The organism is Bradyrhizobium sp. ERR14 (assembly GCF_014198235.1).
GTDB lineage: Bacteria > Pseudomonadota > Alphaproteobacteria > Rhizobiales > Xanthobacteraceae > Bradyrhizobium.
In genome coordinates, this window is the sequence record NZ_JACIHD010000020.1 from 1 (window position 1) to 55,017 (window position 55,017).

56 protein-coding genes and 2 pseudogenes (1 of these 58 only partly in view) are annotated in these 55,017 nt (G+C 65.1%); 30 read left to right on the forward strand and 28 right to left on the reverse strand.

Annotated elements, in window-relative coordinates; all coding sequences use genetic code 11:
* Nucleotides 1–222 (forward strand): hypothetical protein (locus GGD62_RS40645; RefSeq protein WP_210318009.1); only part of this gene is annotated, 222 nt, incomplete at its 5' end.
* A 95-nt stretch (nt 223–317) separates the two neighbouring features.
* Here GGD62_RS40645 and GGD62_RS33065 read toward each other — a convergent pair.
* The 9 genes from GGD62_RS33065 to GGD62_RS33115 all read right to left on the reverse strand — a co-directional run bounded on the left by GGD62_RS33065 (nt 318) and on the right by GGD62_RS33115 (nt 8,457).
* Entirely contained in the window at nt 318–527 is a 210-nt protein-coding gene (locus GGD62_RS33065) for a hypothetical protein (protein WP_018321085.1), read from the reverse strand.
* 95 nt (nt 528–622) lie between these two features.
* Nucleotides 623–889 (reverse strand): hypothetical protein, encoded by a 267-nt coding sequence (locus GGD62_RS33070; protein WP_183712364.1) that lies wholly within the window; start codon nt 887–889, stop codon nt 623–625.
* A 1,573-nt stretch (nt 890–2,462) separates the two neighbouring features.
* Nucleotides 2,463–3,941, reverse strand: a complete 1,479-nt coding sequence (gene gatB / locus GGD62_RS33085) for an Asp-tRNA(Asn)/Glu-tRNA(Gln) amidotransferase subunit GatB (protein WP_183234488.1) — start codon at nt 3,939–3,941, stop codon at nt 2,463–2,465.
* Entirely contained in the window at nt 3,938–4,240 is a 303-nt protein-coding gene (locus tag GGD62_RS33090; protein WP_092257583.1) for a hypothetical protein, read from the reverse strand. Before GGD62_RS33090 ends, gatB begins: the two co-directional genes overlap by 4 nt.
* On the reverse strand, nt 4,231–5,706 hold the full coding sequence (gene gatA, locus GGD62_RS33095; RefSeq protein ID WP_018321090.1) for an Asp-tRNA(Asn)/Glu-tRNA(Gln) amidotransferase subunit GatA: 1,476 nt from the start codon (nt 5,704–5,706) through the stop codon (nt 4,231–4,233). The genes GGD62_RS33090 and gatA overlap by 10 nt, the downstream gene beginning before the upstream one ends.
* Complete coding sequence (locus tag GGD62_RS33100; RefSeq protein ID WP_018321091.1) at nt 5,703–5,915, reverse strand: hypothetical protein; 213 nt, start codon at nt 5,913–5,915, stop codon at nt 5,703–5,705. The genes gatA and GGD62_RS33100 overlap by 4 nt, the downstream gene beginning before the upstream one ends.
* Before the next feature lie 14 nt (nt 5,916–5,929).
* Nucleotides 5,930–6,217 carry an Asp-tRNA(Asn)/Glu-tRNA(Gln) amidotransferase subunit GatC gene (gene gatC, locus GGD62_RS33105; RefSeq protein WP_028143922.1) on the reverse strand — a complete coding sequence of 96 codons (288 nt, stop codon included), beginning with the start codon at nt 6,215–6,217 and terminating at the stop codon, nt 5,930–5,932.
* A gap of 140 nt (nt 6,218–6,357) precedes the next feature.
* A complete protein-coding gene (locus GGD62_RS33110; protein ID WP_018321093.1) occupies nt 6,358–7,434 on the reverse strand; it encodes a nitronate monooxygenase family protein in 1,077 nt (358 codons plus the stop codon).
* Between the two features lie 48 nt (nt 7,435–7,482).
* Nucleotides 7,483–8,457 carry a nitronate monooxygenase family protein gene (locus tag GGD62_RS33115; protein ID WP_183712366.1) on the reverse strand — a complete coding sequence of 325 codons (975 nt, stop codon included), beginning with the start codon at nt 8,455–8,457 and terminating at the stop codon, nt 7,483–7,485.
* A gap of 97 nt (nt 8,458–8,554) precedes the next feature.
* Between GGD62_RS33115 and GGD62_RS33120 the strand changes: the two genes are divergently transcribed.
* Both GGD62_RS33120 and GGD62_RS33125 read left to right on the forward strand, forming a co-directional pair.
* Nucleotides 8,555–9,445, forward strand: a complete 891-nt coding sequence (locus GGD62_RS33120) for a LysR family transcriptional regulator (protein ID WP_179738676.1) — start codon at nt 8,555–8,557, stop codon at nt 9,443–9,445.
* A gap of 195 nt (nt 9,446–9,640) precedes the next feature.
* Nucleotides 9,641–10,576, forward strand: coding sequence for a cyclase family protein (locus GGD62_RS33125; RefSeq protein WP_183234491.1), 936 nt, complete (start codon nt 9,641–9,643; stop codon nt 10,574–10,576).
* Between the two features lie 120 nt (nt 10,577–10,696).
* Here the strand turns inward: GGD62_RS33125 and GGD62_RS33130 are convergent, their stop codons facing one another.
* Both GGD62_RS33130 and GGD62_RS33135 read right to left on the reverse strand, forming a co-directional pair.
* On the reverse strand, nt 10,697–12,916 hold the full coding sequence (locus tag GGD62_RS33130; protein ID WP_183712368.1) for a DNA/RNA non-specific endonuclease: 2,220 nt from the start codon (nt 12,914–12,916) through the stop codon (nt 10,697–10,699).
* Nucleotides 12,917–13,188: 272 nt separating this feature from the next.
* Entirely contained in the window at nt 13,189–13,401 is a 213-nt protein-coding gene (locus GGD62_RS33135) for a hypothetical protein (RefSeq protein WP_091967017.1), read from the reverse strand.
* A 45-nt stretch (nt 13,402–13,446) separates the two neighbouring features.
* On the opposite strand from GGD62_RS33135, the gene ruvX reads away from it, so the two are divergent.
* Both ruvX and GGD62_RS33145 read left to right on the forward strand, forming a co-directional pair.
* Nucleotides 13,447–13,932, forward strand: a complete 486-nt coding sequence (gene ruvX, locus GGD62_RS33140; protein ID WP_183712370.1) for a Holliday junction resolvase RuvX — start codon at nt 13,447–13,449, stop codon at nt 13,930–13,932.
* 3 nt (nt 13,933–13,935) lie between these two features.
* Nucleotides 13,936–14,859: an AEC family transporter gene (locus tag GGD62_RS33145; RefSeq protein ID WP_183712372.1), complete on the forward strand. Its 924-nt coding sequence runs from the start codon at nt 13,936–13,938 to the stop codon at nt 14,857–14,859.
* On the opposite strand, the gene GGD62_RS33150 is transcribed toward GGD62_RS33145, so the two are convergent.
* From GGD62_RS33150 to GGD62_RS33160, 3 genes are read right to left on the reverse strand one after another with little or no spacing between them, the layout of a single operon-like run.
* Complete coding sequence (locus GGD62_RS33150; protein WP_018321101.1) at nt 14,856–15,620, reverse strand: CPBP family intramembrane glutamic endopeptidase; 765 nt, start codon at nt 15,618–15,620, stop codon at nt 14,856–14,858. The two genes, GGD62_RS33145 and GGD62_RS33150, sit on opposite strands and share 4 nt — an antisense overlap.
* A gap of 23 nt (nt 15,621–15,643) precedes the next feature.
* Nucleotides 15,644–17,287 carry an isovaleryl-CoA dehydrogenase gene (locus tag GGD62_RS33155; protein WP_183712375.1) on the reverse strand — a complete coding sequence of 548 codons (1,644 nt, stop codon included), beginning with the start codon at nt 17,285–17,287 and terminating at the stop codon, nt 15,644–15,646.
* A 20-nt stretch (nt 17,288–17,307) separates the two neighbouring features.
* A complete protein-coding gene (locus tag GGD62_RS33160) occupies nt 17,308–18,072 on the reverse strand; it encodes a M15 family metallopeptidase (protein ID WP_183712503.1) in 765 nt (254 codons plus the stop codon).
* A 197-nt stretch (nt 18,073–18,269) separates the two neighbouring features.
* On the opposite strand from GGD62_RS33160, the gene GGD62_RS33165 reads away from it, so the two are divergent.
* The 4 genes and pseudogenes from GGD62_RS33165 (at nt 18,270) to GGD62_RS33180 (ending at nt 22,501) form a co-directional block, all read left to right on the forward strand.
* The gene (locus tag GGD62_RS33165; RefSeq protein ID WP_018321103.1) at nt 18,270–19,217 is read left to right on the forward strand and encodes an aspartate carbamoyltransferase catalytic subunit; all 948 of its coding nucleotides are present in this window, start codon (nt 18,270–18,272) and stop codon (nt 19,215–19,217) included.
* 5 nt (nt 19,218–19,222) lie between these two features.
* Complete coding sequence (locus tag GGD62_RS33170) at nt 19,223–20,524, forward strand: dihydroorotase (protein WP_026202486.1); 1,302 nt, start codon at nt 19,223–19,225, stop codon at nt 20,522–20,524.
* Between the two features lie 47 nt (nt 20,525–20,571).
* A complete protein-coding gene (plsY, locus tag GGD62_RS33175) occupies nt 20,572–21,168 on the forward strand; it encodes a glycerol-3-phosphate 1-O-acyltransferase PlsY (RefSeq protein ID WP_092257610.1) in 597 nt (198 codons plus the stop codon).
* 148 nt (nt 21,169–21,316) lie between these two features.
* Nucleotides 21,317–22,501 (forward strand): annotated as a pseudogene (locus tag GGD62_RS33180) (patatin-like phospholipase family protein).
* Here the strand turns inward: GGD62_RS33180 and GGD62_RS33185 are convergent.
* Nucleotides 22,493–23,737: an amidase gene (locus GGD62_RS33185; RefSeq protein WP_183712379.1), complete on the reverse strand. Its 1,245-nt coding sequence runs from the start codon at nt 23,735–23,737 to the stop codon at nt 22,493–22,495. The pseudogene GGD62_RS33180 and the gene GGD62_RS33185 overlap by 9 nt on opposite strands.
* A gap of 91 nt (nt 23,738–23,828) precedes the next feature.
* On the opposite strand from GGD62_RS33185, the gene dprA reads away from it, so the two are divergent.
* Nucleotides 23,829–24,971 (forward strand): DNA-processing protein DprA, encoded by a 1,143-nt coding sequence (gene dprA / locus GGD62_RS33190; RefSeq protein ID WP_183712381.1) that lies wholly within the window; start codon nt 23,829–23,831, stop codon nt 24,969–24,971.
* On the opposite strand, the gene GGD62_RS33195 is transcribed toward dprA, so the two are convergent.
* Nucleotides 24,968–25,390, reverse strand: a complete 423-nt coding sequence (locus GGD62_RS33195) for a helix-turn-helix domain-containing protein (RefSeq protein WP_183712383.1) — start codon at nt 25,388–25,390, stop codon at nt 24,968–24,970. The genes dprA and GGD62_RS33195 overlap by 4 nt on opposite strands.
* Before the next feature lie 83 nt (nt 25,391–25,473).
* Between GGD62_RS33195 and GGD62_RS33200 the strand changes: the two genes are divergently transcribed.
* Entirely contained in the window at nt 25,474–26,082 is a 609-nt protein-coding gene (locus GGD62_RS33200; protein WP_092257623.1) for an FMN-dependent NADH-azoreductase, read from the forward strand.
* A gap of 71 nt (nt 26,083–26,153) precedes the next feature.
* Here GGD62_RS33200 and GGD62_RS33205 read toward each other — a convergent pair whose 3' ends face one another.
* A complete protein-coding gene (locus GGD62_RS33205) occupies nt 26,154–26,927 on the reverse strand; it encodes an SDR family oxidoreductase (RefSeq protein ID WP_026202489.1) in 774 nt (257 codons plus the stop codon).
* Between the two features lie 121 nt (nt 26,928–27,048).
* On the opposite strand from GGD62_RS33205, the gene GGD62_RS33210 reads away from it, so the two are divergent.
* Complete coding sequence (locus GGD62_RS33210) at nt 27,049–27,516, forward strand: helix-turn-helix domain-containing protein (protein WP_018321112.1); 468 nt, start codon at nt 27,049–27,051, stop codon at nt 27,514–27,516.
* A 311-nt stretch (nt 27,517–27,827) separates the two neighbouring features.
* Here GGD62_RS33210 and GGD62_RS41135 read toward each other — a convergent pair whose 3' ends face one another.
* Nucleotides 27,828–27,983, reverse strand: coding sequence for a hypothetical protein (locus tag GGD62_RS41135; protein WP_246776467.1), 156 nt, complete (start codon nt 27,981–27,983; stop codon nt 27,828–27,830).
* Between the two features lie 311 nt (nt 27,984–28,294).
* Between GGD62_RS41135 and topA the strand changes: the two genes are divergently transcribed.
* The 4 genes from topA to GGD62_RS33235 are packed head-to-tail and all read left to right on the forward strand — an operon-like array spanning nt 28,295 to nt 34,643.
* Nucleotides 28,295–31,039: a type I DNA topoisomerase gene (gene topA / locus GGD62_RS33220; protein ID WP_183712387.1), complete on the forward strand. Its 2,745-nt coding sequence runs from the start codon at nt 28,295–28,297 to the stop codon at nt 31,037–31,039.
* Between the two features lie 20 nt (nt 31,040–31,059).
* Nucleotides 31,060–33,426 carry a ribonuclease R gene (rnr, locus tag GGD62_RS33225; RefSeq protein ID WP_183712389.1) on the forward strand — a complete coding sequence of 789 codons (2,367 nt, stop codon included), beginning with the start codon at nt 31,060–31,062 and terminating at the stop codon, nt 33,424–33,426.
* Nucleotides 33,420–33,860, forward strand: a complete 441-nt coding sequence (locus GGD62_RS33230; RefSeq protein WP_183712391.1) for a DUF983 domain-containing protein — start codon at nt 33,420–33,422, stop codon at nt 33,858–33,860. The genes rnr and GGD62_RS33230 overlap by 7 nt, the downstream gene beginning before the upstream one ends.
* Nucleotides 33,861–33,890: 30 nt before the next feature.
* Complete coding sequence (locus GGD62_RS33235; protein ID WP_183234501.1) at nt 33,891–34,643, forward strand: NUDIX domain-containing protein; 753 nt, start codon at nt 33,891–33,893, stop codon at nt 34,641–34,643.
* On the opposite strand, the gene GGD62_RS33240 is transcribed toward GGD62_RS33235, so the two are convergent.
* Nucleotides 34,644–35,186 carry a hypothetical protein gene (locus GGD62_RS33240; protein WP_183712393.1) on the reverse strand — a complete coding sequence of 181 codons (543 nt, stop codon included), beginning with the start codon at nt 35,184–35,186 and terminating at the stop codon, nt 34,644–34,646.
* A 68-nt stretch (nt 35,187–35,254) separates the two neighbouring features.
* On the opposite strand from GGD62_RS33240, the pseudogene GGD62_RS41140 reads away from it, so the two are divergent.
* From GGD62_RS41140 to GGD62_RS33260, 5 genes and pseudogenes are all read left to right on the forward strand, one after another.
* A pseudogene (locus GGD62_RS41140) lies at nt 35,255–35,460 on the forward strand (hypothetical protein); the annotation flags it as partial.
* On the forward strand, nt 35,457–36,794 hold the full coding sequence (locus tag GGD62_RS33245) for an amidohydrolase (protein WP_183712395.1): 1,338 nt from the start codon (nt 35,457–35,459) through the stop codon (nt 36,792–36,794). The pseudogene GGD62_RS41140 and the gene GGD62_RS33245, both read left to right, overlap by 4 nt.
* Nucleotides 36,795–36,991: 197 nt before the next feature.
* Entirely contained in the window at nt 36,992–38,317 is a 1,326-nt protein-coding gene (locus GGD62_RS33250) for an LLM class flavin-dependent oxidoreductase (protein WP_183712397.1), read from the forward strand.
* Between the two features lie 208 nt (nt 38,318–38,525).
* Complete coding sequence (gene rpmG, locus GGD62_RS33255; RefSeq protein ID WP_007603295.1) at nt 38,526–38,693, forward strand: 50S ribosomal protein L33; 168 nt, start codon at nt 38,526–38,528, stop codon at nt 38,691–38,693.
* Nucleotides 38,694–38,992: 299 nt separating this feature from the next.
* Nucleotides 38,993–39,706 (forward strand): hypothetical protein, encoded by a 714-nt coding sequence (locus tag GGD62_RS33260; protein WP_246800374.1) that lies wholly within the window; start codon nt 38,993–38,995, stop codon nt 39,704–39,706.
* 193 nt (nt 39,707–39,899) lie between these two features.
* Here the strand turns inward: GGD62_RS33260 and GGD62_RS33265 are convergent, their stop codons facing one another.
* The gene (locus tag GGD62_RS33265; RefSeq protein ID WP_183712399.1) at nt 39,900–41,138 is read right to left on the reverse strand and encodes an MFS transporter; all 1,239 of its coding nucleotides are present in this window, start codon (nt 41,136–41,138) and stop codon (nt 39,900–39,902) included.
* 129 nt (nt 41,139–41,267) lie between these two features.
* On the opposite strand from GGD62_RS33265, the gene GGD62_RS33270 reads away from it, so the two are divergent.
* Nucleotides 41,268–41,876, forward strand: a complete 609-nt coding sequence (locus GGD62_RS33270) for a TetR/AcrR family transcriptional regulator (protein WP_183712401.1) — start codon at nt 41,268–41,270, stop codon at nt 41,874–41,876.
* Nucleotides 41,877–42,098: 222 nt separating this feature from the next.
* Here GGD62_RS33270 and GGD62_RS33275 read toward each other — a convergent pair whose 3' ends face one another.
* Nucleotides 42,099–43,472 carry a PleD family two-component system response regulator gene (locus GGD62_RS33275; RefSeq protein WP_018321124.1) on the reverse strand — a complete coding sequence of 458 codons (1,374 nt, stop codon included), beginning with the start codon at nt 43,470–43,472 and terminating at the stop codon, nt 42,099–42,101.
* A gap of 14 nt (nt 43,473–43,486) precedes the next feature.
* Nucleotides 43,487–43,852, reverse strand: a complete 366-nt coding sequence (locus tag GGD62_RS33280) for a response regulator (RefSeq protein WP_008566616.1) — start codon at nt 43,850–43,852, stop codon at nt 43,487–43,489.
* Nucleotides 43,853–44,094: 242 nt separating this feature from the next.
* Between GGD62_RS33280 and GGD62_RS33285 the strand changes: the two genes are divergently transcribed.
* The 3 genes from GGD62_RS33285 (at nt 44,095) to GGD62_RS33295 (ending at nt 46,464) form a co-directional block, all read left to right on the forward strand.
* Complete coding sequence (locus tag GGD62_RS33285) at nt 44,095–44,406, forward strand: DUF3572 domain-containing protein (protein ID WP_183712403.1); 312 nt, start codon at nt 44,095–44,097, stop codon at nt 44,404–44,406.
* A complete protein-coding gene (locus tag GGD62_RS33290; RefSeq protein ID WP_183712405.1) occupies nt 44,403–45,692 on the forward strand; it encodes a DNA polymerase IV in 1,290 nt (429 codons plus the stop codon). The genes GGD62_RS33285 and GGD62_RS33290 overlap by 4 nt, the downstream gene beginning before the upstream one ends.
* A 364-nt stretch (nt 45,693–46,056) precedes the next feature.
* Nucleotides 46,057–46,464, forward strand: a complete 408-nt coding sequence (locus GGD62_RS33295; RefSeq protein WP_183712407.1) for an ACT domain-containing protein — start codon at nt 46,057–46,059, stop codon at nt 46,462–46,464.
* Nucleotides 46,465–46,552: 88 nt separating this feature from the next.
* Here GGD62_RS33295 and GGD62_RS33300 read toward each other — a convergent pair whose 3' ends face one another.
* Together GGD62_RS33300 and GGD62_RS33305 are read right to left on the reverse strand one after the other, a co-directional pair.
* The gene (locus GGD62_RS33300; RefSeq protein WP_092257659.1) at nt 46,553–46,954 is read right to left on the reverse strand and encodes a RidA family protein; all 402 of its coding nucleotides are present in this window, start codon (nt 46,952–46,954) and stop codon (nt 46,553–46,555) included.
* 258 nt (nt 46,955–47,212) lie between these two features.
* Nucleotides 47,213–48,058: a cell envelope integrity EipB family protein gene (locus GGD62_RS33305; protein ID WP_026202492.1), complete on the reverse strand. Its 846-nt coding sequence runs from the start codon at nt 48,056–48,058 to the stop codon at nt 47,213–47,215.
* A gap of 248 nt (nt 48,059–48,306) precedes the next feature.
* Between GGD62_RS33305 and GGD62_RS33310 the strand changes: the two genes are divergently transcribed.
* From GGD62_RS33310 to GGD62_RS33325, 4 genes are all read left to right on the forward strand, one after another.
* Complete coding sequence (locus tag GGD62_RS33310) at nt 48,307–48,774, forward strand: RidA family protein (protein WP_183712409.1); 468 nt, start codon at nt 48,307–48,309, stop codon at nt 48,772–48,774.
* Between the two features lie 5 nt (nt 48,775–48,779).
* Complete coding sequence (locus GGD62_RS33315; RefSeq protein WP_183712411.1) at nt 48,780–49,526, forward strand: glycerophosphodiester phosphodiesterase; 747 nt, start codon at nt 48,780–48,782, stop codon at nt 49,524–49,526.
* A 212-nt stretch (nt 49,527–49,738) separates the two neighbouring features.
* On the forward strand, nt 49,739–51,010 hold the full coding sequence (locus tag GGD62_RS33320) for a GNAT family N-acetyltransferase (RefSeq protein WP_183712414.1): 1,272 nt from the start codon (nt 49,739–49,741) through the stop codon (nt 51,008–51,010).
* Nucleotides 51,011–51,074: 64 nt separating this feature from the next.
* Nucleotides 51,075–51,500 (forward strand): HIT domain-containing protein, encoded by a 426-nt coding sequence (locus tag GGD62_RS33325; RefSeq protein WP_183712416.1) that lies wholly within the window; start codon nt 51,075–51,077, stop codon nt 51,498–51,500.
* A gap of 111 nt (nt 51,501–51,611) precedes the next feature.
* Here GGD62_RS33325 and tsaA read toward each other — a convergent pair whose 3' ends face one another.
* The 4 genes from tsaA to GGD62_RS33345 form a co-directional block, all read right to left on the reverse strand.
* Nucleotides 51,612–52,103, reverse strand: coding sequence for a tRNA (N6-threonylcarbamoyladenosine(37)-N6)-methyltransferase TrmO (gene tsaA / locus GGD62_RS33330; protein WP_018321134.1), 492 nt, complete (start codon nt 52,101–52,103; stop codon nt 51,612–51,614).
* Nucleotides 52,104–52,135: 32 nt separating this feature from the next.
* Nucleotides 52,136–52,486, reverse strand: a complete 351-nt coding sequence (locus GGD62_RS33335; protein ID WP_183712418.1) for an AzlD domain-containing protein — start codon at nt 52,484–52,486, stop codon at nt 52,136–52,138.
* A complete protein-coding gene (locus tag GGD62_RS33340; protein WP_179738623.1) occupies nt 52,483–53,223 on the reverse strand; it encodes an AzlC family ABC transporter permease in 741 nt (246 codons plus the stop codon). Before GGD62_RS33340 ends, GGD62_RS33335 begins: the two co-directional genes overlap by 4 nt.
* 153 nt (nt 53,224–53,376) lie before the next feature.
* Nucleotides 53,377–54,342, reverse strand: a complete 966-nt coding sequence (locus GGD62_RS33345) for a lytic transglycosylase domain-containing protein (RefSeq protein WP_183712420.1) — start codon at nt 54,340–54,342, stop codon at nt 53,377–53,379.
* 76 nt (nt 54,343–54,418) lie between these two features.
* On the opposite strand from GGD62_RS33345, the gene GGD62_RS33350 reads away from it, so the two are divergent.
* Nucleotides 54,419–55,017, forward strand: partial view of an HAD family hydrolase gene (locus tag GGD62_RS33350; protein ID WP_092257682.1) — the 5' portion only. Its footprint extends 40 nt past the window's final position; only the first 599 of its 639 coding nucleotides appear in the window; the start codon lies at nt 54,419–54,421; its stop codon lies off the right edge, out of view.

Sequence of the window (55,017 nt, forward strand, 5' to 3'; positions counted from 1 at the left end):
TCGCGGCAGACCTCGGACATGGCTTCTCCTTCCAGAAGCCGGGCGACAAAGCGAAGGCGTTCTTCCATGACCGAACTCGCTCTCCACGGCATCGCCACCTCCCGCAGAACAAAAGCGGAAAGTGTAACCCATGTGTCCGGTACGTTCTGTCACCTATGTCTCGGGCCGCTCACAGAATCAATCAAGGTCTGGGCGTTCTTTCAGCTGAAAGCGCTCGTGTGACCGGCGCGAAAGCCCGGCGCAAGGATCGACGCGGCCGTTCAGCTCGATTCGCACCATCTTATCTTATATGTGTGGGTATGCGTGTTGGTCCGCGCCTAGCGGTGGAACCGCCAGATCCGCCAATGCGAGGGCGAAATCAGCACCGCCTCGCCGGCCCAGACATTGTACCACACGCCGGACCTGCGCCGGCACGGAAACGACCAGGGCAGAATCCCAGTCTTGTGCGGACGTCCGAGTTCCAGATCGCACTCATCGGGAGCGATCTGAATCGGCAGCCATCGTCCATTGGTATCGGGCTCGCTCATGCCGCACGGGTCTTATGTGGCGGCACGACGAAGAAACTTGATTCAGCGCAACCAGGCCCACCCGTGCGAACACGGGTGCGGATGCGATTCTCGGTTCAGTGCGTGGAGACCCACGCCCTCGCCTCGCGCTGCGCGGCCGAGATCTCGGCATCCGACATCTGCCCGGCGACTTCCTGGCGCAGCGTCACGGCGTCCTTGCGGCCCTTCAGGGCGGCGAGGTTGAACCATTTGTGCGCGGCGACGAGATCGACGAGCCCGGAACGGCCGCTCGCCCAATAGATCCCGCGCTCGAACAGCACGTCCGACAGCGCGGTCGAGTCGATCGGCGTTGCCGTCTCCAGATCGAAAGTACCCTGAAACATAACGCATCCCCTTTTTTCTTGTGCCTTGCTCCCCCGAGCGCGGCTCCCGTCCAACTCTGATGTGCATGACCCTTGCTGGGACCGCGCACTGTTCAACTCATCCCTTGGGCTTCTTGCCCAACGCCGTTTGCCGGCTTGTTGGAGGCGATGATGGCGGGCAAATTTGAATGGCAGTTTAAGTATCGCGATGAAGCAGACGTAAACGCGAGCGCGCGGCGCCGGCGCGCAGAATTCAAGAAGTCCCTGATTTGCAGGCACTTCTGCGTTTCGTCAGATTTGGTTTACCCTGGGATTTTGGGACATCGATAACCATCGCGCGCGGTGGACGCATCCTGCGGCGTCCCCACTCGCGATCGTCGCCCGCGCCCCGGCTATCGCCAAGGCTTCGCCTGGCCCCGTCGTCCTTGAGCGCCGAAGCTTCGGCGAAGGCGGCAGAAGGGTGACCGGCACTCCAGAGATGGCAATGTCGCACGAGAAGCCCGGCGTACTGGATCGCCCGGCCGGAGCGCGGCGATGACACCGCGAATGGCGAAAGCGGCGTGCGAGCGCGCAATCAGGCTGCAGCCCTCGCCTGCCCAAGGTGGAGCGGCCAGCGCAACGATGACGCCGTGGTCAGATCAGCAATGTGGGGAAAAGGAAATGCCGGCAATACCCCGGCCTCAGGAGAACGAGGGCGTCGGCGAACACGTCAGGACCAGATTCCACTTTGACCGCGAGGCCACTCGTGAAATTGCAGAACCGGAGAACCGGCCCCGCACCGAACGAAGAAAACTAGTTTCTTCTGCCGGACCGCAAAGAGAACGGTCCGACCGTTGACCTGATGTCTCGCCGACACCCTCTATCGTCGACCAGAACCTCTAGGAGGCGCTGATGACGTGCCGGCTGCTGGAGCCGGCAACTTCAGAAGCGAAGTTACTTCTTCTTCTTCGCGACCTTGCGGGTCTTCTTCGCAGTCTTCTTCACTGCGCTCTTCGCCTTCTTCGCCTTCTTCGCTTTCTTGGCCATGTTGCCCTCCGATGTGTGAGATGGCTTTAATCGCTGCGTGCAGTCGGGGATCGAATGCACACTCATCCCGAATACACCAACACAACGAAAAAAACAGCGTCTCGCTTAAAGAAGTGTTGACGACGCAACGCGCGTGCGCTTGGCGAACGCGATGCAAGCGCACCGAACGACGGGTGCGAGCGACCGCAGAGCGTACGCGCAGCATCGACGTTCGCGGCAGATGCGATTGCAGAAAAACACTATGCAGCAAGTATTTTTCTTTGCGTGCGCATCGCGCGCGATCATCGCGATGATGCGCATCGCCGATCCCGCGATCACCTCGCAAGGGCGCTTCGCGGACTCTGAGTCGCGATTTTTGGCAACGAAAATATTTTCATGCTTAACGGCGCGAACGCTCGCCGGAGCGTGTGCGAGCCGCCGTTTTGCGCGAATCGCGTGACGGCGATTCGGCCGTTGCATCGCGTCTGGTCGGGATGAAGTTTACCGCCGAGGGTGCGCGCGAGCGTCGCATCGAGAACCGACAGCGAGGTGACGGAGCGTGTCCGTCACCTCGTTCGAACGCGCGAGGTTAGAGGCCGAGCTTCGACTTGAGCACGTCGTTGACGCTCTGCGGGTTGGCCTTGCCGCCGGACGCCTTCATCACCTGACCGACGAACCAGCCGAGCGACTGCGGCTTGTCCTTGACCTGCGCGGCCTTGTCGGGATTGGCCGCGATGATGTCGTCGACAACCTTTTCGATCGCCGAAAGATCCGTGACCTGCTTCATGCCGCGGCTTTCCACCAGCGCGCGGGGATCGCCGCCCTCCTGCCAGACGATCTCGAACAGATCCTTGGCGATCTTGCCCGAGATCGTGCCCTCTCCGATCAGGTCGATGATGCCCGAGAGCTGCTCGGCGCTGACCGGAGAGCCCGTAATATCCCGGCCTTCCTTGTTGAGACGGCCGAACAGTTCGTTGATCACCCAGTTCGCCGCCATCTTGCCGTCGCGCGCGCGGTTGCCGAGCTTCTCGAGCACGGTCTCGTAGAACACCGCGCTCTCGCGCTCGGCGACCAGCACGCTCGCGTCATAGGGCGACAGGCCGAGATCGGCGACGAAGCGTGTCTTCTTCTGGTCCGGCAGCTCCGGAAGCTTCGCCTTCAGCTCGTCGACGAATTCCTGGCTGAACTCCAGCGGCAGCAGGTCGGGATCGGGGAAGTAGCGATAGTCATGCGCCTCCTCCTTGGACCGCATCGAGCGGGTCTCGCCCTTGTTGGGATCGAACCGGCGCGTCTCCTGCTCGATCTGACCGCCGTCCTCCAGGATCTCGATCTGGCGCCGCGCTTCATACTCGATCGCCTGGCCGATGAAGGTGATCGAGTTCATGTTCTTGATTTCGCAGCGGGTGCCGAGCGGCCCACCGGGCTTGCGCACGGAGACGTTGACGTCGGCGCGCAGGCTTCCCTTCTCCATGTCACCGTCACAGGTGCCGAGGTAGCGCATGATCGAGCGTAGCTTGGTCACATAGGCCTTGGCCTGCTCGGCGTCGCGGATGTCCGGTTTCGAGACAATCTCCATCAGCGCCACGCCACAGCGGTTGAAATCGATGTAGGACAGCGACGGCGACCGGTCGTGCAGCATTTTGCCGGGATCCTGCTCCAGATGCAGCCGCTCGATGCCGATGGAGACACTGCGGCCGCCGTCGAGATCGACGATCACCTCGCCCTCGCCCACGACAGGCGACTTGTACTGGCTGATCTGGTAGCCCTGCGGCAGGTCGGGATAGAAGTAGTTCTTCCGGTCGAATACCGAACGCAGATTGATCTGCGCGTTGAGACCGAGCCCGGTCCGGACAGCCTGCCTGACGCATTCCTCGTTGATGACGGGCAGCATGCCCGGCATCGCGGCATCGACCAGCGACACCTGCGTGTTCGGCTCGCCGCCGAACGCGGTCGAGGCGCCCGAGAACAGCTTTGAGTTCGACGTCACCTGGGCGTGGATCTCCATGCCGATGACCACCTCCCAATCACCGGTGGCGCCCTTGAGAAGCTTGTGCGTGGCCGTGCTCATGTCGTGCTCCCGAGCAGCGTGACAGCGATCCGCTCCCACTCCGCTTCCAATGAATCCTTTGCCGCGGGCTGGCCGGCCTGGCGGTACCAGTAGCCGGCATTGCCGAGATCGCCCTCGACGCGGTGCAGATAGGCGTGCACCCAGGCCGCGTCACGGCCGTTGTCGTCCTGGACGATCTTGTGCGCCTGATCCCAATCGCCCTTCGCGGCCCACCACAGGCCGGCGAGCGGCGCGCTCAGGTGTCGCGCGGGCGCCGCGCCGTCGAGGCTCGCGATGAACGCGGCGACATTCACCACCACCTCGCGGGCGTGAAGCGGCCGGCCGCCTGCTCGATCACCTCGCCGAGCGAGAACAGCGTCTCCTCCTCGAACGGACGGCCGATCAGCTGCAGGCCGAGCGGCAGGCCTTGCGCGTCCTTGCCGGCGGGCACCGCGATGCCGGGCAGGCCCGCCATGTTCACGGTCACCGTGAAGATGTCGTTGAGATACATCTCGACCGGATCCGCGCCGCCCTTCTCGCCGATGCCGAAGGCCGCCGACGGCGTCGCCGGCGTCAGGATCGCGTCGACGCCCCGCGCGAAGCAATCCTCGAAATCCTTCTTGATCAGCGTGCGAACCTTTTGCGCGCGCAGATAATAGGCGTCGTAATAGCCGGCCGAGAGTACATAGGTGCCGATCATGACGCGGCGGCGAACCTCTGCGCCGAAACCTTCGGCGCGGGTGTTCTCGTAGAGCTCGACGATGTTCTTGGCCTGCTCGCGCAGGCCATAGCGGACCCCGTCATATCGCGCGAGGTTGGAGGACGCCTCCGCCGGCGCCACGATGTAATAGGCCGGCAGCGCATATTTGGTGTGCGGCAGCGACACCTCGACCAGCTCGGCGCCGGCGGCCTTCAGCCAGGCCGCGCCCTCGCTCCACAGCTTCTCGATCTCGGCCGGCATGCCGTCGAGACGATACTCTTTGGGGATGCCGATCTTCATGCCCTTCACGGACTTGCCGATCGCAGCCTCGTAATCCGGCACGGCGATATCGACCGACGTCGTGTCCTTGGGATCATGACCGGCCATCGAGCGCAGCAGCATCGCGGCATCGCGCACGCTACGCGCGATCGGACCTGCCTGGTCGAGCGAGGAGGCAAAGGCGACGATGCCCCAGCGCGAGCAGCGGCCATAGGTCGGCTTGATGCCGACGGTCGCGGTGAACGCCGCCGGCTGGCGGATCGAGCCGCCGGTGTCGGTCGCGGTCGCACCCATGCAGAGCAGCGCCGCCACGGCCGAGGCCGAGCCGCCGGACGAGCCGCCCGGCACCAGCGTCGTGTTGCTTCCCTCGCGCCGCCAGGGATTGCCGACGGGACCGAAGCACGAGGTCTCGTTGGCCGAGCCCATCGCGAACTCGTCATTGTTGAGCTTGCCGAGCATCACCGCACCGTCGCGCCACAGCTGCGAGGTAATGGTGGACTCGTAGGTCGGCACGAAATTGCCGAGGATCTTCGAGCATGCCGTGGTGCGCACGCCCTTGGTCGCGAACAAATCCTTGATGCCGAGCGGAATGCCGGCGAGCGGGCCGGCATCGCCCTTGGCGATCTTCTCGTCCACGGCCTTGGCCATGTCGCGGGCCTGCTCCGGCGTCTCCATCACGAAGGCGTTGAGCACGCGCGCGGCCTCGATCGCGCTCAGATGCGCGTCGGTCAGCTCGAGGGACGTGAAAGTCTTGTCGGCGAGACCCTTGCGGGCCTCGGCGAGCGTCAGCGATGTCAAATCGGTCATTTATTGATCGGGCTGCAGAAGAACGGAGACAGGGTCTTGTCGTTGGCCGGGTCGTCTTTTTTGGCGGCCGCATTGGCGGCGGCCTCGATCTCGTCGAGCACGGCATTGACGGCGACGTTGGGATCGGCAGCCTTGCCCTGCCGCTCCATCTTGTCGAGATAGTTCATGTAGGCCTGATAGGCCTTCTCATCGTCGCAAAGCAGGCACATCGGATCTAACCTGTTTATTCAACGACCTTGGGCACCAGGAAGAAGTGACCTTCGGTCGCGGGCGCGTTGGCAACGATATCGTCGGCGATCTCGCCGTCATCGACCACGTCCTGCCGCTTCTTCATCTGCATCGGGGTGACCGAGGTCATGGGCTCCACGCCCTCGACATTGACCTCCGAGAGCTGCTCGACAAAGGCGAGCATGGCGTTGAGCTCGCCCTGCAGATGCGGAACCTCGCCCTCGGAAACCGCGATGCGCGCCAGATGCGCGATGCGGCGGACGGTAGCGGCGTCGACGGACATTATATAAGGCCTCTCACGGCAAAACCTATGTGCCGTATAGCAGAGGCCGGTTTTGCGCCGCAACCGGCGCTAGCGCATGATCCGGAAAAGTGTGAAGCGGTTTTCCGAAAAGATCATGCGCAAACAAGAACCTAAAGCGCTTAGCTGGCCAGCGCTTTCATGCGGGCCAGCGCCGATTTGGCAAAATCCCGGGTCAATTCGGCCGCAGGGACCTCGCGGCCCAGTGCCACAGCCTGTCCGGCCCAGAGATTGGTGAAATCCACCCTGCCCTGCTTTTCGGCAGCCGTCTTCAATGGTCCCAGCGCGGTTGCGGCATGGGGAAACGGCGGGGCGTCCGGCGAGATCGGGCCGGCCTCGCGCATCAGGCGGTTCTGGATGCCGCGCGCCGGCCGGCCGGTCATGACATTGGTGATCACGGTGGAATCGTCCCGCGCTTCAGCCAGCGCCTTGCGGCCGCCAGCGCTGACCTTGGACTCCGGACAGCGCAGATAGGCGCTGCCGATCTGCACGCCCGAGGCACCGAGCGCGAAGGCGGCGGCGATGCCGCGCCCGTCCGCGATGCCACCGGCCGCGATCACCGGCACCTTCACGGCATCGGCGACCTGCGGCACCAGCGCGAACGTGCCGGGCTGCTCGGAGATCTTGTCGGTCAGGAACATACCGCGATGGCCGCCGGCCTCGGCGCCTTGCGCAATGACGGCATCGACGCCGCGCTGTTCGAGCCAGACCGCCTCCTTCACCGTCGTCGCCGACGAGATGACGAGGCAGCCAGCGGCCTTGACGCGCTTGAGCAGCGCCTGCTCCGGGAGACCGAAATGGAAGCTGACGATCTCGGGCTTCAGCTCCTCGACGACCTGGCAGAAGGCGGCATCGAACGGCGCGCGGTTCGCCGCAGCGACCGGCGCCGCGGGATCGAGACCATGCTCGATGTAGTAGCCCGTGAGCCGCTGCTTCCAGCGCGCTTCAGCCTCAGTCGAAAGGTCAACCGGCGTGTGGCAGAAGAAGTTCATGTTGACCGGCGCCTTCACGCGCTGGCGGATGATGTTGACCTGCTCGCGCGCCTTCTCCGGCGACAGCATCGCGCTCGGCAACGAGCCGAGCCCACCGCCCTCTGCCACGGCGATCACCAGCTCCGCATCCATCACACCCGCCATCGGCGCCAGCACGATCGGAAATTCGGTCTTGAAGAGGTCGATCAGTCGACGGTCAGGCCACATCGTTGTTCTCTCTCGTTTCTCTTACCCTCCCCTGGAGGGGGAAGAATCCTACCCCGCGACTACCGAATTCCGCCGCCCGGCAAGAAGCTGCCCGGCCTCAATCGCAATCCGCTCGACGATCTCGGCTGCCGGTGGAATATCATGGATCAGGCCGACCGCCTCGCCTGCGATCACGGCGGCGACGTCGAAATTGCCGGCTGCCTTGGCCGCGGCATAATCCGCCGCGACCCCAGCGACATTCTGCATCAACTCGACTTCGCGACCACTCCAGCGCCGGGCATGATCATTGACCAGACACCGCCCGGTAAACGGCGCCGGCCAGACATTGTTGCGGGAGAGATCGAAGATGATGCCGCGCACAGTCGAGCCGCTGCTTGCCGCGCAGATGCGCCGCTTGGCCTCCTCTGCACCGTCGGCCTCCTCACTCGCATAGAAGCGCGTGCCAAGCAGCACGCCACTCGCGCCCAGCATCATCATCGCAGCAAGCCCACGCCCATCGGCGATGCCGCCGGCCGCAACCACCGGCACGCCCGCGGCAAGATCTACGATTGCGGGCACGAGATCGACCGTGGTGCGGGAGGCGCCGTGCCCGCCCGCCTCCGTCCCCTGCGCGATCAGGATATCGGCGCCGGCTTCGAGCGCCTGCCGCGCCATCGCCTCGTCCTGTACCTGGCAAATCAGACGCGCCCCGGCCGACTTGATCTTGTTCGCGAACGGCGCAGGATCTCCGAACGATAGCATGATCGCGGATGGTCTTGCGCCGAGCGCGATGTCGAGAAGCTCGGGCCGCTTGGCGAGGCTCCATGTAATGAAGCCGATCCCGAACGGCGCGGACAGCGAAGCGAGCTTCGCGGTCTCCCGCTCCAGCCACGTCCTCTCGCCATAGCCGCCGCCCAGAATGCCAAACCCGCCGACGCCGCTCACGGCCGCGACCAGACGGCTGCCCGCGATGACATCCATCGGTGCCAGCAGGACGGGATGGCTGATCTCAAGCAGCGTGGTCAGCGGTGTCGCAATGGGCATGGTCCTTCCCCGATCTGGACAGCGAGAGTAAGTGCGATTAGCATTCTCGAAAATTGAATTGTTGCGAACGCTACCATCTCAAACGCGAAACGGTACGATGGAACTCAGCGATCTCCAGACCTTTGCGGCCGTCGCCCGCAGCGGCGGCATCACCCGTGCCGCGGAAGAGCTGAACACCGTGCAATCCAACGTCACCCAGCGCGTGAAAGCGCTGGAGGCGGAGATCGGCACGCAGTTGTTCGAACGCCATAGCCGCGGCATGACGCTGACCGGCGCCGGCAAGCGCCTCCTGCCCTATGCTCAGCGGATGGCCGCGCTGTCGCGCGAGGCCGTGCTTGCCGCGCGCGACGATGGCGAGCCGAAGGGACCGCTCGCGATCGGTTCGATGGAGACCACGGCGGCGGTGCGGCTGCCGCCGCTGCTCGCCGACTTTCATCGCCGCTTTCCCGCGGTGCGCCTGTCCTTGCGTACCGCGCCGACCGCCGACCTCGTCGCGAGCGTGCTCGAAGGCGCGCTCGATGGTGCCTTCGTCGCAGGTCCGATCGCGCACGACGACCTCACTGCGACGAGCGCCTTCCGCGAGGAGCTGGTGCTGGTCAGCGCGCGGCGCTGGACCTCCCTCGCCGAGCTGCGCGCCGGCACGCCGGAGTCCGGCCCGACGGCACTGGTGTTTCGCACCGGCTGCACCTACCGCCAGCGGCTCGAGCAGGTGTTCGTCGAGTTCGGCTGGCCCTCAGCCACGCGCTTCGAGCTCGGCACGCTTGACGGCATGATCGGCTGCGTCGCCGCCGACATGGGCGTGACGTTGCTGCCGCGTGCCGTCGTCGAGCGCAGCGCAATGAACGGCAGCGTCTCGATGCACACGCTGAGCACCTCGCACGCGCGCGTCGAGACACTCTTCATCCAGCGCCGCGCCGGACATCAATCCAGCGCGCTGAGCGGTTTTGCCGCTTGCCTGAAGACCGACCAGGACGTCATCGCAGCCTGACGCGGTGAGACGTTCCATCGCACGAAATTCAACGTCACAAATCTGCCGTACTTGAATCCGTCGACGTCGCGCTGCGTTCGGCGGCCGCAGCACCGCGCGCTGAAATATTTTGAAGCGCAGACGCCTTTGACGTTAGGATGCGGCACTGCCAGCGCAAATTACCATAACGAAGCCAAAACATCGGGAGGACTATCGATGCGCAATACGTTCGTGTTGTGCTGTGTCGCCGCGTTGTCGGCGACGATCCAAACAGCAAACGCACAGGACTGGACCAAATCGAAATGGGGGCCGAACGACGAAATCGGCGCCGCCAACTACATGACGCCGGAGCTCGTGGTGAAAGCCGCCTCTCTGGTGAAGACCGGCAAGACCTACGCACTCGGCATTCCCGTCACGCCGCAGACGCCGGCCTATCCGCCGCGCGCCTTCAAGCTCACCATCGTGCAGCCCGGACAGGCCGGCATTCCAGGCCTCGGGCCCAACAAGGCCACCTATAACGACGACATCCTCGACACCTGGGTCGGCATCGGCAGCCAGCTCGACGGGCTCGGTCATCTCGGTGTCGAGCACGTCTATTACAACGGCAACAAGCTCGCCGACTTCGCCGATCCGAACGGATTGAAGAAGCTCGGCATCGAAAAGGTGCCGCCGATGGTCACGCGCGGCGTGCTGCTCGACATGGCCGCCTATTTCAAGACCGACGTGGTGAAGGAAGGAACCGCCTTCAACGTCAAGGAGATCGAGGAAGCCGCCAAGCAGCAGAACGTCGAAATCCGGCAAGGCGACGTCGTGATCTTCCACACCGGCTGGCTCAGCCTGATCGGCAAGGACGACAAGCGCTATTCCGCCGGTGAGCCCGGCCTCGGCGTCGAAGGCGCGAAGTATTTGACCGGCAAGGGCGTCGTCGCAGTCGGTGCCGATACCTGGGCCCTCGAGGTGCTGCCGTTCGAATCCAAGAACGTGTTCGAGGTGCACCAGATCCTGCTCGCGATGAATGGGACCTATATCCTCGAGAACATGGACACCGCCGCGCTCGCGCGCGACAAGGGCTATGAATTCCTGTTCGTGCTGGGCCAGCCGCGCTGGACCGGCGGCGTACAGGCAATGATCAACCCGATCGCGATCCGCTGACGTCGGACGCGCGTCTGGCGAAAGAAGCCGGGTGAGGACTTGCAGTGCCTCGATAGAGCGCACCGCTGCCCTCACCCGAACGTCGCCTCGGTTTCGCTGCCTCGCGAACCGAAGCGCTCATCAGAGTCGAATGTCCTCATAGGACTCGATCCGCCGCGGGCCGACCGAGGTCGCCTCGTGCGAATCCGCATCAGTGAGATTGCCGAAATCGAGCTTGGTCAATTTCGCGAGGTCCGCGATCGAGACCTGGAAGACACTGACATCCTCCTCCGACATCTTTTCGCGCAGATCCGCCTCCTGGATGCGATCGATCTCCATGACCAGCTTCCGCTGGCTCATCAGGAACGCCGCCGCCTTGAGAGCGTCGTCATCCTCGTTGCGTCGGATCAGAATCTTCCAGAAATATTTCGGGATCTGAACGCCGCCGAAGCTCGGATCCTTGTGCGGCCGCCCGGCCGGATTGGGCAGATCGGATCCATCGGCATCCGGCCCGTCGAACACCGGACCGTTCATGACGATGCCCTTCTCCTCGCCTTCAAGCAGGACATCGCGCGTGTAATCTTCCAGGCCCGCCCAGAGCTGCTTACCCTGGTTGAACGAGAAGAATTGCGGCGAGCAATTGGTGAAGTGGAAGGAATCGTCGCCATGCTGCTTGGCCGCGGCGACGGTGTCGCCCCAGGTCGCATCGAGGCGGCGCACGAGATGACCGCGATCGAACGGATTCTTGCTGCGGTCCGCTTCGAACGTGGCCTGCTTGCGGTAGAATTCGTCGCCGATCTGGGCATCGTCGTCGATGCGCGGATCGCGCAACCAGGAATCGCCTTCGCGCTTGCCGACGTCCTGTTGCTGCCCGCCGTCGATATTGACACAGCTGAAGAAGGCGAGCCGGCGCTCCTTGTTCATGACGACGCTGTAGTTGAAATATTTCAGCTCGGACTGCCTGGAGCTTCCCTTGAGCGTCGCAATTCTGGACTTGAGCGCGGCCGGAATCTTCGGCAGGGCCACCGAGAATTTACCGGTGCCGAGAAAATTTGCCTTGTATCCGGGACGCGATTTCAGCGTGCTCTGATCGATATGCACGGCCTCCATGGGCAGGCCGTTCGCACTGATGCGAGGCAGGAGGCCGGCCGGCGGAGCGATCAACGGCTTGCCACCGTTCGGCATACCGCCGTTCTGCGCCCCTCCGTTGCCCCCAGCCGGGCCCGGCTCGGGTGCCAGCGGCGCGAACGGAATCTCCTTCCGGAACATCGGCAATGGCACGCGGATCGGAACCACCAGCGAGGTGCCGTCGAGCGACTGCTCGACCCAGACATTGGCGCCGAACGCAGGCGCGGCGACCGGTGCGCGAACCTTCTCGACCTCGAGCCGGATCGGCGGCTCTTCCTCGTCCAGCACCGGCTTGATCAGGGGATGGGAGCCAACGGCGACCTTGAGATCGGCGACGATCGCGCTGATCCGGATGCCTTCATTGGCGATCCAGTCGATCAGGGTTTCGTCCATTGACGGCTTCCACACCTTGCCGTCCTTGGTCAGGGTGCGGCCCTGCGCATCCTTCCGGGGAACGCCACTGTGGTGCAGCGCGACCACCTGCCAGAAGCGGTTGAACGCCGGCGAGCCCGACGATCCCGCCGTCGTATCGGTGTTGTACCAGAGGAAGTCGCCGACATATTTGAGCAGCTTGTTCTCGCGGACGCAGACCTGCTTCATCTGCCCGCTGGGGTGCTGGACGATGGTGAGGTACTCGCCGGGGTCTGCCTTGCCGGGCGCGCCGCTGAGCGGCAACCATCCCCAATCCTCGAGCTCCTCGTGGCCCGACAGCGAGGTCGGCGCCACCGCGACGACCGAGAAATCCAGCCTGTCATTGGTGTAGAAGAACTTGCCCGGCTCGAAACCGAACCGCACAGGCACACGCTCTTGTCCGGAGACGTCGAGCTCGTAGTTGAAATCGGCGATCGAATTGGCGGCGTCGGCCGGCTTGCCGAAGACATGATGGTTCGTCAGCAGCAGGCCCGGCCCGATCAGAAAACCCGAGCCGTAGCCGAGCAGGTTCGACTTGAGATCCCTGAGTTGAATGCGGCAGACCGAGCGCGCGGCCGCGGTCCCCTTGGCGAGATAGTTGATGCTGTCGAGATCATTGCCCTGGATGATCCGCTCCAGGCCGATCTCGGCCTTCTCCACGTCCTGCGTCTCGGCCAGCAGCTGGCGCTGGCGCACGCGCATCTTCTCGACCGTCATCTCGATCGGACCGTCGCCCAGTTTCCGGTTCAAGGCTTCGGGTGAGAACTCGGCTTGCTTGAATCGCCTTTCTGAGCCCGCGATCAGGCTTGGCTTGATGAGCATCGGTGACCTCTCAAATGACTGGCGAATATTGGACCTGGTGAGCGCCTGAAAAAATCTGCGCGAAGTTGCAGCGCGGGCCGGATGGCCGATCGCTGCCGATCGTTCTGGAAATCGGGGCTCCGCCCCACACTACTTTAGACCTGTACATCTCCTGCCACGCAACCACCGGCATCATGCCATGGTCTGCAATGTCACCAGTGTGAGATTTCCCACATTTGATCGAAGCGCCCGCGCATCACGATTTCGCGCGCTGCTTGCTGCCGCTGGATCATCTACGGCTTCAGCTGCCACCGCCGCAGCGCCACGACGGCCCAGATCGCTTCGACCAGGCCGAACGGCCAGGCGCCCTGGAGAAAGCCATAGGCCGATCCGAGCGCGCAGGACGCGGCGAACAGCAGCACGAACCAATGGCTGCGATCTTCCAGGGCGTAAGTGACCAGCATCGCCGTGACGGCGAACAGGCCGAATAATGTCAGCGCGTCCATTGTTCCGGGTTCACTCCGCGGCGCGACGCATGATATGCGCTACGCATGCCGGCTCTTATCCTGCCCCTCATCGATGCTGCAACCCACTGGCCCGCCCGCGGCGCGCTGGTCGGGCTGGACCTCGGCACCAAGACCATCGGCGTTGCGGTGTCCGATCCGGACCGGCGGCTTGCGACCGGCGTCGAGACGATCCAGCGCAAGCAGTTCAAGCAGGACGCCGCCCGGCTGCTCGCGATCGCGGCCGAGCGCAGAGTGGTCGGCTTCGTGCTCGGCCTGCCCATCAACATGGACGGCAGCGAGGGTCCGCGCGCTCAATCCACCCGCGCCTTCGCCCGCAATCTCGCCGGCCTGACCGCCCTCCCCATCGGCCTGTGGGACGAGCGCCTCTCGACCGCGGCCGTCGAACGCGAGCTGATCGGCATGGACGTCAGCCGCGCCAAGCGCGCCGAGGTGATCGACGAGCACGCCGCGATCTTCATCCTGCAGGGCGCGCTCGACCGCCTCGCCAATCTGGGTCCAGGGACCGCCTGACCGATGGCCGTCGTGATCGCGGCGCTGCTGCCGGTCTTCATCCTCATCGTGCTCGGAATCGTGCTGAAGCGCAGCCTGATGCGGCTCGACACGCAATGGCACGGGCTGGAGCGACTGACCTATTTCGTGCTGTTTCCGATGCTGCTGATCCAGACGCTGGTGAAGGCCGACCTCTCCAAGGTGCCGGTCGCCGGTGTCGGCGGCGCGCTGCTGCTGTCGGCACTGGCGATGTCGCTGCTCTGCCTCGCGCTCCGCCCTGCCCTGGCGCGGCTCGATATCGACGGCCCCGCCTTCACCTCGATCTTCCAGGGCGCGACGCGCTGGCAGACCTTCGTCGGGCTGTCGGTCGCCGCCAACATGTTCGGCGATGTCGGGCTGGCGCTCGCCTCCGTGGCGATGGTCGCGATCATTCCCCTCGTCAACGTATTGAGCGTCGTGGTGCTCGCTCATTACGCCGCGCCCGAGAAGCAGTCCGCAGGCACGATCGTCATGACGGTGATCCGCAATCCGCTGATCTGGGCCTGCGCGATCGGGCTCTTCGTCAATGTCACCCACCTGCCGTTGCCAAAACTCTGGCACGACGTGGCGGACGCGCTCAGCCGCTCCTCGCTCGCGATCGGCCTGCTCGTCACCGGCGCGGGCCTGCATCTCGAAGGCCTCTTGCGTCCAAGCCTGGCCGCGGCCATCGGCGTCGTCTTCAAGCTCGCACTGATGCCTGCGCTGGCGCTGGCGCTGGCCGCCTGGTTCGGCCTGTCAGGCGACAGCCGCGCGATCGTGGCGATCTGCGCGGCGGTGCCGACCTCGTCCAGCGCCTATGTGATGGCGCGCCAGATGGGCGGCGACGCGCCGCTGCTGGCGCAGATCATCACGCTGCAGACGATTCTGGCGGCCATCACGATGCCGATCGCGATCGCGCTGGCGGCCTAGCTCCCCAGCCACATCGTCAGCACCACCGCGGTCAGATTGTTCAGCGCGTGCAGCACGATGGTGAGCCAGAGCGAATTCGCCCGATAGCGCATATAGCCGAACCACAGGCCGATGGTGAAGACTTCGGCGAGGAAGTACATGTCGTATTGCAGGTGCACGATGGTCCAGACTAGCGACGACAGCAGGATCGCGCCCGGCACGCGCAGGAAGCTCGCCGACCAGCCGCGATAGAGGAAGCCGCGCGCCAGGATCTCTTCCGACACCGGCGCAGCCACGCTGAAGGCGAATAGCAGCAACAGCGCCGCGCCCTTGTCGCGGCCCGATTTCAACAGATCAGTCATGAAGCCCGGCGTCGCCTCGCGGCCGAGCGCACGCGACATCGTCTCCCAGACCAGCACCAGCAGGATGAGGCCGACTGCACCGAACAGGAGCTGCTTCCAGGACGGCCAATGCAGCGCGAGATAGTCGACGAAGGAGGCTTTCTTGATGGCAATGGCGAGCCACACCGCCAAAAGCGTCGCCGGCAGGCCCATGATGACCGACAGCGCGAGCGCCTGCGGATCGTGGCCGACCGCCTGGAGCGAGGCGAAGTCCATGGGAAGACCACGCTGCGCCACCAGCAGGACGACGGCGCCGATCTGCCCGACGAACATCGCGGCGAAGATAAAGAGGCCCCACAACGCGGTGCCCCAGAACATCCAGACGCGCGGCGGCGCTGGCGTCATAGTCAGCGGCGGATGGTCGGGATTGAGGGAGTCCATCAGAAGGCTTTCGTTGGGAAGACTCACGGCAGCGCCCGCTCCAGCAGCGCGCGGGCCTCGCCGCTCTCCAGCTCGACGGCGCCGTACATGCTGGCGTGATTGGCCGCAAGGCGCGTGCTCGCGAACAGTTCGGCATTACGCGGCGACACGCCGTTCAATGCCGCAGCAGCGGCCAGCAGCGCCAGTTTCTCGACGGCGAGACGCGCGAAGCGCTCGCCATCGGCACGCCGAAAAGTCTGGCCGATGAAGGTGGCTGTCTCGCCTGCCCCAGGCAAGCCCTTCGTCTCGGCCGCAAGCGATTGCAGCACAGCCGTCGCCGCATCCGGCTCGCGCGAGAGCGCGCGGAGCACGTCGAGGCACATCACATTGCCCGAGCCCTCCCAGATCGCGTTGACCGGCGACTCCCGGTAGTGCCGCGCCAGAATGCCGTCCTCGACATAGCCGTTGCCGCCGAGGCATTCCATGGCCTCATAGAGGAACGGCGGCGCACTCTTGCAGGTCCAGTATTTGATCGCGGGCGTCAAGAGCCGCATATAGGCGGCCTCCGCCGCATCGTGCGGTGTGCGGTCGAAGGCGCGGCAGAGCCGCATGACCAGGGCCGTGCTCGCCTCGACATGCAGCGCCATGTCCGACAGCACGGCCTGCATCAGCGGCTGATCGGCGAGATGTTTCTGGAACACGCTGCGGTGGCGGGCGTGATGCAGCGCATGCGCAAGCCCCGAGCGCATCAGGCCGACGGAGGCGATCGCGCAATCCTGCCGCGTCAGCTGCACCATCTGGATGATGGTGCGGATGCCCTTGCCTTCCTCGCCGACCCGCTCCGCATAGGCACCGATGAACTCGACCTCGGACGAGGCATTGGAGCGATTGCCGAGCTTGTCCTTCAACCGCTGGAACTGGATCGCATTCACCGAACCATCCGGCGCGAAGCGCGGCATGAAGAAACAGGTCAGCCCGCTGTCCGCCTGCGCCAGCACCAGGAAGGCATCGCACATCGGCGCCGACATGAACCATTTGTGGCCGGTGATGCGGTAGGCCTCGCCCTCGCGCACCGCGCGCGTCATGTTGGCACGCACGTCGGTGCCGCCCTGCTTCTCGGTCATGCCCATGCCGAGCGTCATGCCGCGCTTCTGCCACCACGGCGCAAAGCTCGGGTCGTAGCTCCGGGTCGACAGCACCGGCATCACCTTGCCGAGCAAATCCGGCTGCATCGCCAGCGCACCGACGGAGGCGCGCGTCATCGTGATCGGACAGAGGTGGCCGGTCTCGACTTGCGCGGCCATGTAGAATTTTGCCGCACGAATGACTTCGGCGGCATCGCCCGCAGGTTTGCCCTCCGCGGTCCACGTCGAATTGTGCACGCCGGCATGGGCGCTGTGCGCCATCAGCTCGTGATAGGCCGGGTGAAACTCGACTTGGTCGCGGCGGTTGCCTTTTGCGTCGAAGCTGCGCAGCTTCGGCGTATTCTCGTTCGCGACACGCCCGCGATCGGCCATCGCGGCCGAGCCCCATTGCTTGCCGAACTCGGACAGTTCGCGCTCCGCCGCCGCACCGCCATTGGCCTTCACCGCATCGACCAGCGGCCGATCCGCGGCGAACAGGTCGACATCCTCGAACGGCGGCGACTGGTTGAAGACCTCGTGGGTCGCGAAGCTCGGCTGGGTCATGGTGCTTCCTCGGCGCGGAATCAGTTCCGGCGCGGCTGGATCGGGAAATCATAGGCCGCCCCGCCGGCCCCCGGCAGGGAAAAATGCCACCACTCCTTCGAATAGTTCACAAAGCCTTGCCTGGCCATCGCAGCCACCAGCCGCCTGCGCCAGACGCGCTGCTCGGAGGTGATCGCCGGTGCCGCGGTATGGCCCTTCGCATCGGTACAGTCGTAGCCGGTGCCCATGTCGACGCTGCCTTCCGGCGCGCGCGCTTCGACCGGCGCGGTGCAATCCGCATAGGCTCTTGATGGGTCGTATTTGGCGGAGTTGTCAGCCTTCAGATCGACCAAAGTGAGATCGAGCGCGGCGCCCGTCGAATGCTGCGACCGGCTCGCGATGTAGCCGAGGCGGAACAGCTCGGTCTTGGGAATTTTGGGATTGTAGCGCCGCTCGGCGGCGCTCTCGTGACCGTTCTGCGACCACTTGACCATGTCGAGCGAGGCCCGCGCCGGCCGGTAGCAGTCGAACATCTTGAGCGAGAGGTCTTGCGCCGCCAGCTCCTGCTGCACCGCCTTGAGCCGCAGCCCGACTTCGCGCTTCACCACGCACTCGCCGGCGTTGTAACCGGCGAGCTGACGGCCGACGAAATTGTTCGCCGTGGCGTAGCGGATGTCCTGGATGATGCTGGGAACGATGTCACGCAGATAGACGAAGCCGCCGGGGAGCGATTGGGCGTGGGCCGCGCTGATTGCTGCTGCAGCCAAGAGCACAGTCAGGATTGTTTTCACGAAATGCCCCCACATCGTCATGGCCGGGTTTATCCCGGCCATCCACGTTCTTTTGCGTCAAATGCGATAGAAGAACGTGGATGCCCGGGACAAGCCCGGGCATGACATCGAGGCCACGCCGCAGCGTCGGGACCGACAGATCAGGGGATAACTCACCGCCCCGGCTTTGGCCCTTGCCCCCCCATCCATCCGCGCCTATAGCTCTCGTTTTAATGACATCGAAATCGACCTTCGTCCTCGGCCACCGGCATTTGCTGGGCATCGAGGGCCTTTCCGCGGCCGACATCACCGGCCTCCTCGACCTGTCCGAAGAATATGTCGAGCTCAACCGCCAGGTTGACAAGAAGCGCACCGTCCTGCGGGGACGGACGCAGGTGAACCTCTTCTTCGAGGCCTCCACCCGGACCCAATCCTCGTTCGAGCTTGCGGGAAAGCGGCTCGGCGCCGACGTCATGAACATGTCGGTGTCCTCCTCGTCCATGAAGAAGGGCGAGACGCTGATCGACACCGCGATGACGCTGAACGCGATGCACCCGGATATCCTGGTGATGCGCCATCACGCCTCCGGCGCGGTGGAACTGCTGGCGCGCAAGGTTGACGGTTCCGTGATCAATGCCGGCGACGGCGCCCATGAGCATCCGACCCAGGCCCTGCTCGACGCGCTCACCATCCGCCGCAACAAGGGCCGGATCGAGGGGCTCGTGGTCGCGATCTGCGGCGATGTGCTGCATTCGCGCGTCGCCCGCTCGAACATCATCCTGCTCAACACGATGGGCGCCCGCGTCCGCGTGGTCGGCCCCACCACGTTGCTGCCGCCGGGCATCGAGCGGATGGGCGTCGAGGTCGCGCGCGACATGCGCGAGGGGCTCAACGGCGCCGACATCGTCATGATGCTGCGGCTGCAGCGCGAGCGCATGAACGGCTCCTTCGTGCCGTCCTCCAGCGAGTACTTCAACTATTTCGGGCTCGACCAGAAGAAGCTCGCCTACGCCAAGCCGGACGCACTCGTGATGCATCCGGGCCCCATGAACCGCGGCGTGGAGATCGACTCGATTGTGGCCGACGGCGCGCAGTCCCTGATCCGCGAACAGGTGGAGATGGGGGTGGCCGTGCGCATGGCCGTGCTGGAAGCGCTCGCCCGTAACCTGCCGAACGCGTGATGCCGATGTTGACCGATCGCCGCCCCATCCTGCTCGCCAACGCCCGCGTCGTCGATCCCTCCCGGGATTTCGACGGTGTCGGCGACGTCCTGATCGCCGACGGCGCCATCCGCGAGACCCGCCGCGGCATCGGCGCGGCCGGCGTCCCCGAAGGCACCGACATCGTCAACTGCTCCGGCAAGATCGTCGCGCCCGGCCTGATCGACATGCGCGCCTTCGTCGGCGAGCCCGGCTTCAGCCATCGCGAGACCTTTGCCACCGCGAGCCAGGCGGCCGCGACCGGCGGCATCACCACCATCATCTGCCAGCCCGACACCTCTCCGGTGATCGATAATTCGGCGACCGTCGACTTCGTGATGCGCCGCGCCCGCGACACCGCGATCGTCAACATCCAGCCGATGGCGGCGCTCACAAAGGGCATGCACGGCGATGAGATGACCGAGTTCGGTCTGCTCAAGGCCGCGGGCGCCGTCGCCTTCAGCGATGGCGTCAGAAGCGTGACCAATGCGCAGGTGATGCGCCGCGCGCTGACCTACGCCCGCGATTTCGACGCGCTGATCGTCCACTACACCGAGGACCCCGATCTCGTCGGCGAAGGCGTGATGAACGAGGGCGAGTTCGCATCGCGGCTCGGCCTGATGGGCATCCCGAATGCCGCCGAGGCCGTGATCCTCGAACGCGACATGCGCCTCGTGGCCTTGACCGGCGGCCGCTATCACGCGGCCTCGCTGACCTGCATCGACTCGCTCGAGATCCTCCAGCGCGCGCGCGACGCCGGGCTCGCCGTCAGCGCCTCGGTCTCGATCAACCATCTTGCGCTGAACGAGAACGACATCGGCCCCTACCGTTCGTTCCTGAAACTGTCGCCGCCGTTGCGGACCGAGGACGACCGCCGCGCACTGGTGGCCGCAATCGCCTCCGGCCTCCTCGACGTCATCATGTCCGACCACAATCCGCAGGACGTCGAGGTCAAGCGCCTGCCGTTCGCCGAAGCCGCTCCCGGCGCCGTTGGACTCGAGACCATGCTGCCCGCCGGCCTCCGCCTCGTGCATAATGGCGAGATGGAACTGAAGACGCTGATCCGCGCGATGTCGACCCGGCCGGCCGAACTGCTCGGCCTGCCCGGCGGAACCCTGCGCGCAGGCAGCCCGGCCGACGTCATTGTGATCGATCCCGACGTGCCCTGGGTGGTCGATCCCGCCGACCTCAAATCGCCCTGCAAGAACACTCCGTTCGACGAGGCCCGCTTTACAGGCCGCGTAGTGCGCACCATTGTCGGCGGACGCACGGTTTACGAGCATGTCTGACCTGTGCAATCGTTCGGCTCGGAAGTCGGGCCTTTGGAGCTGCCGCCATGGGGCTTGAAGCATTTTTGCCGGTGGCCTTCGTCATCGGCTACCTCCTCGGCTCGATCCCGTTCGGGCTGGTCCTAACCCGGCTCGCCGGCACCCAGGATATTCGCTCGATCGGCTCCGGCAGCATCGGCGCCACCAATGTGCTGCGCACGGGACGCAAGAGCCTTGCCGCGGGCACCCTGCTGTTCGACGCCCTCAAGGGCACCGTGGCCGTGGTGATCGCCGGCTACATTGCGGGACCCAATGCCGCGATGGTCGCCGGGCTCGGCGCGTTCCTCGGCCATCTGTTCCCGGTCTGGCTCAAGTTCCGGGGCGGCAAGGGCGTGGCCGTCTATATCGGCATCCTGATCGGCCTGTTCTGGCCCGGCGCCGTCGTGTTCTGCCTGATCTGGCTGGCGACCGCCTTCACCACCCGCTACTCCTCGCTCTCCGCGCTGGTGGCGGCGTTCGTCACGCCGATGTTCCTGTGGTGGTTCGGGCATCTCGCCTTGTCGGCGCTGACGGCACTGCTGACGCTGCTGCTGTTCTACGCGCACCGCGAGAACATCAAGCGCTTGCAGACCGGCAAGGAGAGCCGGATCGGCGAGAAGGCTTGAAGCCGGACATCTACGGATATCGAAGCGACCTTCTGCATTATATGTCAAATCCTGTTCGCAACTCGCCGCCGACCCGCAGCCAGCCGTAGCGAACGGGTTCCATGCCTGTCATCCTGACAGAGCAAATGGCGTTACACGGTTGCTCAGAATGAGCGAGAAGATTGACGGCACGCACGATGACGGTAGCTCGCAGGGCACTGCGGCAAGCCGACTGCTGTCGATGACCAGCATTTGGTCCGATGCGCCCGCACCGCCTCCAGCGCCGAAGCCCGCCGCCGTTTCGCCGCCCGCTCCCGTCATGCCACTATCTGCGCCGGTCGAGGTCGTAGCGACGGCTGCCCGGGTCGAGCAGACGCGCTCCCGCCAATGGCCACCCCGAAGACTCTCGCTGGCGCTGCAGGGCGGCGGCACCTTTGCCGCCTTCACCTGGGGCGTGCTGGAGCGGCTGCTGGAAGAGCCGATCGAGATCGACACCATCAGCGGCGCCAGTGCCGGCGCCATCAATGCGCTCCTGCTCGCCTCCGGCCTTGCCGAAGGCGGCCGCGAAGCGGCACGGGCACGACTGAGCCGGTTCTGGCTCCGCCTGCTGCACGAGGCCTCGTTCCGCTCGCTGATGCTGGTCGGTGGCTTCTCGCCGGCGGGAAGCTCGGTCGCGTTCGGTCCGACGCTGCGCTCCGGCCAGTTCGATCCTTTCGATCTCGATCCGCTGCGACAGGCGCTGTCGCGCGACATCAATTTCGCCGCGCTGCTCAATCAGGACTGCCCGAAGCTCTTGATCGCGGCGACACGGATCCGCGACGGGCAGCAGCACATCTTCCGCAACGACGCCATCACCGCCGACGTCGCGCTGGCCTCGACCTGTCCGCCCCTGGTTCACTGCGCCGTCGAGATCGAGGGCGAAGCCTATTGGGACGGCGGCTTTGGCGGCAACCCGCCCTTGCTGCGGCTGGCGCAGGACACGACGACGTCCGATGTCCTGCTCGTCCAGGTCACGCCGGCGCGCGACAGCTACGTGCCGATCACGCTCGCCGCGATCGACCGCCGGCTCGACCAGATCGCGGCCAATGCCGCCCTCAATGCCGAGATCGCCGCGATCGCCTGGGCGCAGGCGCATGCAGCATCTTCGTTGCGGCTCACCCGGATCGCGGCAGAAGATTCCGTTGACGGCCTGGCGCAGCGCTCATCGACGGATCTCGGCCACAGCTTCATCCGGCTGTTGCACCGAAGCGGTCGCGCCGCTGCCGAGCGCTGACTCAGGCAAGATGCAAAGGCCGACGCGCCGCTCGCCGAGCCGGCCCAGTCCCTTGTCGCGTCCGAACCCGCGCTAGCCTGACTTCGCCATCGCGTTCTCCAGGAACCATGCCGCCGCGAGTGCGACCGGATCGTCGCCGAAGCGCGCGATCACCTGCACGCCGATCGGCAGGCCGCCCGCCTTCAGCACCGGCACGTTGACGCAAGGATTGCCCATCAGCGTCCACAGCCGGTTGTAGCGAGGATCGCCTGTCGTCGCGAGCTCCTTGGCCGGCGCGGTGCCGGGCGCGGAATAGGTCAGGAGCACGTCGACGCCCTCGAACAATTCGCCGAGCTCGCGGCGGCCACGACGGCTGATCCGGCGTGCCTCGTCATATTCCTTCGGCGTCAGATGGGCGGTGGCATCGAGGCTTGCCCGCAGCATCGGCGCGATCTCGTCGTGACGTTCGGAAAACTCCCAGGCCAGCGCGCGATGCGCCTCGAAATCCTGGACAATGGGATGGATGCGCCAGGCCTCCCGCACCGCCTCGGGCAGATCAATGGCCTGCACGCTGGCCCCGGCGCGCTCCGCCGCCTTGATCGCGGCCTGCAAGCCTTCTTCGGCCGCCGGTTCCACGGCACCGGCAAATTCCTGCCGGACGACGGCAATGCGTGGCGCCTTGGCCGGGACGATGCCGGAAAACTCGGTGCGGCCCGTCATCGCCAAAAGTCCGCGCGCAAGATCCTCCGCACGCGCGCCGAACAGGCCGACCGTGTCGAGCGCCCACGAATAGCACTTCACGCCGACCGTCGGCAGCATCCGGAACGACGGCTTGATCGCGGCCGTCCCGCAATAGGCCGCGGGCCGGATCACCGAGCCGCCGGTCTGGGTGCCCAGCGCCAGCGGGATCATGCCGGCACCGACCGCTGCCGCAGAGCCCGAGGACGAGCCGCCCGGCGAATGGCCGAGATTATGCGGATTGAGCGTCGGGGTCGGATCGCGCGAGGCAAACGCCGTGGTCGTGGTCTTGCCGATGATGGTGGCGCCTGCCCGCTTCAGCATCATGACAACAGGCGCATCGCTGCGCGGCTGCCAGCCGCGATAGATCTCCGAGCCCATCTCGGTCGGCATATTGGCGGTGTCGATGATGTCCTTGATGCCAACCGCGATGCCCCGCAGCGGGCCGGAGGCCTGCGCCTTCGCGGATTTGTCATGACGGACGAAGGCGCGAACGTCCTTCTCTTTGGCCTCGATCGCCGCATGCGACTGGGCGATGGCGGCATCGGGCGAGAGCTCGCCCGCTTCGATGCGGCGCTGGAGGTCGGCGAGTGAGATCATGGCAATACCCTTCTTATTGGGATCGCTTTTAGCATCGGGGCGAGGCCACGCAAGCGCACGCCGCTGTTGCGCAACGCCCTCAGGTTGTTCCATGCTGCGGCCACAAGGAGACGCCGTGGACGCCATCAATCCGAGCGTGGAGCTGACCGAAGCTGAGCGGATCGACCGCATGCGGCTGATCCGCTCCGACAATGTCGGACCGCGCACCTTCCGTTCGCTGGTCGATCATTTCGGCAGCCCGCGCGCCGCACTGGAGCGGCTGCCTGATCTGGCGCGCCGCGGCGGCGCGCAGCGGTCTGGGCGCATCTATAGCGCGGACGAGGCCAGGGCCGAGCTCGCCGCCAGCCGCAAATTCGGCATCGCCTGGCGCGCACCCGGCGAGGACGGCTATGCGGCCCGGCTGGCGATGATCGACGATGCGCCGCCGCTGCTCGCGGTGCGCGGCGATACGAAGACCTTGATGCGGCCGATGATCGCCATCGTCGGCTCGCGCAACGCCTCCGGCGCCGGGCTGAAATTCGCAGGCCTGCTGGCGCGCGAGCTCGGCGAAGCCGGATTCATCGTCATCTCAGGGCTCGCCCGCGGCGTCGATCAGGCCGCCCATCGCGCCAGCGTCGCAAGCGGCACGATCGCGGTGCTCGCCGGTGGACATGATTGCATCTATCCGCCCGAGCATGGCGACCTGCTCGCAGCGATCCTCGACCACGCCGGCGCTGCGATTTCCGAGATGCCACTCGGCCACGACCCGCGCGCCCGCGACTTTCCCCGCCGCAACCGCCTGATCTCGGGCGCCTCGCTCGGCGTCGTCGTGGTGGAAGCGGCGCACCGCTCGGGCTCGCTGATCACCGCGCGCATGGCGGCCGAACAGGGCCGCGAGGTGTTCGCGGTGCCGGGCTCGCCACTCGATCCGCGTGCCGCCGGCGCCAATGATCTGATCAAGCAGGGCGCGACCCTCGTCACGGAAGCTGCCGACATCATCAACGCTGTCGCACCGATCATGGAGCGGCCGCTGATGCACCCCGTCAGCGAGCCCGACAGCGAGCCGTTCGAGAGCGATCCGCAAAGCCATGACCGCAACCAGATCACCGGCCTGCTCGGCCCCACCCCGATCTCGATCGACGATCTCGTGCGGATGTGCGGCGCCTCACCTGCGATCGTGCGCACCGTGCTGCTGGAGCTCGAGCTCGCCGGCAAGCTGGAGCGTCACGGCGGCGGGCTGGTGTCGCTGCTTTAGCTCTCGTTGCGCTCGTCGAACTTCGTCCGCGCCGCCGCGATCTGCTGCTGATGCGCGATCGCCCACTCGCCGAGCGCCTTCACCGGCTGTTGGAGACCACGGCCGAGATCGGTCAACTCATAGTCGACCCGCGGCGGGATGGTGGGGAAGATCGTGCGCGTAACGAGGCCGTCGCGCTCCAGCCCCCGCAGCGTCAATGTCAGCATGCGCTGCGAGATGCCGTTGATCATGCGCTTAAGCTCGTTGAAGCGCTTCGGCCCGTCGCTCAGCATCATGATGACGAACACGCTCCATTTGTCACCGACGCGAGAAAGCACGGAGGCGACCCCACGGCAGTCCGCATGGTCGGGATGCGGCATTGGATCGGGCCTCGGCGTCGCAGGAAAACCAGTGTTCCTAGGTTTCAAAGATGTGCCCATGGCTCAAAAAAGTGCGTTCTTGCGGGGTTTTCGATAGTCACTCATGTAGCTCTGGTTACAAACTTATACCAGGGTGACCCCAAATGAAACTGCTTCATCTCGACTCCAGCGTGCTCGGCCCCCACTCCGTCTCCAGGCAGGTCTCTGCCGCCATCGTCGACCGGCTCCGGCAGGCGACGCCCTCACTGGACATCACTTATCGCGACCTGACCCAGACCCCGCTGGCCCACCTCTCGGGATCGCACCTCGCCGCCGCGCAAGGCGCGCCCGCGCCGGCGGAACTCGGACCCGACCTCGCCGCGAGCGCAGCTGCGCTGGATGAGTTCCTGGCCGCCGACATCGTCGTGATCGGCGCGCCCATGTACAACTTCACCATTCCCAGCCAGCTCAAGGCCTGGATCGATCGCATCCTGGTGGTGGGGAAGACCTTCAAATACGGCGCAGCCGGGCCCGAGGGGCTCGCCGGCGGCAAGCGCGTGATCGTGGCGATCTCGCGCGGCGGCTATTATGGCGCGGAGACGCCGTATGCGGCCGGCGAGCATCTCGAAACCTATCTGCGCTGGGTGTTCGGCTTCATGGGCATCACCGGCGTCGAATTCATTCCGGCCGACGGAGTCCAGGTCGGCCCGGACCACCGCGAGAAGTCGCTGGCCGGCGCCCTTCAGGCAGCCACCAGCCTGCGCGCGGCATAGTCCTCGCGAGCGCAGAACCGTCCGGCGCAACACACGATCTGCGCCGGACGACTTAAGGCTCGGAGGAGCGATCAACCGCGATAGATCGGCGCGCCGCTCGGCGAGGCCACCGCGCCGCCGTCGACGAAGATCTCCTGGCCTTGTACGTGCGCGGAATCATCGGAGGCGAGGAACAGCACCGTCTTCGCAACGTGATCGGTTTCGCCGATGCGCCCCAGAGGCGTCGACAGCGCGATCCGTTTCTCGAACGCCTTCTCGGCTTCCGGTGTTGCCGTTGCAGGTCCCCAGATCGGCGTGCGGGTCGCGCCGGGGGCGACCACGTTGACGCGGATGCCGCGCGGCGACAGCTCCGAGGCCATGATCCGCGCCATCGCGCGCACGCCGGCCTTCGCGGCGCCGTAAGCCGAGTAGCCGGGAATGCCGAGGACTGAGATCACCGAGCCGTTGAGGATGATCGAGGCATTGTCGCTGAGATAAGGCAGTGCCGCCTGCACCGTGAAGAATACGCTTGTCAGGTTCGTGCTGATGACCTTCTCGAAGACCTCGAGCGTGGCCGAGCCGAGCGGCGTGCCGCCGGCGATGCCGGCGTTGGCGAACACGATGTCGAACTTGCCGAACTTCTCGGCGCCCTGCTTGATCGCAGCTTCCGTCGCGGCGATGTCGGTGGCGTCCGCGGCGAGCGCGAGCGCGTTCGGCCCGAGCTCCTTGGCCGCCGCCTCCAGCGTCTGTTTGTTGCGTCCGGTGATCACCACCTTGGCGCCTTCGGCCACGAACAGTTTTGCGGTCGCAAGGCCAATGCCGCTGTTGCCGCCGGTGATCAGGGCCGTCTTGTTCTTCAGTCTCACGTTCGCCTCCAGTGGTTGCATCATAAAACTATGTTGCCATCTAGGGCACATGGTTTTATCATGCAACCACACAAGCGCGTGATCGGCACACCGATCGTGCGAACGCGACAGGACCGGAACGATGGTGAAACGAACCAGCTTCGAGGGCGATGCCTGCCCGATCGCGAGGTCGCTGGACGCGCTCGGCGATTGGTGGTCGCTGCTGATCATCCGCGAGGCGCTGTTCGGCCTGCGCCGCTTCGGCGAATTCCAGAGCAAGCTCGGCATGGCCAAGAATATTTTGTCGGTCCGGCTGCGCTCGCTGGTCGACCACGGCATCCTGGCAACCGCCCCCGCCTCCGACGGCAGCGCCTACCAGGAATATGTGCTGACGCCGAAGGGCCGCGGCACCTTCCCGATCCTGGTGGCGCTCAGGCAATGGAGCGAGGAGTTCGACGACGCGCCTGAGGAGATCGCGACCATTTTGGTGGATCGCGCCAAGGGCCGCCCGGTGAAGAAGCTGGAAATGCGCGCGGAGGATGGCCGGCTGCTTAGCCCGGCGGATACGACTCTGAAGCCACGGCCGGCGTCGCGACGGCGGTCGGCGTGACGAGCCCGGCTCTCGCCACACCGTCAATGCGAGGAACCCTTGCGACGAAGCAATCCAGACTGCCGCCGCGGAAAGACTCTGGATTGCTTCCGCCTTCGCCAAGGCTTCGGCGGACAAGTCGCTGCGCTCGCAAATGACGGGGATAGAACGGCGCCCATATCTTGCACCGTCACCCTGAGGTGCTCGCCTCTTCGGCGAGCCTCGAAGGGCGACGGCCCGGCTGCATCCCGGCCGTGCATCCTTCGAGGCTCCCGGCGCGATGCCTTGCATCGCGCCACTCGCGCCTCAGGATGACGGGTTGGATAATGCCCTCACGACAGCTTGCGCTTGCTCCGCAGCCTCAGATGCTCGTCGGCCTCGAGCTTGGTCATGCCCAGGAGATAATGCAGCACGTCGAGCTTGTGGCGCTCGGCGAGCTTGCGCAAGGCCCCGACCTGCTCGGCGATGAAGGCGACGGCCTCGTCCACGCCGCCCTCCCCCGGTTCCTCGTGACGCGAGCCTCCCGGCGCGCCTGATGCGGCGCGCGCCCGTTTCTTTCCCGGCCTAGTCACCAGACCCCACCCGAATCCATGCCCCGCGGAAACATTACGCCGATAGCGATCGCAACTCCAAGGTGGTATTTTGCAACTTTCTCGATATGAAACTTTTCCCATCCGGGCGGCTTTCAACAGCCTTCGATTTGACAGCGAGGGCCTCACCACCCATGTTCGGGGCGAAACGGCCGACCCGAGTCCTTTCGTTTTCGGCCTCAGATTTTCCCGTAAGTTACTGGAACTACATGAATATCGTCATTGTGGAGTCGCCGGCGAAAGCCAAGACGATCAACAAATATTTGGGCTCGTCCTATGAGGTTCTGGCCTCGTTCGGCCATGTCCGCGACCTGCCCGCGAAGAACGGCTCCGTCGATCCCGACGCCAATTTCAAGATGATCTGGGAGGTCGACCCCAAGGCGGCCGGCCGGCTCAACGACATCGCCAAGTCCCTGAAGAACGCCGACCGCCTGATTCTCGCCACCGACCCTGATCGCGAGGGCGAGGCCATCTCCTGGCACGTGCTCGAGGTGCTGAAGGAAAAGCGTGCGCTGAAGGACCAGAAGATCGAGCGGGTGGTGTTCAACGCCATCACCAAGCAGGCGGTCTCGGACGCGATGAAGCATCCGCGCCAGATCGACGGCGCGCTGGTCGACGCCTATATGGCGCGCCGGGCGCTGGACTATCTGGTCGGCTTCACCCTCTCCCCGGTGCTGTGGCGCAAGCTGCCGGGCGCCCGCTCCGCCGGCCGCGTGCAGTCGGTGGCGCTGCGCCTCGTCTGCGACCGCGAACTCGAGATCGAGAAGTTCGTCGCGCGCGAATATTGGTCGCTGATCGCGACCCTGCTCACCCCGCGCGGCGATGCGTTCGAGGCCCGCCTGGTCGGCGCCGACGGCAAGAAGATCCAGCGCCTCGACATCGGAACCGGCGCGGAAGCCGAAGACTTCAAGAAGGCGCTGGAGACGGCCGCCTACACCGTGACCTCGGTCGATGCGAAGCCGGCCCGGCGCAATCCGCAGGCGCCCTTCACCACCTCGACGCTGCAGCAGGAAGCCAGCCGCAAATACGGCTTTGCGCCGGCGCACACGATGCGCATCGCCCAGCGCCTTTATGAGGGCATCGACATCGGCGGCGAGACCACCGGACTCATTACTTATATGCGTACCGACGGCGTGCAGATCGCCCCCGAGGCGATCACCCAGGCGCGCAAGGTGATCGGCGAGGATTACGGCAACGCCTACGTGCCGGACGCGCCGCGCCAGTACCAGGCCAAGGCCAAGAACGCCCAGGAAGCGCACGAAGCGATCCGCCCGACCGACATGTCGCGCCGCCCCGACAGCATGAGCCGCAAGCTCGATGCCGATCAGGCTAAACTCTATGAGCTGATCTGGAAGCGCACCATCGCGAGCCAGATGGAATCGGCCGAGCTGGAGCGCACCACCGTCGACATCACGGCGAAGGCAGGCTCCCGCACGCTGGAGCTGCGTGCCACCGGCCAGGTGGTCAAGTTCGACGGCTTCCTCGCGCTCTACCAGGAAGGCCGCGACGACGAGGAGGACGAGGATTCCCGCCGCCTGCCCGCGATGAGCCCGAACGACGCGCTCAAGCGGCAGAGCCTGTCCGTCACGCAGCATTTCACCGAGCCGCCGCCGCGCTTCTCCGAGGCTTCGCTGGTCAAGCGCATGGAAGAGCTCGGCATCGGCCGGCCCTCGACCTATGCCTCGATCCTGCAGGTGCTGAAGGACCGCGGCTACGTCAAGCTGGAGAAGAAGCGCCTGCACGGCGAGGACAAGGGCCGCGTCGTGATCGCGTTCCTCGAGAGCTTCTTCGCCCGCTACGTCGAATACGATTTTACGGCCGGTCTCGAAGAGCAGCTCGACCGCATCTCCAACAACGAGATCTCCTGGCAGCAGGTGCTGAAGGATTTCTGGACGGGCTTCATCGGCGCCGTCGACGAAATCAAGGATCTGCGCGTAGCCCAGGTGCTCGACGTGCTCGACGAGATGCTGGGCCAGCACATCTATCCGCCCCGCACGGATGGCGGCGATATCAGGCAGTGCCCGAGCTGCGGCAATGGCCGGCTGAATCTCAAGGCCGGCAAGTTCGGCGCCTTCGTCGGCTGCTCGAATTATCCGGAGTGCCGCTACACCCGTCAGCTCGCCGCCGATGGCGAAGCGACCGCTGACCGTTCGCTCGGCCAGGACCCCGAGACGGGTCGCGATGTCTGGGTCAAGGCCGGCCGCTTCGGGCCCTATATCCAGCTCGGCGAGCAGAAGGATTATGAGGAAGGCGAGAAGCCGAAGCGCGCCGGCATTCCGAAGGGCACCTCGCCCGGCGATGTCGAGCTCGAGCTTGCGCTGAAGCTATTGTCGCTGCCGCGCGAGATCGGCAAGCATCCGGAGACCGGCCAGCCGATCACCGCAGGCCTCGGCCGCTTCGGGCCGTTCGTCAAGCATGAGAAGACCTATGCCAGCCTGGAGGCCGGCGACGAAGTGTTCGACATCGGCCTCAACCGCGCAGTGACGCTGATCGCGGAAAAGGTCGCCAAGGGCCCGAGCCGCCGGTTCGGCGCCGATCCCGGCAAGGCGATCGGCGATCATCCCTCGCTCGGCACCGTCACCGTGAAGAGCGGCCGCTACGGCGCCTATGTCACCGCGGGCGGCGTCAACGCGACGATCCCCGCCGAGTTCGAAAAGGACACCGTCACGCTGGCCCAGGCGATTGCGCTGATCGACGAGCGCGCAGCCAAAGGCGGCGGCAAGAAGCCGAAGAAGGCGGCGAAGCCGGCCAAGGCCAAGAAGACTACGGAGAAGGCTGCGGACGGCGATGACGCCGCACCGAAACCGAAAAAGGCCGCCGCGAAGAAGGCGGCCAAAACCAAATCCGAATCCACCAGCAAGGCGCGCGCAGCCGTGTCGTCGACCGCAAAAACGTCGCCGACCAAGGCCGCCGCCCCCAAGGCTCCGGCCAAGAAGAGCGCCGGCAAGACTTGAGATCAAGAATTAGAGGTTAAGTGAAACGCAAGAATGACCGTGGCTTTCCCGACAGGCAAGCCATCGTCGCCTTCATCAAGGCAAATCCCGGAAAGGTCGGGACCCGCGAAATTGCGCGCGAGTTCGGCCTGAAGAACGCCGATCGCGTCGAGCTCAAGCGCATATTGCGCGAGCTCGCCGACGACGGAACCATCAAGAAGAAGCGCCACAAGGTGTCCGAGCCGGACGCGCTGCCGCCGACGCTGGTCGCCGACATTACCGGCCGCGACGCCGACGGCGAATTGATCGCCTCCCCCACCGAATGGGACGAGGTCGAGAGTGGCGAGCCCCCCAAAATCCGCATCCAGATGCCGCGCCGGCCGAAGCCAGGCACCGTCGCCGGCGTCCGCGACCGCGTGCTGCTGCGCGTCGAGCGCACGGACGACACCGAAGGCCCGGCCTATCGCGGCCACATCATCAAGGTCTTCGACAAGGCCAAGAGCCGCATCCTCGGCGTGTTCCGCGCGCTTCCCGAAGGCGGCGGACGGCTCGTCCCCGTCGACAAGAAGTCCGCCGACCGCGAGCTGAACATCGCCGCGGCCGACACGCACGGCGCGCAGGACGGCGATCTCGTCAGTGTCGACATCGTCCGAACGCGCAGCTTTGGGCTGGCGTCCGGCCGCGTGAAAGAGAAGCTCGGCTCGGTCAAGTCGGAGAAGGCGATCAGCCTGATCGCGATCTACGCCCACGACATCCCGCTGCAATTCTTGCCTGCCGCCGAGCGCGAGGCAGAAGCCGCTGAGCCCGCGAACCTGAAGGGCCGCGAGGATTGGCGCGACGTGCCGCTTCTCACCATCGATCCGCCCGACGCCAAGGATCATGACGACGCGGTGCATGCTGAGGCCGATCCCGATCCCAACAACAAGGGCGGCTTCATCGTCAACGTAGCCATTGCCGATGTCAGCTTCTACGTCCGGCCGGGCAGCGCGCTCGACCGCGACGCGCTCGACCGCGGCAATTCGGTCTACTTCCCCGACCGCGTCGTACCGATGCTGCCCGAGCGCATCTCCAACGATCTCTGCTCGCTGGTGCCGGGCGAGCCGCGTGGCGCGCTCGCGGTGCGCATGGTGCTCGGCCCCGACGGTCGCAAGCGCTCGCACAGCTTCCACCGCATCCTGATGCGCTCGGCGGCAAAGCTGAGCTACGCGCAGGCGCAGGCCGCGATCGACGGACGGCCCGACGACACCACCGGCCCCCTGCTCGATCCAATCTTGAAACCGCTCTACGCCGCCTATGCCTGCGCCAAGCGCGCGCGCGACGAGCGCGATCCGCTCAATCTCGATCTGCCCGAGCGCAAGATCCTCTTGAAGAGCGACGGCACGGTCGACCGCGTCGTCGTCCCTGAGCGGCTCGATGCGCACAAGCTGATCGAGGAGTTCATGATCCTCGCCAACGTCGCGGCGGCCGAGATGCTGGAGAAGAAGTCGCTCCCGCTGATCTACCGCGTGCACGACGAGCCGACCTTGGAGAAGGTCCACGCGCTCGCGGAATTCCTGGAGACGCTCGACGTTCCCTTCGCCAAATCAGGCGCGCTGCGTCCCACCACATTCAACCGCGTGCTGGCCCAGCTCGAGGGCCACGATTACTATCCCTTGGTCAGCGAAGTGGTGCTGCGCGCCCAGGCGCAGGCCGAATACTCCTCGGAGAATTACGGGCACTTCGGCCTGAATTTGCGCCGCTACGCGCATTTCACTTCGCCGATCCGCCGCTATGCCGACCTCGTGGTGCATCGCGCGCTGGTCCGCGCGGTCGGCCTCGGCGAAGGCGCCCTGCCCGACAGCGAGACGCCGGAAACCTTAAGCGAGGTCGCAGCCCACATCTCGGTGACCGAGCGGCGCGCGATGAAGGCGGAACGCGAGACCGTCGACCGGCTCATTGCCCATCACCTGGCTGATCGCATCGGCGCGAGTTTCCAGGGCCGGGTCTCCGGCGTCACCCGCGCCGGCCTGTTCGTCAAGCTCGCTGAGACTGGTGCGGACGGCCTGATCCCGATCCGATCCCTCGGCACGGAATATTTCAACTATGACGAGGGCCGACACGCCCTCGTCGGCACGCGCAGCCGCACCATGTATCAGCTGGGGGACGTGGTCGACGTCCGCCTGATCGAAGCAGCGCCGATCGCGGGCGCGCTGCGCTTCGAGCTGCTGTCGTCCTCCAGTGAGACCGCGCCGCGCGAACGCAGGTCATCCGGTCCGCAGCGCCGCCCCTCATTCAAGGCGCATCCCGGACGCGGCCCGGATAGAAAACGCAAGCCGCCGAAGCCAAAATCCGGCAAACCGAAGGGCCAGGGAAAGAATAAAGGAAAGAACAAGGGAAAAGGCGGCGGTAAAAAGGGCAAAGCATGGTGACGATGAGCACGGCCCCAAAAATCTGGACGCGCGAGACGGGTCTCGTCGAGAAGCGCGATCTATGGACGGCGATGAAGCGCGGCTTTCGCGGCCGCTGCCCGCGCTGTGGCGAAGGCAGATTGTTCCGCGCCTTCCTGAAGACATCAGACGATTGCGCCAGCTGCGGCCTCGATTTCACGCCGCACCGCGCCGACGATCTGCCCGCCTATCTCGTCATCGTCATCGTCGGTCACATCGTGGTGCCCACGATCCTCTGGATCGAGACCAATTACACGACGCCGGTCTGGCTCAGCTTCGCGGCCTATCTGCCCTTCACCTTCGTCGCCTCGCTTGCGCTGCTGCAGCCGGTCAAGGGAGCTGTGGTCGGCCTGCAATGGGCTCTGCTCATGCACGGGTTTGACGAGAACCCTCCGGATGGTATTCCGCCTGTGTAAGCAAGAAGCAAAAAGCGTTTGGGTGAGGACATGACGGATATTGCGCAGGTCGCGGAGAAGGCCAAGGTCCACGAGGAAAAGGAAGCCGATCATCATCCCTATTTCCGTCCGAGGGATGCGGCAACGCTGATCCTGGTCGACCGCAGCGGCGCCATTCCGAAGGTGCTGGTCGGCAAGCGCCACGACAAGGTGGTGTTCATGCCCGGCAAGTTCGTCTTCCCGGGCGGACGCGTCGACAAGGCCGACTATCGCGTGCCCTGCGCTGCGCCCATCACCGCCGAGCTGGAGGCCAATCTCGCCAAGGGCAGCCCGAAGACGCCGGCCTCGCGCGCGAAGTCGCTCGCCATTGCCGCGATCCGCGAGGCCTGCGAAGAAACCGGTCTCTGCCTCGGGCGCACGGCCGAGGGCAAAGTGACAAAGCTCGACGGGCCCTGGAAGCCGTTCGCCGATGCAGGCCTCCTGCCCGATCCCTCCAGCCTGTTCCTGATCGCGCGCGCGATCACCCCACCCGGCCGCGTCAAGCGGTTCGACACGCGCTTCTTCACCGCGGACGCCTCCGCGATCACCCACCGCGTCGACGGCGTGATCCATGCCGATGCCGAACTGGTCGAGCTGGTCTGGGTCGAGCTCGGCTCGAAGCCGCTGGCCGATTTGCATCCGATGACGCGCAACGTGCTCAACGAGCTCCATACCCGCCTTGCCACCGGCCCGCTGCGCCACGATGCGCCAGTCCCGTTCTTCCATTTCTACGGCGGCAAGATGCAGAAGGATATTTTGGGCTAGTCAGTCCGCGTCCGGCTCGGTGCCGACATAATCGCGCGCCGGCAGCTTGAGGACGCGGCCGATCTCGCTTGCGAGCTGATCGGCCTCCTCACGACGCGTGAAGCTCTGAAGCGTGATCGGCTCGATGCCCTTGTTGCCGCAGAGATTGACGTCGTACGTCGTCAGATCCGTGTCGTAGTCGTCGGTGACGCTGATGAAGTGATAGTCGGCGAGACTGCGCGACGAGCGGATGTTCAGCGGGCCGAACTGCCTGGTGATCACGATCTGGCGCAGCGTCTCGTTGAGCACGACGAAGTAGCGGAACGTCAGCAGGATGATGCCGGGGATGCCGACGAGCAGCCCGAACCCCGTGAACACCAGCACCGGCACGAGATCGTCGGCGAGCCTTCCAAAACCGAAAAAGTCCTGGCGCAGGCCGAGCGCAACGTTCCACAGCAGATAGCCACTTGCCGCCAGCAGCGGCAGCGACAACAGCCGGCCGACCCATGGCATGGGCCGGTCGATGCGGACGATGCCGCCGTCCACGGTCATTGCGCCGGCCATTGAAGCGTCTCCTCGCGGGGTCATGGCTTGGTCGGCGCGAGCAGCGGATTGGTTCGACGTGACGCCTCGATGCGGGGCTGGTCAAGCTGCTCTGGGTCGAGCTCGGCTCAAAAGCGCTCACCGATCTGCATCCGATGACGCGCAAGCTGCTCAACGCTACAGCCCGCTCCGCCGCGATGCGCCGGTGCCGTTCTTCCATTTCTATGGCGGAAGGATGCGACGAGATGTGCTAGGTGAAGGGAAAGAGCGCTTGAACAACCGGAGGATCGGATGATGCGCTTCGTAAGGCCTCTGCTCGCTTCCGTGGCGTTGTGCGGCCTGCTCTCGCCGCCCGCCCGTGCGGAGCTCGACGTCGCCAGATTGAAGCAAACCATCGAGACCGCCTTCGAGAGCGAATACCCGAAGCTCGACGCGCTCTATAAGGACATCCACGCCCATCCCGAGATTGCCTTCCAGGAGGAGAAGACCGCGGCGAAACTCGCCGGTGAGATGCGTGCGATTGGTTTTGAAGTCACCGAGCACGTCGGCAAGACGGGCCTTGTTGCCATCTACAGGAACGGTGACGGTCCCACCATCATGGTTCGCACCGAGCTCGATGCGCTGCCCATGGAGGAGAAGACCGGCCTGCCCTATGCCAGCCGCGACAAGCAGATCTGGCAGGGCCGCGAGACATTCGTCGCCCATAGCTGCGGCCATGACATCCACATGGCGAGCTGGGTCGGCACGGCGAAGACCCTGGTCGGCATCAAGGACCAGTGGCACGGTACGCTGATGTTCATCGCGCAGCCCGCCGAGGAAGAGGTCGCGGGCGCAAGGGCGATGATCGCCGATGGCCTGTTCACCCGCTTTCCGAAACCCGATGCGGGGTTTGCCCTGCACGACAGCAGTGGAGCCTACGGCTCCGTCACCTACAGGGTCGGGGTCGGATCGTCGAATGTCGACGGTCTGTTCATCAGATTCGTCGGCCGCGGCGGCCATGGCGCGATCCCGCAGGCGACGATCGATCCCGTGATGATGGCATCGCGCTTCGTCGTCGACGTCCAGAGCGTGATCAGCCGCGAGAAGGACCCGACCGAATTCGGCCTTGTCACCATCGGCGCGATCCACGCCGGCACCGCCGGCAACATCATCCCCGACGAGGCCAGGGTGATCGGCACGATCCGCAGCTTCAAGCCGCAGGTGCGCGCGAGGATGCTGGCCGGGATCGAGCGGACGGCGAAAGCGGTGGCGGCGATGGCGGATGCACCGGCGCCTGAAATCCACCTCGACGAAGGGACCAAGGCGGTGGTGAACGATGCCGGTGTGGTCGGCCAGGCCGAGCGGGTGCTGAAAGCGGCCTTCGGCGACAAGTTCAACGTCAGCCCTGCGAACACGACCAGCGAAGACTACTCGGAATATGTCAACGCCGGCGTGCCGTCGATGTTCTTCAACATCGGCGTTTATGAGCCCGACCGCGTCGCCGCCGCGCGCAATGGCAGCGGCCCGCCGCTTCCCGGCAATCACTCGCCGCAATTCGCCCCGGTGCCGAAACCGACCATCCAGACCGGCGTCAGCGCGATGACGCTCGCCGTGCTGAGCGCCTTCGATCAAAGGGCTCGGCGGCAGTAGTCCTCTCGCCTCGGTGTCTGCGGCTTGATCGATTCTCAGATGCGCAATTGCATCTCGCCGCGACGTGGCGGCCCGGAATGACGCGAACGTGCTGAGGTTTGGTCGAAAAACGAAAAAATCTTCCCGCCTCCCCCGATGGCGGAGTTCCGCCGCATGCCTATGTCTTCCCGAGCGTCACCAAGAACGGACACCGGGCGATGGCACAACGGCAACTCAAGCTTGGCGCGTTCATGCGCCCGATCAGCATCCACACCGGCGCCTGGCGCTATCCCGGGGCCTGGCCGGACGCCAATTTCAACTTCTCGCACATCAAGACGCTGATCCAGAAGCTCGAGGCCGGCAAGTTCGACGCCTTCTTCATGGCCGATCACCTCGCCGTGCTGAACATGCCGGTCAATGCGCTCAAGCGCAGCCACACGGTGACCTCGTTCGAACCGTTCACCCTGCTGTCGGCGCTCTCGGCCGTCACCGAGCGGATCGGCCTGATCGCGACGGGCTCGACCACGTTTGACGAACCCTATCACGTCGCGCGCCGCTTCGCCTCGCTCGATCATCTCAGCGGCGGCCGCGCCGGCTGGAACATCGTCACGACATCGAACCCGGACGCGGCCCTGAATTTCGGCCTCGACGACCACATGGAGCATGCCGAGCGCTACAAGCGCGCACGTGAGTTCTACGATGTCGTCACGGGCCTGTGGGATTCCTTCGCCGACGATGCCTTCGTGCGCGATGTCGAGAGCGGGCTATTTTTCGATCCCGCGAAGATGCACACGCTCGACCACAACGGCAAATATCTGAAGGTGCGCGGCCCCCTCAACATTGCCCGTCCCGTGCAGGGCTGGCCGGTGATCGTGCAGGCCGGCGCCTCCGAAGATGGCAAGCAGCTCGCGGCAGAGACGGCGGAAGCCGTGTTCACCGGCGGCGGCAGCCTCGCCGACGGACAAAAGCTCTATGCCGACGTCAAGGGCCGCATGGAGAGGATCGGCCGCGATCCCGAGCATCTGAAGATCCTGCCCGGCGCATTCGTGGTGGTCGGCGACAGCGTCGATGAGGCCAAAGAGAAGCGCACGCTGCTCGACAGCCGCGTGCATTACGACAGCGCCATCGCCTCGCTCTCGGTCATCCTCGGCACCGATGCCTCGGGCTTCGACCCCGACGGCCAACTGCCTGACATCCCCGAGACCAACGCCAGCAAGAGCGGCCGGCAGCGCATGGTCGACCTCGCCAAGCGCGACAAGCTCACCGTGCGCCAGCTCGCCCAGCGCGTCGGCGGCTATGGCGGGCTGTCCTTCGTCGGCACGGCCAAAACCATCGCCGACCAGATGGAGGAATGGCTGGTCGGGCGCGGCTCCGACGGCTTCAACATCATGTTCCCGTTCCTGCCCGCCGGCCTCGACGATTTCGTCGACAAGGTCGTCCCGGAGCTGCAGCGGCGCGGGATTTTCCGGAAAGAGTATGAAGGGCCCACTTTGAGGGAGAATCTGGGCCTGCCGCGGCCGAAAAACCGGTTCTTCGAGGGGTAATCGGGCCGTTTTGGGGGGCTTTTGCCGCTAGAGCCCCGTACGGGGGCTCTAGGTTGTTGTTTTTGACGCGTTTTCTTGACGCGAACCGGTGCCCACTTCGCTTGAAAACGCTTCGAAACCTTGACATCAGGCGGTTTCTGGCTAGGTTGCCGGCCAACGCGGGCCGTTTGGCCGGCTCCAGATTCCCTTCATTTCTGAGGTTCTGAACATGGCCAAAGCGGTCACCATCAAGGTCAAGCTCGTGTCCTCGGCCGACACCGGCTTCTACTACGTCGCCAAGAAGAATTCGCGCACCATGACCGACAAGCTGGTCAAGAAGAAGTACGATCCCGTGGCGCGCAAGCACGTCGAATTCCGCGAAGCCAAGATCAAGTAAGATCGCGGACAAGCTGCTGAGTTTTGCGGGGCCCTCACGGGCCCCGTTTTTCTTTACCTATCCTTCTCCGTTATCCTGAGGCGCGAGCCGTGCGATGCAAAGCATCGCGCGGAGAGCCTCGAAGGATGAACGGCCGAGATGCGGCCGGGCTGTCGCCCTTCGAGGCTCGCCCTGCGGGAAACCGCAGGACGAGCACCTCAGGGTGACGGTCAGAGAGCGCGAGCCGCCGCCACATCGGCGCGCTGCGCTGCAGAGTCGTTCCCAACCGCTTCGCTTCCGCCTTCGTTCTTCGAGCTTCGGTGGACAAGCCGCCCAGCAAGCGCATTCTCTTGTTGGTTGCCATGGCGATGGCGAATTTATCGCTAAGCGATCCCTCAACCCCCGGTTGCTCAATCCTAAATGTCTGTTACCGTGCACATACCGGCACGGAATTTCCGTCCGGATTTGGGAAGGACATGGTCATGAGATTGTCATCGAGCCTTGTCGTGCCTTCAACCATCGCAGCCTTGTCGACTATCCTGCTGTGCGCCCCGGCCGCATCGCAAATCCCGACCGGCTCCGCCGCCACGCTTCCCCCTGTCACGGTCGATGCGCCGAAACAGGTGGCAAAGCCCCACGTGTCGGAGCGGGGAGCAAACACAACGGCGCCTCGTCGGACTGCGTCAACCACTCGAACGGCAACCGCGCGCACGCCTTCCTATGCACCGAGTTCTGTGATGGGGAGGATAGCCAGCCTGGAGAAAGTCGCCAGCAGCTGCAACGGTGGCTGTGCATCAAGCTTCCGGCACGGCAAGGAGCCGTGGATCGGATGCAGCGAGTCGGGCGGCAATGTGAACTATGGACCCTTCTCGCCAACGTGCCGAGACACCATCACCCATTCATCCTACGAGAATTGCGTCGAGACGAAGGTGTTCCTGGGCGAATTTCGAAACAGAGCCCACTGGTTTTGCAGCAGCCTGCAGGCCGGCAACAGGTTCAAGGTCGCCGATCTCAAGCGCTCAGGACATCGCTAGTCCATACCGCTCGCCGATTGCTGCAAGCGCTTATCCCGATCCGTCATCCTGAGGTGCGAGTGGCGCGATGCAAGAGCATCGCGCCGGGAGCCTCGAAGGATGAACGGTCGAGATGCAGCCGCGCCGTCGCCCTTCGAGGCTCGCCGAAGGCGAGCACCTCAGGGTGACGGTGAGAGATACTAATCCCAGAAGCCTACGCCGCCTTCAACACTGGCGTCGGCGGCTGCGACGGCCTGACAAGCGCGAACGCCACCTGCACGATGCCCCCGGCAAGGCCGAGCGCCACGCCGATGCGCCAGGCCATGGTGTAGGAGCCGAGCGCGTCGTAGAGTACCCCGCCTCCGTAGGCGCCGAGGAAGCTGCCGATCTGGTGGCTCATGAAGGCGAGGCCCTGGATCATCGCCTGCCAGCGCAGGCCGAACATCTCGGCGACCGCGCCCGCGACCAGCGGCCCGACGCCCATCCACAAGAAGCCCATGATCGCGCCGAACAGCAACGTCGAGAACGGCGTTGCCGGCAGCATGAAATACCAGGCGAGCGCCAGCGAGCGCAGGATGTAGATCGCCCCCAGCAGCGCCAGCTTGTTCCAGCGCTGGCCGGCCCAGCCGAAGAACAGCGAGCCGAGGACGTTGAAGCCGCCGATCATGCCGAGCGTCTGCGCGCTCAGCATCGGATCGAGGCCGCAGATCGCGAGGTACGACGGCAGATGCGTGGTGATGAAGACCAGTTGCATGCCGCAGACGAGATAGGCGCAGGTCATCACCACGAAGGAGGCATTGCCGAACGCGGTCCTCGCCGCGGTCGCAGCCGTGGCATCGTCGATCTCGTCGGCAGCCGGCTTCGGCAGCGGGACCTGGTCGACGCGCCCCGCGTACCACGCGGCCGGAATCATCAGCACCGACATGACGACGAAGCCGGCAAGTCCGACGCGCCAGCCAAACCCCTCATTGAGCATCTGTCCGATCGGCGCCGACAGCAGCGCGCCGAGCGAGCCCGCGCCGGAGACAATGCCGAGCACAGTCGAGCGCACCGTTTCGGGCACCGCGCGCGCTGCCACCGACATCGCGATAGCGGCCGCAGTGCAGGCCAGCGACGTCCCGATCAACACGCCCGCGCCGATCATGATGCTGACGAGGCCGTTCGCGGTCGCCATCAGAATGAGGCCCACGATGTACATCAGCGCGCCGACGATCATGATCGGGCGGAAGCCGTAGCGCACCGTCATCGCGCCGGCGAGGGGCTGGAGGAAGCCCCAGGCGAGGTTCTGCACCGCCAGCGCCAGCGTGAAATCCGAGATCGAAATGTGGATGTCGTGGGTCAGCGGCTGCATGAAGATGCCGAGGCTCTGCCGCAGCCCCATGCTCAGCGTCAGCATGATCGAGGCGCCGATCAGGATGGGCAATGTCGGACGCAGGACCTGCAGCAGGGGCATTTTCGTCTCCCTCGGGGGCACGGCGCAAATGCCGTCGTCTGAAATATCGGTTGATTTTGGTTACACAGACCTGTGTACTTAGGCGATGTTGCGCCCCAGCTGTCAAGCCAAGAGGATGCGCGTCGCTGCATGGCTCCCCCGCCCGCCCCACAGACGATGAAAGAGCGGATCCTTCAGACCGCCGACAAGCTGTTCTATCTGCAGGGCATTCGCGCCATCGGCGTTGACACCATCGCGGCCGAGATCGGCATCTCCAAGCGCACGCTCTACAACCACTTCCCGTCCAAGGACGCGCTGATCGCGGCATACCTCGAGCGCCGCTTCGTACACGCCTCTCCCTCCGACAAGCCGCCGGCCGAGCAGATTCTTGCGACATTCGATTCGCTGGAGCGGCGTTTTGCGGCGAAGGACTTTCGCGGCTGCCCGTTCGTGAACGCGGTCGCCGAGCTCGGCCCTCAGGACCGCGCCGTGAAGAAGATCGCGGTCGCCTTCAAGGAAAGCCGCCGCCTCTGGTTTCGCGACCGCCTGAACGAGCTTGGTGTGACCGAGGCGGATGCGCTCGCAACGCAGCTGGTGCTGCTGGTCGACGGCTCGATCGCGCAGGACCTCGTGCGAGACGATCCGGCAATGGCAAGAGCTGCGAAGGAAGCGGCGACGGTGTTGTTGCGGAATGCGGGGGTGGATGTGGGGGATGCGGGGAAGCCGGCGGAGAAGCGACGCAAGCCGACGCCACAATAACCCTCGCCGCATCGTTCGGTGTCATCACCCGCGAAAGCGGGTGATCCTGACTCCACGTCAGGCCATTTCGCGACGCTACCAACATCCTCCCTGTTTTGCCCGACGGGTCAAACGGCGCGACGGTCCGCGCAAGCTATCTTTGCCGCGCACGTAACCCATTGATCCGGCTGGCGCCGGCTACTGTGCATGGGGTTGTTTTGCGGCTTTTGCTGCCGGTGGCCTTTACGCAGCCTGCGACACCACACGGTTGCGCCCGTCGTGCTTGGCCCGATACAGCGCGGTATCGGCGCGCTTGAGGACGTCGGCGACCGCCTCGCCCTTCTGCTCCAGCGTGGTCAGGCCGATCGAGATCGTGACCTCGATGCGCTTGGCGCCTTTGTGGATCGCGAACGGCTCGCCCGCGATCGAGCGGCGCAGGCGCTCGGCGACCATGCCGGCGACGTGGAGATCGGTCTCCGGCATCACGATGACGAACTCCTCGCCGCCATAGCGGCAGGCCAGGTCAATGCCGCGGATCGACTTGCGCACCCGCACCGCGAATTCGCGCAGCACGTCGTCGCCGGCGTCGTGGCCGTAATTGTCGTTGATCGACTTGAAGAAGTCGATGTCCAGGATCATCAGCGCCAGCGGCTTGCCGCGGGTCGAAGCCTGCTCGGCGAGCGTCGCCAGATGGCTCTCCATGTAGCGGCGATTGTGCAGGCCGGTGAGCGCGTCCGTGATCGCCATCTCGATCGAGTTCTGCACATTGTCGCGCAGATGGTCGGTATAGCGGCGGCGGCGGATCTGGGTGCGGGCCCGCGCCAGCAGCTCGGTCTTGTCGATGGGACGCAGCAGATAGTCGTTGACGCCGATCTCGAGGCCGCGGAGCAGCCGCGTCGAGTTCTCGGGGTCCGCAATCGCCAGGATCGGCACATGGCGCGTGCGCTCCAGCGAGCGCGCCTGGCTGCAGAGCCTCAGGCCGTCGAAATTGTTGAGGTCGAGCGAGACGATCAGCAAATCGTAATTGCCCTCGGCGGCGTGGAACAGCGCCTCCGTCGGGTTCGGCTCGACGTCGATGGTGTGCTCGGCGGCGAGGATCGTCGCCAGCCGCTCGTAGGAGGACGGACGGTCGTCGACCAGCAGGATGCGGCCGCCCTTGCCGGTGTCGGCCACGGCGCTGCGCTCGGGTGCCTGCATGCCGATCTCGAGCGAGGTGATGGCGCGCATGCGCAGCTCGTCGGTCATCATCTTCAGCCGCGTCAACGAGCGCACCCGCGCGATCAGAACGACGTCGGAGACGGGTTTGGTCAGGAAGTCGTCGGCGCCCGCTTCCAGCCCCCGGTTACGGTCGGACGGACTGTCGAGCGCCGTCACCATCACGACGGGAATGTGGTGCGTGGCCGGATCGCTCTTGAGGCGGCGGCAAACTTCAAAACCGTCGATGTCGGGCATCATCACGTCGAGCAGGATGATGTCGCATTCAGCGCGATGACAGATCGCCAGCGCCTCGGTGCCGTTCGAGGCGGTCATCACGTCGAAATATTCGGCGGACAGGCGGGCTTCGAGGAGTTTGACGTTGGCAGGAACGTCATCGACAACCAGGATACGCGCGGACACTGTGAACTCACTTCCTATCCGATAAAACGCCGGACCGTCTCAATGAATTTGCCGACCGAGATCGGCTTGGACAAATAGGCCTCGCAGCCGCCCTCGCGGATGCGCTCTTCGTCACCCTTCATCGCGAACGCCGTGACCGCGACGACGGGAATGGCGCGCAGCTCCGGATCGTCCTTGATCCAGCGCGTCACCTCGAGGCCGGAGACCTGCGGCAATTGGATATCCATCAGCACGAGGTCGGGCCGCATCTTGCGAACGAGGTCGAGCGCCTCGTAGCCGTTGCTGGTGCCGGAGGTCTGGTAGCCGTGCGCCTCCAACAGGTCGCGGAAGAGCTTCATGTTGAGCTCGTTGTCTTCCACGATCAGGACGGTCTTAGCCATCCCGCCCTCCTGATTGGTCCGAAGGACCCATACATGTAACGCCTCAGGCGCCGCTCGCCGGCGCTTCGAAAACTGGATTCAAACTAGCCTCAGATTCGCTTGAGTTTCGTTAAACCCGAGGGTCGACTTTCTGCGATGTGGTTTCCAGTTGCTTGCCTGGGGTCGGAAGACTCAGGGCCGAGACTCGGGCATGATGATTCCAAATTAGAGACCGAAAGTTAACGGAAAGGCAAACCGTCCCCTTGAAAAAGCCTGTTCACAACCCCCGCGAAGTCGCTGAAATCGTTGCGATTCAAGCGCTCTCTTTCGTTGCGAGCGATCCCGAGCGGCTGGGCCGGTTTCTGGCCGAGACAGGGGTCGGTCCGGAGACCCTGCGCAATGCCGCCGCGGACCCCAATTTCCTGCTCAGCGTGCTCGATTTCGTGCTGCGCGATGACGCCACTGTGAAGGCCTTTGCCTCGACCGCGGAACTGCATCCGACCAACGTCGCGGCGGCGCGGCAGGTCCTCGGCGACGCGCTCGGCGACCCCTCCTGGGAGCGCGACGTGCCGTGACCGTTTCCGACCCGGCCGGGCCTCGTTGCTTCTGCCGGGATTGTTCGGCCGATCTCGACATGGGCGTGCGGCGCTGTTCCGCCTGCGGTTCCCCTCGCCTCGTCCGCCACCGCGCGCTCGCGGGCTTGACCATCGCCCACATCGACTGCGACGCCTTCTATGCGACGGTCGAGAAGCGCGACAATCCTGACATTGCCGACAAGCCGGTCATCATCGGCGGGGGAAAACGCGGCGTGGTGTCGGCCGCCTGCTACATCGCCCGCACCTATGGCGTGCGCTCGGCCATGCCGATGTTCAAGGCGTTGGAAGCCTGCCCGCACGCGACCGTGATCCCGCCGGATATGGCCAAATATGTCCGCGTCGGCCGCGAGGTGCGTCAGGCCATGCAGGCGCTGACGCCGCTGGTCGAGCCGCTCTCGATCGACGAGGCCTTCCTCGATCTCTCCGGCACCGAACGGGTGCACGGCATGATCCCGGCAAAGGTGCTGGCGCGCTTTGCCCGCGACGTCGAGCGCGACATCGGCATCTCCGTCTCGGTCGGCCTGTCCTGCAACAAGTTTTTGGCCAAGATCGCCTCCGACCTCGACAAGCCGCGGGGCTTCGCCGCGCTCGACCAGGAGGAAGCGCGATCGATGCTTGCCGAGAAGCCCGTCGGCTTCATCTTCGGCGTCGGACCTGCGACGCAGGAGCGCCTGGTGCAGCGCGGCTTCCGCATCATCGCCGATCTGCAGAAGGCCGACGAGATCGAGATGATGCGGCAGTTTCCGAGCGATGGCCGCAGGCTCTGGCGCCTCGCCCGCGGCATCGACGACCGCCGCGTCGAGCCCGATCGCGGCGCCAGGACGATATCGAGCGAAACCACCTTCGAGACCGACATCCGCGATTTCGCGACGCTGGAGAAGATCCTGTGGCGGCTGTGCGAGAAAACCTCGTCGCGGCTCAAGAGCAGCGAGCTTGGCGGCTCGACCGTCACGCTGAAGCTGAAGACCGCAGATTTCCGCCAGCGCACGCGCTCGCAGTCGATCGCGGCCCCGACCCAGCTCGCCGCAAAGATCTTTGCGATCTGCCGCGAGATGCTGGCCAAGGAGATCGACGGCACCGCCTTCCGCCTGATGGGCGCCGGCGTCAGCGCGCTGCGCGACGGCTCGCCCGCCGACGACACCGACATGCTCGACCGCCGCGCCGCCCACGCCGAGCGCGCGGTGGACAGCCTGCGCAAGAAATTCGGCAGCGCCGCGGTGATCCGCGGGATCGCGTATGAGGGGCCGGAGAAGGCGCAGGAGTGATCGGGACCTGCCCTGCTCAGTCGCGTTCAAAGATCCGTGCACCCGGATAGGCGCGCCTGGCATACTGGACGACCAGCTGCCGATCCTGCGTTTCCAGGAACGGAGTCCGGATCTGACAAGACCCGACAATGAGGTGCCACAAACCGTTGAGCTTTCGAATGACGACATTCATTGAGCTTCCTCGCAGTGACCCGAGTGGACTCAAATTGTAAGAATCCGCCGCCGTCACTCAATTGTACGAGCGTAAGGTCAGGGCATGAGAAGGATTCGGGGAGATATACGAACGTATGCCTGTCATGGCCTCAACAGCCGCCGGCGCCGATAGCTGCGCAAGGGCTCATACGATCCTGCAGGAGCTGGCACCATGACGAGCGAGCATAATCTCGGCGCGCTGCTGAGACACATGAGGCCAAAGATGCTGGACGGCACCTTCGTATTTTGCACGATCCCGACCAGCGAGGCCATTCCCGAAGCACTCAAACCGCTGCTGACGTTCCGCGAACAGGAAGGCACGACGCTCGTGATCCCTCGCGAAGAGGCCGAAGCGGCGGGGCTTCGCTACGCGTTCCCCTCACGCCTGATCACCCTGACGGTTCACTCTGCGCTCGATGCGGTCGGCTTCCTGGCTGCGATCACGGCGCGCCTCGCCGACGCCGGCATCAGCGTGAACGCGGTGTCGGCCTTTCACCACGACCATCTCTTTGTGCCCGCCGACAGGGCCGACGAAGCAATGGCCGTCCTGCGAGAGGCGTCCAAAGCGAAGCACTTGTAGCCCGGATGGAGCGCAGCGAAATCCGGGGCAGTGCGTCCTCAGCGGCAGACTTCCTGGATTGCGCTGCGCTCCATCCGGGCTACGAAAATCAATCCGCGACCGCCACCGCCTCTATTTCGATCAGCCATTCCGGCGCTGCGAGCGCGGAGACGCCGACCAGGGTCGACGCCGGCGGCTCCATGCCTTCGAAGAAGGCCGAGCGGGCCTTGCCGATGATCGGGCGCAGCTCCGGCTTGTAGTTCACGACGAAGGTCGTGATCTTCACGATGTTGGAATAGCTCGCACCGGCCGCTTTCAGCGCGTGTCCGAGATTCTGCATCACCTGTGTGGTCTGCGCGGCGATATCGCCCTCGCCGACGATCCGCCCCTCCTCATCCACCGACACCTGGCCCGAAATGTAGATGGTGCGCGCGCCCATGGCGGTGACGACGTGCGAATAAGCGGGATTGTGATGCAGGCCGCTGGGACGGAGATGATCGAGCTTGGGCATGGGCTGGCTCCCTGGGGTTTTTGGTTGGGAGGGAGCGTAGCGGGAGATCATGACAAGAGCTAGATGCGACGCGCAACACTCGTGCACCGTCATCCTGAGGTGCGCGCCATGCGACGCGAAGCGGCGTATGGGAAGCCTCGAAGGATGCACGGCCCCGCTGATACGGCCGGGCCGTCGCCCTTCGAGGGCCGCTGAAGAAGCGGCCACCTCAGGGTGACGGTGATGGTGTGCGCGGTACGCAGCTGTAGCAACAATCCCTCAATTACAGGGCTTGCTGTCCTTGACGTCGAACTTGCCCATCGCGCCGGAAATGACAAAGTCGTTGTAATCGAGCACGAGCTGGCGCGAGACGCCGTTTTCGTAGAGCTCGAACGCCATCGCATAGACCGGCGTCTGCTCGCCCTCTTTCTGCTGGGCCTCGCGGTCGAAATAGCTGACCGTGACGGGCCAGCGCTTGAGCGATTTCATGTGCTCGTCGGAAGTCGACGGATCCGGCGCGGCGGCGCGGTCGGCGGGGATCGGCTGGCCGATCACGGTCAGCGTGTTGTAGACCTTCTGGCCGTCGTCGGAGCCGTCATAGACGGAGAGCTCGAGCAGCGGCTTGCCGTCCTTGGCGGCGGCGATGATGCGCTGGATCTGCTCGGTCGGGAACACGATCTTGCCGTCGAGCGTGAAGTTCTTGGGCGCCGGCAGCTTCAGCTTGACATTGATGTGGTCGCCGTCGCGCTCGGCCGAGCCGTCGACGCGGCCGGCGTCGGCCTCGTTCATGCGGGTCTCGATCTTGAAGCGGTAGCTTTTCCCCCCGGCGTCTTCCCACGAGTTGGAGCGGAGGTCGCTCAGCGTGACCTTACCCTCGCCGCTGTCGAGCTCGGACACCTGGCGGAATTCAGAGGTGTAGCCCTCGCACGAGCTTCCGGTGAAGTTGTAGAGAATTCGGCCCCGCGCGCTGCTCACCGAATTGGAGCGCGATTTCACCAGGCTGAGATCGTAAAGTGCCTGGTGCGCAAGGAACGGACCGTTGGCGGCCTGCGCGCTGTCGGCGAGGCCTAAACCGGCCGCCGCGAGCGCCATTACACCGAGCGAAGTCCGGAAAAGGTGCACCATGTCTGTTCCTTGGGGACGCGTCCTTGGGATGCGCAGATTCGACATTTTAATGACCGTTCCATTGCGTCGCAACTGAGGCCGTTTCACGTAAAGTTGCGGCCCTGCCGTTGAACCTGCGGCCTCGCCTCGGCAAAAGGCAGCCTGCTGCGGTTTACTTGCATGTGGCGGCACGATGGGCGAAACAGGGCGCGGCCGGCCTCCCACGGATGCGCCGGGGCGAATGGAATTTCTGGACAACGAGGTCGAACATGGCGGGCACGGTCGAGCAAAAGCTGGCGGAACAGGGCATCAAGTTGCACGAGGCCCCTACCCCCGTGGCCAATTACGTCCCGTTCGTGCGCACTGGTAATTTGCTGTTCGTCTCCGGCCAGGTCTGCTTCGACCCCGCCGGCAAGCTGATCGCCAAGGGCAAGCTGGGCGCCGGCGTCTCGATCGAAGACGGCGCGGCGGCCGCCCGCGGCTGCGCGGTCAATTTGCTGGCCCAGGTCAAGGCGGCGCTTGGCGACCTCGACAAGGTGGTGCGCGTGGTGCACCTCGGCGGCTTCATCAACTCGGCCCCCGATTTTCTGGATGGGCCGAAGGTGCTGAACGGCGCCTCCGACCTGATGGTCGCCGCCTTCGGTGACAAGGGCCGCCATGCCCGCACCACCGTCGGCGTCGCCTCTTTGCCGGCAGACGCGGCGGTCGAGGTCGATGGCGTGTTCGAGGTCGCCTGACGCGCATGCGCGCTCCTGATTGGCTGACAGCCCGGCCGGTCGCCCATCGCGGCCTGCATGACATTTCCCGCGGCATTGTCGAGAACATGCCTGGCGCGGTGCAGGCTGCGATATCGGGCAATTTTTCGATCGAGGTCGATATCCAGCTCTCGGCCGACGGCGAGGCCATGGTGCATCACGACCATGCGCTCGGCCGCCTCACCGAGGCCACCGGCGAGGTCGTGTCGAAGACCGCGGCGGAGCTGAAGGCTGTCAAATTTAAGGACACGGACCAGCGAATGATGTCGCTGTCCGACCTCTGCGCCATGGTCGCCGGCCGGGTCCCGCTGGTGATCGAGGTGAAAAGCCATTTTGGCGGCGACCGCAAGCTGGTGAAGCGGATGGCCGAGGTACTAGCGTCCTATGACGGCCCCGCCGTCGGCATGTCGTTCGATCCCGACCAGGTGCTGGCACTGCGCGAGCTGTTGCCCTCCCGCCCGCGCGGCATCGTCGCGCAGCGGACCTATGAGGACGACTATTGGGCCAAGCTCACGCAGGAACAGCGCGACAGCATGCTGTATCTGCGCCACGGCTTTCAGACCCAGCCCCACTTCGTTGCCTTCAGGGTCGACGACCTCCCGGCTCCCGCTCCCTGGATCGCCCGCAACGTCTTCGGCTGCGCCCTGCTCGGCTGGACCGTCCGCACCCCGGAGCAGCGGACACGGGTCGGGCAACATGCCGATCAGATGATCTTTGAGGGGTTCGTGCCGTAGGAATGGTCTCGTGTCCCGGACAAGCTGCAACGCTTTGGCGTTGCGGCGCAGAGCCGGGACCCAGAAGGCGGCACGCTACGCGGTGAGATGGGCCCGGCTCTGCAGCGCGGACGATGCCTTGCATCGCCGGCGCGCTACGCTGCGTCCGGGGCACGAGAGCTGCGTTCCCGCCCCCTTGAAGTCGCTGCTGCAATGCACGATCTTGGGCAACAATGGCATCATCCGAAATCACGCTCGAGGCCGTACCTTCGATTGGTGAGGTATCCCCGGAGGACTGGGACGCCTGTGCCAATCCCGGCAAGGCTCTTAACGAAAAGGCTCTTAACGAAAAGGCCTGCAACGGGCTTGGCGCGGGAACCTCATCCGGACTTCCAGGCGACTCCCTCGGCCTCTTAAAACCCGCCTATAACCCTTTCGTCTCGCACGCCTTTCTGTCCGCCGTCGAGAAATCCGGTTCGGCGACAATCCGCACCGGCTGGGGACCGCGGCATCTCGTGGCCAAGGTCGACGGCCGCGTCGCCGGTGTCGTGCCCTGCTATCTGAAATCGCATTCGCAAGGCGAGTACGTCTTCGACCGCGGCTGGGCGGACGCCTATGAGCGCGCCGGCGGGCGCTACTATCCGAAGCTCCAGGTCTCGGTTCCCTTCACGCCGGCCACAGGCCCGCGCCTGCTGGTCCGTGACGGCGTCGATCACGAGCGCATCATGGACGCACTGGCGAGCGGGCTGGTGGCGCTCTGTGGCGTCAGCAAGGCCTCCTCCGTCCACGTCACCTTCGCACAGGAGGCCGAGTGGAAGCTGCTCGCCGAGCACGGCTTCCTGCAGCGTACCGACCAGCAGTTCCACTGGCACAATGAGGGCTTTACTGGCTTCGACGACTTCCTGGCGACGCTGAACTCGCGCCACCGCAAGTCGATCAAGCGCGAGCGGCGCGACGCGCTTCCCGCCGGGATCACGATCCACTGGCTCACCGGCAAGGACATCACCGAGGACGCCTGGGATGCGTTCTTCATGTTCTACATGGAGACCGGGTCGCGCAAATGGGGCCGTCCCTATCTGACGCGCGAGTTCTTCTCGCTGATCGGGGAGACCATGAGCGAGGACGTGCTGCTGGTGATGGTCCGCCGCAACAATCGCTGGATCGCGGGCGCGATCAACTTCATCGGCTCGGACACGCTGTTTGGCCGCAACTGGGGCGCGGTCGAGCATCACCCGTTCCTGCATTTCGAGGTCTGCTATTACCAGGCGATCGATTTCGCGATCAAACGCGGCCTCACCCATGTCGAGGCCGGCGCGCAAGGCGAGCACAAGATCGCGCGCGGCTACCTGCCGCGCACCACCCATTCCGCGCACTTCATCGCCGATCCCGGCCTGCGCCGCGCCATCGACGATTACCTCAAGCGCGAGCGCGCCTATGTCGCCGAGGCCGGACGGGAGCTTGCCGAGCTCGGCCCGTTCCGCAAAGGCGCCGACGAGGCGCCTTGACGGTTTGCCGTCGCTGGTGACAGTAAGCGCAAAATTCCAAGCGCAAATTTCTTGGGGAGCCGCCATGACCGCCTACGACACCAACAACATCTTCGCCAAGATCCTGCGCGGTGAGCTGCCCTGCTCCAAGGTCTATGAGGACGAGCACGTCTTCGCGTTCCTCGACATCATGCCGCGCGTGCCTGGCCACACGCTGGTGATCCCGAAGGCCCCTGCCCGCAACATCCTCGACATCAAGGCTGACGACTACGCCCACGTCGCCCGCGGCGCACACAAAATCGCGGCGGCTGCAATGAAGGCGTTCAAGGCCGACGGCATCACCATCCAGCAATTCAACGAGCCCGCCGGCGGACAAGTGGTGTTTCACCTGCACATGCACGTGATGCCGCGCCACGACGGCGTGGCGATGCTGCCGCCCGCCAGCCGCAAGGAAGACGCAAAGGTATTGGAAGAGCACGCGGCGAGACTGATCGCGGCGTTGAAGGGTTGATGTCATTCCGGCGCGCGCCCCCTTGGCGCGAGCCCGGAATCCATTTCACCACCGACGCTGACGCCTGATGGATTCCGGGCTCGCGCCTTCGGCGCGCCCCGGAATGACAGATTACTCCGTCTCGAAATCCCCCGGCTGCGGCGCCGCCAATGGCGTGAACTCGCAGCGGTCGGGCTTGATGTCGATCAGCGGCGTGTTGTCGATGCAATCGAGACCGCGCACCAGGATCGCATTGCCCTCGATGCCGACCAGCTTCACGATCGACGTGCCGATCGGATTGGGCCGCACCGGCGAGCGCAGCGAGAACGTGCCGCGGGTCTTTTCGTTGTTCTTCGGGCTCTGCAGGATGATGTCGCGGCGCGACTGGTCGAGCCAGTAAAGCACTTCGAGATTGCTGTAGAAATCGACGCCCTTGATGGCCGGCACGAACGGCTCGAAGATCTCGAGCCGGCAGATCGGGCCGTCCTGACGCCCCTGCCGCGGCGTCTCCAGCCGCGAGGTCCAGGGCGTACGAATACGCCCGATGAAGACGAGACCGGCATCTTGCGTCGGTGGCAGCTCGATGGCGACCTCGCCCTCGCGGAGCTCCTGTTCGCGAACCATATTTCCTGTTCCTTGACTGTTCGCCGGCGGTTTTAGCCCAACCACCACTTGCCGGCCAGCATGAAGACTTCACCGGTCACCACGCCCGCGAAAATCGAGCGGCGGGTCAGCAGGAAGACGACGAGGCCAGCGCCAACCGCGCCATAGCGCAGGGCATCAGGCACGCTCGCCAGCGCCCCCGGCGGCTCGACCACGATCTGGGCGATGACACCGGCCAGGATGGCGGTGGCGACCGCCCGCACCCAGACCAGCAGTTCGGAGCCTTCGTCGATGCCGCCACCGAACCACAGTCCCAGCATGCGCCATATCTGGTTGGGAATGACGCCGGCGACGAACAGCACCGCCAGCGTGTGCCAGTCGCCGATCGCTTGCGCAAAGCTCATGCGCGCACCTCGCGCCACCAATGCACGCCATAGGCGATCGTGCCTGCCACCACCCCGCTGATCAGGATATCAACGCCGGAACTCATCTTCGCGGCGAGCGGATACAGCAAGATGCCCAGCACGAGCGCGACGACATCGGCGACCTCGCGGCTGTTGCGCGCGGTCGAGAACAGGAAGGACAGCGGCGTCAGCAGCAGGATCGCCGCGCCAAGCGTCTGGGTCAGGTTGGCGGCGAGGAAATAGCCGACCGTGTTGGCGACGAGGCACACCGAGACGAGGCCACAGCCGAGCCCGTGAACGAAGGCGATGCGCCGCTCACGCGGCACAAGCGGCAGGAAGCGGTGGCATTCGACCCACAACGTCACCGCGGTGAGATGCGCGGCAAAGACCAGCTCGCGCCGTTTGGTCGTCGGCGTGCGCATCAGCGGCAAGACCGAGACCACCATCGGGAATAGCCTGATGGCGCTGACGGTGACTGCAATCGCCGACTGGATGACGGTGGCGCCGGAGCCCAGCGTGGTGATCAGGATGATCTGCGCCGGCCCCGCCCAGACGAACAGCGTCGAGGCGAGCGCCCAGACCAGGCTGAAATGGGTGTCATGGGCCAGCGCGCCGATGCCGAGATAGGTCACGAACAGCACGATGGTGAGGATCGTCTGCGTGATCGAGCGCAGCCCCCAGCCGAAAGCGAGCCAGGGACTATTCCATTGCGGTGAATCGAGCGGAGGGAGCGCCACGGAAGTCTTGGCCGGGTGAGGAATCGTGCTTGCATAACGGGCGATGCGGCGGCTCGCGTCAAGGAAACACGTGGCGGGGCTGGCATGCGCGACACACCCACCGTTGTCATTCCGGGCTCGCGCCCAAGGCGCGCCCCGGAATGACGAGAGGCGCTATCCGCTCACGCCTCTGTTCTTCAGCACGAAGCACGCGCCGCCTGCCTTCCTGATCCGGTTACAGAGATCATCCGCCTCGCTGCGCGTGTCGGCACCGATGCGCACCTGGTAGAACGCGCGGGTGCCGCGGCTAAGCATCACCGAGCTCAAAAGGCTCGGATCGTGGTCGCCGATTGCGGTGCCGAGCCGCGTGACGGCGCGGGAATACATCGCCAGCGCCCTGTTGCGGTCGAAACCGGCGGCGAGCTGCACGCCCCAGGCTTTTGCGGCCGCCAGTTCGACATGCTGCTCGAGTTCGGCGACGAAAGCATTCGGCGCGCGCTTGAGCAGCGCCATCAGGTCGCGACAGCTGGTCGGCGGCGCGCTCGGCGGGCCCTTGCCGGTCGCACCCGCCTTGGCCCAGGCATCGACGCTCGTCCCAGTGATCGCGTAGACGTAGTTACGGGTCTGCTCCGGCATGCCGCCGGTGCCGGCGAGCCATTCCTGCACGCGCCGCGGACCTGCGTTGTAGGCGGCGGCCGCAAGGCCGAGATTGCCGAACTGGTTGCGCAGCTCATTCAGAAACTCCGCCGACTTCGGCAATGCCTGCACCGGATTGAACGGATTAAGCAGACCGCGCTCGCTCGCGGTGCCCGGCATGAACTGCGCGATCCCCTGTGCGTGCTCGCCGCTGCGTGTCGTCGGGCCTACCGCGTCGGCTTGGAAGCGGCTTTCCTGCCAGATCACCCGGGCGAAGAATTCCAGCGGGAGATTGGCATCGCGCGCGGCGGCCTCGATGATCAGGCAGATCGACTCCCGCGTATCGCTCTCGCGCGCCGAATCGGGCGATGGCGACGGTTTTGCGGGGGCTTCGGGGCCGAGCTGCGTGGGAGGAACCGGTGCGTCCTCAGCCAGCGCCGGCGTGCAGACGAACGCTGCCACGAGCAACTGCCAGATCAGCTTCTGGACCCCACCAAGCTGCATTTCGCTCCAAGCCCTTGAACTCGGGCCCCAAGGCAACTAGCAACGGCCGGAACAATCAACGCTGAGCTCGGCCAAAATGCGGACAATCTATTTTGATCTCGACGGCACACTCACCGATCCAAAGCCCGGGATCACCGGTTCGATCCAGTATGCCCTGAAAAAACTCGACCAGCCGGTCCCGAGCCAGGACGAGCTGACCTGGTGCATTGGGCCGCCGCTGCATGCCAGCCTGAAGAGGCTCGTCGGAACCGACGAACTTGCTGACCGGGCGCTGCTACTCTACCGCGAGCGGTTTTCCGAGGTCGGCCTGTTCGAGAATGCGCTCTATCAGGGCATCCACGACACGCTCGCCGCGGTGGCCGCGACGACGCCGCGGATGTTCGTCGCAACCAGCAAGCCCGCAGTCTACGCCACCCGCATCGTCGATCATTTCGGCCTGAAGCCGTACTTCGAGCGTGTGTTCGGCTCCGAGCTCGACGGCACCCGCGTCGACAAGCGCGATCTGCTGCGCTACGCGCTCGACGAGACCAAGGTCGACGCGAGCAGCGCCATCATGATCGGCGACCGCAGCCACGATGTGATCGGCGCCCGCACCAACGGCATGACCGCGATCGGCGTGCTCTATGGCTATGGCAGCGAGACCGAGCTCAGGGACGCCGGCGCGCATCACATCTG

Bases quoted from the DNA above. Each gene is read 5' to 3' on its own strand.
- GGD62_RS33135 (WP_091967017.1), bottom strand. From the start codon at position 13,401: ATGGACGCGCTGACATTATTCGGCCTGTTCGCCGTCACGGCGATGCTG.
- GGD62_RS33120 (WP_179738676.1), top strand. From the start codon at position 8,555: ATGGAACTCAGCGATCTCCAGACCTTTGCGGCCGTCGCCCGCAGCGGC.
- GGD62_RS33115 (WP_183712366.1), bottom strand. From the start codon at position 8,457: ATGCCCATTGCGACACCGCTGACCACGCTGCTTGAGATCAGCCATCCC.
- GGD62_RS33070 (WP_183712364.1), bottom strand. From the start codon at position 889: ATGTTTCAGGGTACTTTCGATCTGGAGACGGCAACGCCGATCGACTCG.
- GGD62_RS33335 (WP_183712418.1), bottom strand. From the start codon at position 52,486: ATGAGCTTTGCGCAAGCGATCGGCGACTGGCACACGCTGGCGGTGCTG.
- GGD62_RS33295 (WP_183712407.1), top strand. From the start codon at position 46,057: ATGACGAGCGAGCATAATCTCGGCGCGCTGCTGAGACACATGAGGCCA.
- GGD62_RS33300 (WP_092257659.1), bottom strand. From the start codon at position 46,954: ATGCCCAAGCTCGATCATCTCCGTCCCAGCGGCCTGCATCACAATCCC.
- GGD62_RS33110 (WP_018321093.1), bottom strand. From the start codon at position 7,434: ATGTGGCCTGACCGTCGACTGATCGACCTCTTCAAGACCGAATTTCCG.
- GGD62_RS33230 (WP_183712391.1), top strand. From the start codon at position 33,420: ATGGTGACGATGAGCACGGCCCCAAAAATCTGGACGCGCGAGACGGGT.
- GGD62_RS33065 (WP_018321085.1), bottom strand. From the start codon at position 527: ATGAGCGAGCCCGATACCAATGGACGATGGCTGCCGATTCAGATCGCT.
- plsY (WP_092257610.1), top strand. From the start codon at position 20,572: ATGGGGCTTGAAGCATTTTTGCCGGTGGCCTTCGTCATCGGCTACCTC.
- GGD62_RS33310 (WP_183712409.1), top strand. From the start codon at position 48,307: ATGGCGGGCACGGTCGAGCAAAAGCTGGCGGAACAGGGCATCAAGTTG.
- GGD62_RS33125 (WP_183234491.1), top strand. From the start codon at position 9,641: ATGCGCAATACGTTCGTGTTGTGCTGTGTCGCCGCGTTGTCGGCGACG.
- GGD62_RS33325 (WP_183712416.1), top strand. From the start codon at position 51,075: ATGACCGCCTACGACACCAACAACATCTTCGCCAAGATCCTGCGCGGT.
- ruvX (WP_183712370.1), top strand. From the start codon at position 13,447: ATGCCGGCTCTTATCCTGCCCCTCATCGATGCTGCAACCCACTGGCCC.
- GGD62_RS33250 (WP_183712397.1), top strand. From the start codon at position 36,992: ATGGCACAACGGCAACTCAAGCTTGGCGCGTTCATGCGCCCGATCAGC.
- gatA (WP_018321090.1), bottom strand. From the start codon at position 5,706: ATGACCGATTTGACATCGCTGACGCTCGCCGAGGCCCGCAAGGGTCTC.
- GGD62_RS33240 (WP_183712393.1), bottom strand. From the start codon at position 35,186: ATGGCCGGCGCAATGACCGTGGACGGCGGCATCGTCCGCATCGACCGG.
- gatB (WP_183234488.1), bottom strand. From the start codon at position 3,941: ATGAGCACGGCCACGCACAAGCTTCTCAAGGGCGCCACCGGTGATTGG.
- GGD62_RS33195 (WP_183712383.1), bottom strand. From the start codon at position 25,390: ATGGGCACATCTTTGAAACCTAGGAACACTGGTTTTCCTGCGACGCCG.
- GGD62_RS33235 (WP_183234501.1), top strand. From the start codon at position 33,891: ATGACGGATATTGCGCAGGTCGCGGAGAAGGCCAAGGTCCACGAGGAA.
- GGD62_RS33265 (WP_183712399.1), bottom strand. From the start codon at position 41,138: ATGCCCCTGCTGCAGGTCCTGCGTCCGACATTGCCCATCCTGATCGGC.
- GGD62_RS33320 (WP_183712414.1), top strand. From the start codon at position 49,739: ATGGCATCATCCGAAATCACGCTCGAGGCCGTACCTTCGATTGGTGAG.
- GGD62_RS33100 (WP_018321091.1), bottom strand. From the start codon at position 5,915: ATGTGCCTGCTTTGCGACGATGAGAAGGCCTATCAGGCCTACATGAAC.
- GGD62_RS33155 (WP_183712375.1), bottom strand. From the start codon at position 17,287: ATGACCCAGCCGAGCTTCGCGACCCACGAGGTCTTCAACCAGTCGCCG.
- rpmG (WP_007603295.1), top strand. From the start codon at position 38,526: ATGGCCAAAGCGGTCACCATCAAGGTCAAGCTCGTGTCCTCGGCCGAC.
- GGD62_RS33345 (WP_183712420.1), bottom strand. From the start codon at position 54,342: ATGCAGCTTGGTGGGGTCCAGAAGCTGATCTGGCAGTTGCTCGTGGCA.
- GGD62_RS33150 (WP_018321101.1), bottom strand. From the start codon at position 15,620: ATGGACTCCCTCAATCCCGACCATCCGCCGCTGACTATGACGCCAGCG.
- GGD62_RS33145 (WP_183712372.1), top strand. From the start codon at position 13,936: ATGGCCGTCGTGATCGCGGCGCTGCTGCCGGTCTTCATCCTCATCGTG.
- GGD62_RS33165 (WP_018321103.1), top strand. From the start codon at position 18,270: ATGACATCGAAATCGACCTTCGTCCTCGGCCACCGGCATTTGCTGGGC.
- GGD62_RS33185 (WP_183712379.1), bottom strand. From the start codon at position 23,737: ATGATCTCACTCGCCGACCTCCAGCGCCGCATCGAAGCGGGCGAGCTC.
- topA (WP_183712387.1), top strand. From the start codon at position 28,295: ATGAATATCGTCATTGTGGAGTCGCCGGCGAAAGCCAAGACGATCAAC.
- GGD62_RS33210 (WP_018321112.1), top strand. From the start codon at position 27,049: ATGGTGAAACGAACCAGCTTCGAGGGCGATGCCTGCCCGATCGCGAGG.
- tsaA (WP_018321134.1), bottom strand. From the start codon at position 52,103: ATGGTTCGCGAACAGGAGCTCCGCGAGGGCGAGGTCGCCATCGAGCTG.
- GGD62_RS33130 (WP_183712368.1), bottom strand. From the start codon at position 12,916: ATGCTCATCAAGCCAAGCCTGATCGCGGGCTCAGAAAGGCGATTCAAG.
- GGD62_RS33245 (WP_183712395.1), top strand. From the start codon at position 35,457: ATGATGCGCTTCGTAAGGCCTCTGCTCGCTTCCGTGGCGTTGTGCGGC.
- GGD62_RS33160 (WP_183712503.1), bottom strand. From the start codon at position 18,072: ATGTGGGGGCATTTCGTGAAAACAATCCTGACTGTGCTCTTGGCTGCA.
- GGD62_RS33270 (WP_183712401.1), top strand. From the start codon at position 41,268: ATGGCTCCCCCGCCCGCCCCACAGACGATGAAAGAGCGGATCCTTCAG.
- GGD62_RS33200 (WP_092257623.1), top strand. From the start codon at position 25,474: ATGAAACTGCTTCATCTCGACTCCAGCGTGCTCGGCCCCCACTCCGTC.
- GGD62_RS33315 (WP_183712411.1), top strand. From the start codon at position 48,780: ATGCGCGCTCCTGATTGGCTGACAGCCCGGCCGGTCGCCCATCGCGGC.
- GGD62_RS33170 (WP_026202486.1), top strand. From the start codon at position 19,223: ATGTTGACCGATCGCCGCCCCATCCTGCTCGCCAACGCCCGCGTCGTC.
- dprA (WP_183712381.1), top strand. From the start codon at position 23,829: ATGCTGCGGCCACAAGGAGACGCCGTGGACGCCATCAATCCGAGCGTG.
- GGD62_RS33305 (WP_026202492.1), bottom strand. From the start codon at position 48,058: ATGGTGCACCTTTTCCGGACTTCGCTCGGTGTAATGGCGCTCGCGGCG.
- GGD62_RS33280 (WP_008566616.1), bottom strand. From the start codon at position 43,852: ATGGCTAAGACCGTCCTGATCGTGGAAGACAACGAGCTCAACATGAAG.
- gatC (WP_028143922.1), bottom strand. From the start codon at position 6,217: ATGTCCGTCGACGCCGCTACCGTCCGCCGCATCGCGCATCTGGCGCGC.